Source organism: Zunongwangia profunda SM-A87, from assembly GCF_000023465.1.
In the GTDB taxonomy this organism is placed as follows: domain Bacteria; phylum Bacteroidota; class Bacteroidia; order Flavobacteriales; family Flavobacteriaceae; genus Zunongwangia; species Zunongwangia profunda.
Genome location: NC_014041.1, coordinates 3,201,104 through 3,258,774 on the forward strand (window position 1 = coordinate 3,201,104; position 57,671 = coordinate 3,258,774).

A 57,671-nucleotide genomic window follows, 5' to 3' on the forward strand; every position below is an offset into this window, starting at 1 on the left:
ACACAGGAAATGGTACGCTGCTCCTGAATTTCTTCGCCTTGCTTTACACCTTTCATAAAAAGGTTGTACAACCCGTCTTGTTCATTCAGTAGTTCTACTAATCCAACAGCTAAAGGCTGAATGACGGCAACACCGGCATTAAAATTGGCTTCTTTATTTAATTTATCAATCACAAAATCGACAAAGCCCCTTAAAAAGTTTCCTTCGCCAAACTGAACCACTTTTATAGGTAAAGGCTCTGTGATATTGGCGTTTCGTCTATTTAATATTTTCATTTTGTATAAATTCTCTAAGCATTTTATTCAAATAAACCTGGTAACCACAGGCTTATTTGTGGTAAATAAGTAACTAATAACAGGATAATTGCCATGGCTATATAAAGTGGCAGCAAGGGTTTCATTACTTTTTGAATAGTGGTTTTAGCCACTCCTACTCCAATAAATAATACCGATCCTACCGGTGGGGTACATAAGCCTACACATAAATTCATGACCATAATCATCCCGAAATGAACCGGATCTACCCCTAGACTTTTCATAATAGGTAAGAAAATAGGGGTGAAAATTAAGATAGCCGGCGTCATATCCATAAATGTGCCTACAAAAAGCAGTAGTAAATTAATGATGATAAGAATCACATATTTATTATCACTCAAACCTAGTAAGGCATCGCTTACCGTCTGCGGAATATTTTCAAAAGACATCACCCAGGACATTCCCATGGAAGTGGCGATTAATAATAAGACAATTGAAGTGGTGACTACCGAACTTAAAAAGATTTTGTGTAATTTATTTAAGTTGATTTCCCTGTAAATAATGGCCAGAATTAGAGTGTATAAAACGGCAATTCCGGAAGCCTCTGTCGCGGTAAAAATCCCGGAAACGATTCCGCCTATTACAACTACCAACAGTAACAAACTGGGTAAGGCATCTAAAAAGGTAGTGACGATTTTCTTGGCACTGGTTTTTTCTCCCGGTGGGTATTTTTTCTTTTTAATCCAAACGGCAGCGACTAACATTAGCGCTAATCCCATTAAAATTCCTGGAATATAACCGGCTAAAAATAAACTCGCAATCGAAACTCCACCACTCGCCAATGAATAGACAATTAATACGTTGGAAGGCGGAATAATCAATCCGGTGGTGGATGCAGTTACATTAATGGCAGCACCAAATTCTTTGGAATACTTTTCTTTTTCCATCGGTGGCCCTAAGATTCCTCCAATGGCTGAAGCAGCTGCTACTGCTGATCCTGAAATGGCTCCAAAAAGCATCGCTGCGATGACGTTTACATAAATTAATCCGCCAGGCATCGAACCAATAAGGGCTTTCGCAAAATTAATAAGCCGATGGGCAATCCCACCCTGATTCATAATTTGTCCTGCGAGAATAAAAAACGGAATAGCCAATAAGGAAAAACTGTCCAGCCCCGTTGCCATTCGTTGTGCCATTGTAGTAAATGCCGCAAGCGAATCTATAGAAACGGCTAAAGTTAATAAACAGGAAATACCAATAGACCAGGCTACAGGAACCCCTATACTTAACAGGATTAAAAACGAAATGACCAACAATAATATTTCTGCAATCATAGCAAGTATTTTTTAGGCTTGAACACTTCATTCAATTTATAGACAATAATCAGGATACCACTTATAGGCAACACTGCATACACTACCGATAAGGGTAAATTTAAGGCTGCGGAAGTTTGCCCCAACAAATAACTGATGTACACCAAATTACCGCCACCAATAATTAACGCAGATACCGCAAATAGAATAATTAGAATGTTGATGCCTATTCGCAGGCGAATACGATTGCGCTCATTTAACTTAGGCGGAAGTATATTAATGGCTAAATGTTCTTGTTGTCCTGAAGCATAAGCGGCTCCTAAAATTCCGATCCAAATCATTAAATATCGGGCAATCTCCTCGGTTACGGAACTTGGATTCTGTAGCACATATCGAGAAAACACCTGCCATAAAACGGCAAGTACAATAAAAGCCATTAAAAAGACCAATATGCTTCCCAATATTTTATCTAATATTTTTTTCATCATTCACTATTATTTTACAGCTTGAATGGCTTCAATGGTTTTCTTCATCTGCGGGTCTTTCTTAAATTCATCATACATTGGTTGAACCATTTCCCTAAATTGTTCTTTTTCTGGATAAGTAACTTTTACGCCAGCCTTTTTTATTTCTTCTAAGGCATGCAATTCGGCTTCACGCCAAATCTTTTTTTCATATTCTGAAGATTCCATCGCTGCTTCCTTTAACCATTTTTGCTCTTGTTTTGAAAGTTTATCCCAAACTATGGTACTTATTAAAAGTTCATCCGGAAGCGCCGTATGCTCATCGACCATATAATGCTTACACACTTCGTAATGGTAGGACAGGTAAAAACTGGGCAGGTTATTTTCAGCGCCATCTACAATTCCCTGTTGTAATGCGGTATACAATTCTCCCCAACTTACGGGAGTTGGTGAACCTCCCAAATATTTTACCATATTAATGGCAGTCTGGCTTTCCATTACCCGTATTTTCTGCCCTTTTAAATCTGCAGGGGAATTTAATGCTTGGGTACTGTAAAAACTTCTACTTCCGGCATCGTAAAAAGTCAATCCTTTCAAACGATTTCGCACACTGGCCTCTAATAAATTTTCACCTATTTTACTTTCTAAAACTTTAAACCGATGTTCGCGGTCTTTAAATAAAAAGGGTAAGCCAAACACTTTTAATTCGGGAGCAAAATTTTCTACGACACCGGTTGAGACTTTGGTCATTCCTAAACTACCGATTTGTAAAAGCTCTACCAGTTCCCTTTCGGTGCCTAGTTGCTGACTTGGATAAATGACAACTTTTAATTGGCCTTTGGACTTTTCTTCAACTCGATCTGCCATAAATTTCATGGCTTTATGTACGGGATGGGTGACGTCCAAGCCGTGCCCCAGACGAATGACCTGGTTTTTTCTTTCTTCTTTACAAGCTGAAAAAACCAAAGTAAAAGCCAGTAGAACACTTACTGCTGTTTTCCTTTTGGTTGAAATCATTTCTTTAAACTTTCTACAATTTGAAGGGCTTCCTGGACCTTCTCCTCTATTTTCTTCAAATCGAAACTACCGTCCTCTTTTTTCTGAAATAATTTAGAACCAATACCTACGCAATGAACTCCGGCCGAAAACCATTCTTTTAAATTTTCTTCGGTAGGAGAAACACCACCGGTAGGCATAATACTAGACCAGGGTAAAGGGCCTTTTACGGCTTTCACAAATGAAGGTCCGCCCACTTGGGAACCGGGAAAAATCTTAACGACTTCAGCGCCCAGTTCTTCAGCATAATTAATTTCGGTTACCGAACCACAACCCGGCATCCAGGCTACTTTTCTACGGTTACAGTTTTTTGCCATTTCAGCATTGATTAATGGGGAAACGATGAAGTTTGCGCCCAACTGAAGATATAAAGCGGTAGTTCCTGCATCGATCACCGAACCTACGCCCAACATCATTCCAGGTAATTCTTTAGTGGCGTATTTCACCAGCTCGGCGAATACCTCGTGGGCAAAATCCCCGCGATTGGTAAACTCGAACACACGAGCGCCGCCGTCATAGCAGGCTTTTAAAATATCTTTACAGGTTTGCACATCGGCGTGATAAAACACAGGAACAATCCCGGTTGCTTTCATTTGCTCTGCTACTGCTATTCTTGAATATTGTGCCATTTGATAATGGTTATAGGTTAATTTATTGTTTTTTTATTACTTCTCTCTACTTTTTTGTCATTACCAAAAAAGCAGCAACCCCACCTGCTGGACGGGCAGGTTTCCGGATAAAGCGAACGTTTTGATTCTTTCTTACTGTTACTAAAATCTAGCGTCTCTAGTATATATTCTATTCTCTCTTTTCTCAATTCTTGTCAGGTCGAGTGAATTTCAATCACTATTGAAATTTGTATCGAGACCTCGTTCCTCATTACTTCTCGATACTATTTTATCTCCGCTAACGCTACAATAAAATCACTCGAAGTGACGGTAGAGTTCAAGGTTGAAAAGTTGAAGGTTAAAAGTTATTTTTTCTTATCTACATCTTCACATCAACATATCTTCAAATTTTCTTGTTTCTAGAGTCTAGACTTTATATTCTAAATACTCAATTCTCATTACTTAATTCTAATTTCAATTTCCCCTCTGTCTTCGATATCATTGCCCCTACATCGTAATTACTTAGCCGTCGTTTTAACGCTTGTCTTGGTTCTTTACTCCTGATTCTTATTCCTCCAGTCTTTTCTAGTTTCTCAATTCTTGTCAGGTCGAGTGAATTTCAATCACTATTGAAATTTGTATCGAGACCTCGTTGCTCATTACTTCTCGATACTATTTTATCTCCGCTATCGCTACAATAAAATCACTCGAAGTGACAGTAGAGTTTAAGGTTGAAAGGTTAAAAGTTGTTTTTTCTTATCTACATCTTCACATCAACTTATCTTCAAATTTTCTTGTTCTGGAGTCTAGACTTTATATTCTAAATACTCAATTCTCATTACTTAATTCTAATTTCAATTTCCGCTCTGGCTTCGATATCATTGCTCCTACATCGTAATTACTTAGCCACCGCTACAGTTAAGTTCAAAGTTGAAAAGTTAAAGATTTAAAGTTATGTTTTTCATTTTCAAATCATCTTTCTTTTTCTCGATTGAACGAGATCTCTCTCCCGATAGCTATCGGGATTGTTGATATGACACTCATCTTATTTCTTGTTTCCTGCTTCCAGAATCAAGACCCTCTGTCTGTATTCTATTCTCTCGTCTATGTTTTCTCAATTCTTGTCAGGTCGAGTAAATTTCAATCACTATTGAAATTTGTATCGAGACCTTGTTTCTTATTACTTCTCGATACGATTTTATTTCCGCTAACGCTGCCATAAAATCACTCGAAGTGACACTTCTTGTTTCTTGTTCTTTCTCTATTTTCTAACTTCTCAATTCTAACTTCCTACCTTTTCATTCCACTCTGGCTTCGGTACCATTGCTCCTATGTCGCAATCACTCAGCCGCCGCTTTGACGTCTTGGTTCTTGGTTCCTGATTCTATCTTCTAAAACCTAGCGTCTATTTCCTAATACCTAACTACTAGTAACTATTCTTTCACCAAATACTTCGGTAAATCGGTTACTTTCTCACAGCAAACCTGTTCTAAGACTTGTTGCAATTGCATTTTTAACATTGCTATGGTATGGTCACCGCCTTGATCGCCTAAAGCACCCACGCCGTACATAAAGGAACGACCAAGAAAGCTGAAATCGGCTCCACTGCTCATTACCCGCGCGATATCCGGACCCGAACGGATCCCACTGTCCATCATTACCGTAATGCGGTCTTTATATTTTTCAGCGATATTTGAAAGTGGTTTAATGGTCGATTCCCCAGCGTCCAATTGACGACCGCCGTGATTGGAAACGATAATTCCGTCAAAACCTAAACGGATGGCTTCCTCTACATCTTCATCGGAAACTACACCTTTTAAGACCAGTTTACCTTTCCATAAATCACGTAAGGGTTTAATTTTTTCTTCATTTAACCGACCAGAAAAAGTGGCATTCATCCAGGCGCCGAGCTGTTTAATGCTCATTCCCTTATCCATATATTTTTTCATCGTGGCAAAGTTGGGCGCACCGTGCTTTAGAGTTTGTAATGCCCAAGCTGGTTTTCCCATCACCTGCAATACATTCCTAAAATTCATTTGTGGTGGCATTGCCAGGCCGTTTCTAATTTCTTTTGGACGGTAGCCAAATGTGGGCACATCACATAAAATCACCAATACCGGTACTTCAGCGGCTTCAGCGCGTTTTAAAATATCGTCACGCAACCAGTCTTCGGTAGGATGATAGAGCTGAAACCAGGCACGGCCTTCTGTGAGCTCGCTGGCACGCTCGATGCTAGTAGTAGTGACGGTACTTAAAATAAACGGAATGTTATGCTTTAAAGAGGCCTTTGCTAAAATTTCGGGCGCATTGGGCCACATTAAGCCTTGTAAGCCGATAGGGGAAATTCCAAAAGGCGCGTCGTATTTGATACCGAATAACTCGGTTTCTAATTTTGAATTACTGTAATTTTTCAGGTATCGGGGTTTTAACTGAATTTCCCTGATTTCATCAGTATTTCTTTTTATGTTGATATTTTCGTTACAGCCTCCGTCTAAATACTCAAAAGCAAAACGCGGCATACGCTTTTGGGCACGCTCCCGAAGCGATTCTATAGATGGATATTCGGTGTTAAATGGAAAGGCCATTGTTTCTTGTTTATAGCTTAGCTGTTTGTTTTAAGCTTTTTTGTTATTTATAATTCTTCAGCACCGCTTTGGCTTCTTAGCCGCCGCTAAAGGAGCGTTCAAAGTTGAAAAGTTTAAGGTTTAAAGTTGTGTTTTCTTCATTTTCAAATCATCTTGATCCCTGTTTCTTATTTCTTGCTTTCAGAATCAAGACTCTAAAATCTAAAGTCTATTTTCTATATTCTATTCTCTATTTTCCTCACCCATTGTCAGGTCGAGTGAATTTCAATCACTATTGAAATTTGTATCGAGACCTCATTCCCCATTACTTCTCGATACTATTTTATTTCCGCTATCGCTACAAAAAAAATCACTCGAAGTGACAGTAGAATTCAAGGTTGAAAAGTTGAAAGTTAAAAGTTATTTTTTCTTATCTACATCTTCACATCAACATATCTTCAAATTTTCTTGTTTCTAGAGTCTAGACTTTATATTCTAAATACTCAATTCTCATTACTTAATTCTAACTTCAATTTCCGCTCTGGCTTCGATACAATTGCTCCTGCGTCGCAATCACTCAGTCGCCGCTAAAGGAGCGTTCAAAGTTGAAAAGTTAAAGGTTTAAAGTTGTGTTTTCTTCATTTTCAAATTGACACATTTTCAAATCATCTTGATCCCTGTTTCTTATTTCTTGCTTTCAGAATCAAGACTCTAAAATCTAAAGTCTATTTTCTATATTCTATTCTCTATTTTCCTCACCCATTGTCAGGTCGAGTGAATTTCGATGATAATTGAAATTTGTATCCAGACCTCGCTCCCCATTACTTCTCGATACTATTTTATTTCCGCTATCGCTACAAAAAAATCACTCGAAGTGACAGTAGCGTTCAAAGTTGAAAAGTTGAAAGTTAAAAGTTATTTTTTCTTATCTACATCTTCACATCAACATATCTTCAAATTTTCTTGTTTCTAGAGTCTAGACTTTATATTCTAAATACTCAATTCTCATTACTTAATTCTAACTTCAATTTCCGCTCTGGCTTCGATACAATTGCTCCTGCGTCGCAATCACTCAGTCGCCGCTAAAGGAGCGTTCAAAGTTGAAAAGTTAAAGGTTTAAAGTTGTGTTTTCTTCATTTTCAAATTGACACATTTTCAAATCATCTTGATCCCTGTTTCTTATTTCTTGCTTCCGGAATCAAGACTCTAAAATCTAACGTCTATTTTCTATTCTCTATTTTCCTCATCTACCGTCAGGTCGAGTGAATTTCGATGATAATTGAAATTTGTATCCAGACCTCGTTTCTTATTACTTCTCGGTACTATTTTATTTCCGCTATCGCTACAAAAAAATCACTCGAAGTGACAGTAGCGTTCAAAGTTGAAAAGTTAAAGATTTAAAGTTATGTTTTTCATTTTCAAATCTACTTTCTTTTCTCAGTTATACGCGATCTCTCTTCCGATAGCTATCGTAATTGTTGATATGACACTCATCTTATTTCTTGTTTCCTGCTTCCAGAATCAAGACTCTCTCGTCTATTCTCTATATTCTCTTCTATCTTTTTCTACTTTCTAACTCCTAAATTCTAACTTCAGCTCTCGCTTTGGCTTCAATACAATTGCTCCTTAGATCGCAATCACTCAGTCGCCGTTCCTACCTTTTTATCCTCCCACCGGTGCTTCCTTCAATGACTTCCAACACTTCTTCTGGGCTTACCAGATTGGCATCACCTAAAATGGTGTGTTTTAAGGCACAGGCGGCATTGGCGAAATTCAGGGCTTGTTGATCGTCAAAATGAATTAAGCCATAAATAAGTCCGGCGGCATAGGCATCTCCAGTCCCAATCCGGTCAACTACATTGGTGATTTCTAATTGTTGGGTTTCAATATATTCGCTACCCGTCCACGCACGACCATAGATTTTTTGCCAAGAAGCACTCACGCCATCGCGAATTTTATCAAACACTTTTTCGATAGAAGGACAAGCTTCTAGTAAAGCTTTGCTTGCCTCGATAAAACCTTCTTTAGAAAAATCGAAATCGGTTTTTAGAATCTCATTAATTTCATTAACGCCACCCACAAAAATGGTTGACATCCCTACCAGTTCTTTTAAAATTTCGTGACCGTCTTTTCCATATTTCCAAAGATTACTTCGGTAAGCAGGATCTGCGGTTACGGCAATTCCTTTTTCCCGAGCAACCTGCAAACCTTCTTTTAAGGTTTGGTAAGCGCCTTCTGAAATAGCTGGAGAAATTCCAGTCCAATGTAAAAAACCGGCACCTTCTAGCACTTCTTCCCAATTAACACTTTCGGGAGTGATATTGGCAAAACTTCCGTGTAAACGATTATAGGCAATTTTACTAGCACGTAATCCTGAACCGACTTCTAAAAAGTAAATTCCCAATGGATGATCTACTTTATTGACGGCGGAGACATCGATCCCAAACTGGCGCATCGCTGCAATAGCAGCATCGCCTACCAAATCCTTAGAGACATTGGTTACTTGTTGGGTTTTCTCGCCAAAATAGGCTAAGGAAGCCGCGACGTTCATCTCGGTGCCCCCAAAGTAAAAATCCATTGTTTTTGCCTGCGGAAGCTTCCTGTTTTCTGCAGGCGATAAACGCATTAGAACTTCCCCGAAGGAAACGATTTTTTTATGTTGTTTTGAGTTTTTCATTTAAAAGTTGAAATAATCCTTGGCATTTCCATAGCAAATATTGGCAATGGCACTTCCTACCAAATCCATATCCTGGGGTAATTCACTCGAATCCATTTCTTTTCCGAAGAGGTTACACAACACCCTTCTAAAATATTCGTGCCTTGGGAACGAAAGGAAGCTTCTGGAATCGGTTAACATCCCAATAAAACAGCTAATTAAGCCCATATTGGAAAGCGCATTCATTTGCTTTTCCATTCCGTCCTTCTGGTCCAAAAACCACCAACCCGAGCCCCATTGTACTTTGCCTTTTACGCTGCCATCGTTAAAGTTACCAATCATGGTGGCAAATACTTCATTATCGGCAGGATTCAGATTATATAAAATAGTTTTGGTCAGTTTATCTTTTCCATCTAAGGTATTCAAAAATCGGGACAATTTTTCGGCCTGACTATAATCGCCTATCGAATCCCAACCGGTATCGGGTCCGAGTTGCGCTAACATCCGTTTGTTGTTATTCCGAAGCGCGCCTAAATGGAATTGTTGCACCCATCCAAATTGATGGTAGCTTTCACTTAAAAACAGTAAAATCGCAGTTTTAAATTTTTCAGCATCTGTGACTGAAATCTCTTTTCCGGAAAGCTTGTTTTTAAAAATCGTATTGATTTCAGCTTCGGTAAATTCAGCAAAAGACATCGCGTTTAATCCGTGATCGCACAATTTACAGCCATTTTCATCAAAATACTCGATACGCTTCTGTAACGCATCTTTTAAATCTTGAAAACTCTGAATATCAACCTCAGCAACTTTTCCTAATTCTTGTAGATAATCGGTGTAGCCTTCTGCATCAATCAAGATGGATTTATCGGGACGAAAAGCGGTACTTACTTTAATGCCAATATTTTGTTGCTTGATGCTTTGGTGATGTTTTAAATCGTCTGTAGGATCTTCAGTAGTACAAAGCGTTTCCACATTCATCTGCTTTAACAATCCTCTACACGAATTTTCTTGTTGCTGCAATTGTGCATTTACGTTTTTATAAATGGTAGAAGCATTGTTTTCATTCAGCAATTCATCAATCCCGAAATAACGTTTTAATTCTAAATGCGTCCAATGATACAATGGATTGCGAAGCGTGTGCGGAACGGTTTTCCCCCAGGCTTCAAATTTTTCTTGATCACTGGCATCACCGGTAATGTATTTTTCATTGACCCCCAAGGTTCGCATCGCACGCCACTTGTAATGATCGCCGTTAAGCCAAACACGAGAAATATTTTCAAATTGTGTATCGGCCTCAATTTGCGCGGGAGTTAGGTGGTTATGATAATCGATAATCGGTTGGTTTTTGGCATACTGATGGTATAATTCTTCAGCATATTTATTTTCCAACAAAAAATTATCTGTTATAAATGTCTTTGTACTCATTTGTTTTGTTTCTGTTTAACGTCCCATCCAACCGCCATCGACGGTAAGGATGCTTCCGGTCATATAATCACTGGCTTTGGAAGCGAGAAAGGTAATTGGTCCTTTAAAGTCTTCTGGTTTTCCCCAACGACCTGCAGGGATTCTTGCTAAAATCGCTTCGCTACGCTCTTCATTATCGCGTAAAGCTTGTGTATTATCGGTAGCAATATAACCGGGCGCGATGGAATTCACCTGAACACCTTTAGATGCCCACTCATTTGAAAATGCCATCGTTAACTGGCCAATAGCGCCTTTGGAAGCGGCATAACCGGGAACGGTAATCCCGCCCTGAAAGGTTAGTAAGGAAGCGGTAAAAATTACTTTTCCGTGTCCGCGTTTCAACATTTCTTTTCCGATTTCCCGGGTTAAAATGAACTGTGCGTTCTGGTTGACTTCAATTACTTTATCCCAATATTCATCGGAATGTTCGGCTGCCGGGGCTCTTAAAATGGTTCCGGCATTATTGACTAATATATCTATTTGTGGATTTTCAGCTTTTACTTTTTCGATAAAGGCATACAATGCTTTACGGTCTGAAAAATCACATTGGTAGGCTTTAAACTCCTTCCCTATTTCTTTAACGCGCTTCTCGATTTTAGAACCTTCTAATTCTAAGGAAGCTGAAACGCCTAAAATATTAGCGCCGGCTTCGGCTAAAGCTTCGGCCATTGCAAAACCTATTCCGCGCTTACACCCGGTAACTAATGCAGTTTTTCCTTCTAAACTAAATAAACTCATTTGTTCTTATTTTAATTCGTCTGGAGTTACACCATCCATATCACCATAGTCTAAATTTTCTCCTGCCATTCCCCAAATAAAAGTATAATTGGAAGTTCCGGCACCGGCGTGAATCGACCATTCGGGTGAAATAACCGCCTGATGGTTTTTCATAAAAATATGACGCGTTTCCTGCGGTTGTCCCATAAAATGACTAATGGTTTGCCCTTCTTCTAAGTCGAAATAAAAGTAAACTTCCATTCTACGTTCGTGCGTATGTGGTGGCATTGTGTTCCAAACACAACCTTCTTGAAGTTCGGTCATTCCCATTTGTAATTGGCAGGTATCAATCACGCTATTCACCAATAATTTATTGATCACACGTTTATTAGAGGTTTTGGTATCTCCTAATTCTACCACCTCAGCTTCCGCTTTCGTCACCTTTTTGGTTGGATAAGATGTATGTGCCGGAGCTGAGTTGATATAAAAATAAGGCTGCTCCCCGGTGGCTTCAAAAATCACTTCTTTGGTGCCGCGACCTATATAAATGGCTTCCCGATGACCAATTTCGTAAACTTCCCCATCTACGGTTACTTTTCCTTTACCGCCTACATTAATTACTCCTAGTTCGCGACGGTCTAAAAAGTTTTCGGATTTTAACTCGTCGATCGTTTCTAATTTTAAAGCTTGATCTACCGGAAAAGCACCACCGGCAATGTAACGATCGTACATGGTATAGGTTAAGCTGATCTGATTTTTCACAAACAACTCCGGAATTAGGAAATGCTCTCGAAGTTCTTCTGTAGTATATTTTTTCACATCTTCGGGATGATGCGCATATCTAAATTCTGATTTAGTCATAGCTTTATATTTAATTGATTTGTCTTTTATTTATAGAACTAGCAATTTCTTACTAATCTTATAGGATTGCATCCTGCACTCACCTGAATTTTGGAGTTACTAATTTAATTTTATGCAATCGATTACACAAATATATAAATGTTTTTTTACGATTTCAATATTTAGCAGTTTTTTTGTGTTAAAAATGAATTATTTATAAATAATGAGTTGTAAAAAAGCTATTAATTTGATGAATTAAGGAATTTTAAGATTGTTCAAATGAATTTAAGAAATTGATCCTATCTAATTGGCGTATGTCATTTCGAGTGATTTTGCGTGGTGAAACTAAGCAAAATTGTATCGAGAACCAGATTGAAGTTAATGTGTTCTTCATTTTTCATTCATAAATTTTACTATCGTCATTCCGTGCCTGCCTGCCGGCGAGGCAGGCTTGACACGGAATCTCATCACGTTCTCAGGAAGATGTGATCCTATAGGTTTTTGTTTCTTGCTTCTTGGTTATTTCCTCCTGCTTTTTGCTTTCAGAATCAAGACTCTCTTGTCTATTTTCTACCTTAAAACCAGTTCTCAATTCTAACTTCTGTTCACACTCTGGCTTAGATACTATTACTCCTATGTCGTAATCACTCAGCCACCGTTACGGGTAAAGTTCAAGGTTGAAAAGTTGTTTTTCTTCATTTACGAATTTTAAGTCTATTCATTGTAGTTCAACTTCCTGTCATTTCGAGTGATTTTGCATAGTACAACGAAGCAAAATTGTATCGAGAACTAGGTTTTTCAATTAAAATAACCAAATACACCAAAAATATTTTAACAGAAAAGTATATATTTGCCGAGAAATGAAAACACAAAACACATATCATCCGCTAAGTCTATGCTTACGAATAGACGGGAAAATTGAACCTGGTTTTGGTTCAGACAGGGACGCTATGTGTTGTTTTAAAGGAAAATAATAGAAGAAATTATATTTTTAAATAAGCAAAAGCGTCTAGAAATTATTTTTAGACGCTTTTTTTATGAATTAATTTGAAAATTTATTGAACAACTTCAACACACACATATTTGAACAAACGAACTACTAAATTATTCATTCTGAATTTTTTAGACCATTGGAAGAAAATCTGCTATTAGCGGACAGGAATTCCTATGCTTAAATACACATCCAACTAACTGATTTTCAGTAAAATAAATTCAAATTTAAGTTGTGAGATTAAAAAATAGTTTACATATTTGCACCGCAATCCAGCAAAACAATTAAAAACAAGAAGTATGCAATTTACATCACATATATATTTAGAGCCAGGTGATTGGACTTGTGAAAAAGCGCTTCAAGATTTTTATACTTATAATTTGTTATAAATGAAAAAATCTGAAGCCAAGACCTAACCGCTTCAGATTTATTTTCAGACTGAATTTTCTTCACTCTTATTGATCTGTCGCGGTTCTTAAACTAACAATTAAAGAACAAAATTTAAACCGTGATGGACACGAATTTACATAACATCTATTTATTTAAAGCACTCGACGCTTATCCTTATGAGTTGGAAGAAACCATAGAGGCCTTAAATTATGCGCTTTCTTATGAACCTACCAACGCTAAAGCCTTATGCTTATTAGCCAAAATACACTCGGAACAGTTAGGCGATTATGAAATAGCTAAATCCTTGTATGCAGAAGCTTTGGCCAATAATATGGAAATGGCGAGCATTTATCCTGATTATTTATATGCTTTGCTTGCTAACGAAGATTACGAGGAAGCTTTAAAACTTATCGATTTTGCGTTAAAAGTAAAAGGGACCGACAAGGGGGTGATTTACACCATTCAAGGACAAATTTACGAGGCTTTGTTTACCTATAAAAAAGCGCTTAAAAGCTTTAAAATGGCTAAAAAATATGCTTTTAACAATGGCTACATCTCGTTTTTAAAAGCTGAAAAAGATAGGATTAAAGACAAAATGCCTAAAAAGAAAAAATCGAAAAATAAGAACAAGAAAAACAAAAAGAAGAAAAAGAAATAGGCGGTTTGACGGGCGCCGGGCAATGTAAAAATGCATTGCCCGAATTTGGAACAGTAGCAAAGCAGGTCTATGCGACAGACTGAAAATCTGAAGATACAGGTTCGATTCCTGTCTGTTCCTCCTAACCTATGTTTGATTTAAGAGAATCTTGGAGCGGAGGCTGAGTGAAATCTTTGCAAAAGATTTTGTATCGAAGCTTCCATTTTGGTGGCATTTCGATACAAATTTTCCTTAAAAATTCACTCAATGACCCAAAAATGGTGGTAATCAATTCTTAAATCAAACACAGGTACATAAAAATTTCAAATTCAAGTCTTGTTGGGTGTTTCTGTATAGCACTATTGCATAATACATTGCTGAAAAGTATAATGATTTTATGTTCAACTTGGTTTGAAGGTTAGCAGTATACCATAATTATTGCACGGCTCTGTAGGTCGTGGGTTCGACTCCCACTAATGTTTTAAACATTATAGTTCAGCTCGGTTAGAACAACAGATTTCTTTGTTGCGGGTTCGAGTCCCGCCAAAAGCTAAAGGCTTTTGTAACTCAATTGGTAGAGTAGGAAGCTAGACTGATTATCTAGTCACACGGAGTTGACCGCTCCTAAAACAGGTCTCCTAAGCCGTTATGCTTTAAAACTGACAACTAAAAAACCGAAAAAGTGAATGGGCAAATTCTATGATTAGAAGGAGCAATCTGAGCCTTGCCAGAACCCACAATCACTTAGTAACCAAAGCTAGTGCTTTTGTGATGCTTGAGCGTAACAATGAAGGCTGAAAAGGCTAAATTCTTAGGTTCAAAATTTATAAAACCAATTGGTGGCCGTTATTAATTATTGAAGGTTCCGCAAGGTGAAGATCATTCGCTTTTAGGTTTTTAATTAACAAAAAATGCGTAAGGGATTGCAGGCAGGTATAACGTAATGCAGGCAGGCCCTACCCGTTAGGGATACGCCCAAAATATACTTTTAAAAGTAGGCAGGTTCTAGAATTGCCAAAATTGAATGTTGAATTTTAAATAAAAAGAAAATGAAACGAGTTAGAATTACCAACGGAACGATTGGATTGGTTTTTAAAAATGGCGAATTGATCAAGGTGCTTGAAAAAGGAACTCATTGGCTATTTTTTAATGAAATGTTGATTAGATACGATCTTACCAAAAGACTTGAATTGCCTGTTGCTTTTGAAATGGTGAAGGATTGTAATGAGTTGATTGAAATGTTACATGTAGTAGAAGTGAAAGATCAGGAGTTGGTTTTGGTTTTTGAAAACGGAAATTTCAGGGAAGTATTAACTTCGGGTAGACATTTGTTCTGGAATAAATTGTTGGATTACAACTTTATAAAAACAGATATGAGTCAGCTAGAAATCCCCAAAGAAATTGATAGCAACTTACTTTCCAGGTACGAATTGGCAAGATTTGTAAGGGTTTTTGAAGTATCAGCCCACGAAGAAGCTTTGTTGATGATCGATGATGTTTACACGCAAAAGCTCAATGCCGGTATCTACCGATTTTGGAAAAACGACACCAGTGTAAAAATTGCTCGTGTAGATTTAAGGCATTTGCAACTGGAAGTTAGCGGTCAGGAATTGTTAACCAAAGATAAGGCAGCAATTAGAATTAACTTTTTTGCAAACTACAAAGTAGTGAATAGCGAAAAGGCAATTTTAGACAACAAAGATTACAGAAAGCAATTGTATGTGGCCTTGCAGTTAAGCCTTAGAGCATTTGTGGGACAATACACCTTGGATGAATTGCTTTCTAACAAAGTGACGATTGCTGAATCTGTTTTTACAGAAGTACTTGAAGTAACCGAGGATCTAGGTGTTCAACTCTTGTCTTGTGGTATTAAAGATGTGATTTTAACTGGTGAAATGAAAGATATTATGAACCAGGTATTGATTGCTGAAAAAAGAGCACAGGCAAGTGTGATTACCAGAAGGGAAGAAACTGCTTCTACCCGAAGTTTGTTGAATACGGCTAAATTGATGGCTGACAACGAAATGTTGTACAAACTAAAGGAAATGGAGTATGTTGAAAAAATTGCCGACAAAATTGGGGAAATCACCCTAAACGGTAATGGTGGAATGGTTAAACAGCTAAAAGAAATTTTTGCGGTGAATACTTAAGTAAAGAGGCTAATGGTAAAAGATTGGCCTCTTTCTATATACACAGTTGATGAGATAGGGCTCTCCTCATTTACATTTAGCTTTATCTTAAATCAATTTTCCTAGTTATTATTCAATTTTATAACCTTATTATCAAATCCTAAATAAGAAAACTCTAAAGCGACCTCTGAATTTTAGACTTACTAATACACTTATATATACATTACATAAGTGTATTAGCTATAACTTTTCTTTGATAACTCTTCTAATCGAGAGTTAAATCCCTCCAAAGGCACTAAAACCTCCATCAACAGGAATAACTATACCGGTTACAAAAGCAGACGCATCACTTGCTAACCAAACCGCGGCTCCCTGTAATTCTTCGGGTTCGCCAAATCTGGCCATAGGCGTATTATCAACAATTTTTTGACCTCTACTGGTTAAAGACCCATCCTGATTTAATAGCAAGTCACGATTTTGTTCTCCTACAAAAAATCCAGGTGCAATGGCATTTACACGAAGACCTTCTCCATATTTATGATTGAGTTCTACGGCAAGCCATTTTGTAAAATTATCGATAGCAGCTTTTGAAGCAGAATAGCCCATTACTCTGGTAATAGTTTTTTGGGCAGCCATCGAGGATATATTGATCACGCTGCCTTTTTTCTGTTTCACCATTTCTTTAGCAAAAACCAGTGTTGGTAAAACGGTACCATTAAAATTAAGCTGATTAACTCCATCTAGCGCTTCCAAAGAAAGATCAAAAAACTCCTGATCTGGGGTAATTACCGCTCCCTTTTTATTTCCACCGGCTCCATTTACCAAAATATCAATACTTCCCCATTTATCCAGGATTTTATCTTTAGCTGCCATTAAACTTTCTTTATTCAATACATCGGCTACAACTGCTAAAGCTTCTCCTCCTTTATCTTTTATTTCTTTAACTCGGTGTTCTACTGTTTCTTCGGTTCTACCCAAAACTGCTACTTTAGCCCCATTTTTTGATAGTCCGTGTGCAATTGCCCCACCTAAAACTCCGTTTCCGCCGGTTACAATTGCTATTTTTCCATTTAATTCAAACATATTTTTATTTCAATGAATTTATAATTCCAAATTCTAATCCGCGTAATTCCGCCAAGCCGCGTAAACGGCCTATAGCCGAATATCCTGGATAATAAGGTTTCCCTTGGTCATCCATCATTTCATGACCATGGTCTGGACGCATTGGTAAAACCCTATGATCTTTTTTATGGCACTCATAGAATTTTCTGATCAAATTATACATTTCAGCACTTCCTTCTAAATGATTGGCTTCATAAAAGTGATAAGGCGCTACTCGGTTTACAGAACGCAAATGCACAAAATGAATACGCTTATACCAGGTTTCAATAATACCGGTTAATTTATTTTCTTCGGAAGCGCCTAAGCTACCACTACAAAATGTAAGTCCGTTATGAACTGAAGGAACTGCTTCAAAAATAAATTTTAAATCTTCAGCTGTACTTACAATTCTGGGAAGCCCAAAAACAGGCCATGGTGGATCATCAGGATGAATCGCCAATACAACATTTAATTCTTCAGCGACAGGAATTACTTCCGTTAGAAAATAAATAAGGTTTTCCTGTAATTGTTCTCTTGAAATACCATCATACTGTTTCAGCCCATTTTTTAATTTTTCAATGGTAAAACCATCTTTATCTCCGGGCAATGCCATTAATAAACTTTGCTTTAAAACAGCGATTTCATGATCTGAAAGACTTTCATATTTCGCTTTAGCGCGCATCAAAATATCATCTGAATAAGATTGTTCAGCATTTTCTCGTTGTAACATATATACATCAAAAATCACTACATCAACCATATCGTGAAGCAAGGCGGTACTCCCATCTTCCAGTTCGTATCGAACGTTAGTTCTTAACCAGTCCAGAATAGGCATAAAATTATAGCAGATAGTTTTAACACCGCAAGCCGCTAAATTTTTAATGCTTTCTTTGTAGTTCTCGATCAGTTGATCTCTTTCCGGTCTTCCTTGTTTTATAAATTCGTGCACCGGCAAACTTTCTACCACATTCCAATGCAATTTAAAAGAGTGCAATCGATTGCTTTCTTCGATCTGAGAAATACGCTCTTTAATAGCTTCTTTCGTCCAGATTTCACCAACAGGAATTTGATGTAAAGCAGTGACAACACCATGTGCTCCTGCTTGTTTTATAGTAGCCAGTTTTACCGGATCATTAGGACCATACCACCGCCAGCTTTGTTCAAAAATCATAATCTATTTAAATTTGGTTCTTCTAATAAAAAATTCATTAAAGATTTAATAAATTTCAAAAACCTGAAAGTTAGAAAAATAAACTTAAACTCTGGTCATGCCAAAACTAGAAAATATCAAAAACTCTTAAAAATTTTAGACCAGGTTAAATAACTCACAATTAAAAATATACAATCATTTTCAGCAGTAAATTAGACTAAACTACCTCGGGGCAAGCCCACGAGGCATTCGATAGAAACAAAATTATAATTACAAGACGAGCCTCGGGGTATTAAACCCTTTGGCGGCGCAAATAAAAACTGAAGATGATGGAAGAAAATAAGCTAAGTTATCCTATAGCTCCCTCTGATGGGATGGGTGCTATACCAGAAAATGATAAAACTACATTTAGGGTTTGGGCTCCCAATGCCGATAAAGTAAGTGTTACAGGCGATTTTAATGACTGGAACCCAAACGATTTGCCTCTAGAGCCAGAAGAAAACGGCTATTGGGCAGCCACGACCACCAAAGCAAAAAAAGGCGATCAATATAAATATCATATCGAAAACGGTGATATTTCAGTGTACAAAAACGATCCCTATGCTTTTGAAGTCACCAATAGCGACGGAAATTCAATAATTCGGGATCTTAATTTTGATTGGGAAGAAGATAATTTTCAATTACCCCCGTGGAATTCGCTGGTGATTTACGAACTTCATGTGGGTACTTTTAACCGTAAAAATCCAGATGCTGTAGGTACTTTTCAGGATGTTATCGAAAAACTGGATTACCTGAAATCTCTCGGTATTAATTGTATCGAATTACTGCCGGTAGCCGAATTTGCCGGTGGAATTTCCTGGGGTTATAATCCAGCACATCCTTTTGCTATAGAACAGGATTATGGCGGACCTGAAGGTCTTTTTCAATTAATAAAGACAGCACATCAAAAAGGAATTGGAGTCATTATGGATGTTGTCTACAATCATTTAGGGCCATCTGATGTCGATCTATGGCAATTTGACGGTTGGCAGGAGAATGATAAAGGAGGGATTTATTTTTATAATGATCACCGCAGCGATACTCCCTGGGGTGATACACGACCAGATTATGGCCGCCCTGAAGTTCGGCAGTATTTTAGGGATAATGCTTTAATGTGGATCGAAAAATATCATTGCGATGGTCTTAGGATGGATGCCACATCCTACATTCGATATGAAGGTGGCGGATTAGGTTTTGATACCGAAATTCTTGAGGGCATCATCATGATGCGAGACATAAATGCTGAAATTCGACATAAATATCCCAATACCATAACCATTGCGGAAGATCTTAAAGCTGACAATATCATCACAGCTCCTACAGAAAATGGGGGGATTGGATATGGAACACAGTGGGATATGAAATTTGTACATCCGGTAAGAGAAGTATTAACGGCATTAAACGATGATGAACGCGACCTGCAAAAAATTGTTGATGCCATAGTTTACAAGTATAATGACGATGTATTTAATCGGGTAATCTACACCGAATCCCATGACGAAGTTGCCAACGGAAAAGCCAGGGTTCCGGAAGAAATTCAACCCGGCGATGCCGAAAGTAGTTTTGCTAAAAAACGATCCATCTTAGGTTTAGTACTGGTGATGACTTCCCCAGGAATTCCCATGATTTTTCAGGGACAGGAATTTTTAGAGGACGGCTATTTTAAAGATACGGAAGAACTCAACTGGGACAAATTAAACCGACTTGAAGGAATCGATCAACTTAGTGCCGATCTTATTAAACTGAGAACCGGAGAAACCCCAGGCGCGGAAGGCCTTAAAGGACAACATACTGAAATCATCCATTTTAACCAGGAAAATAAAATTTTGGCTTATAAACGTACAATGGACGGGGCACAGCCTGCCCTGATAATTCTTAACTTCGGAAATAATGATTTTGAAGACTACGGAATTGGTATTGAAGCAGATAAAAACTGGAAAATAAAATTTAACAGTACATGGAAAGGTTACGATAAAGATTTCTCTGAATTACCGGTAGAAGACATCCAAAAAGTACATGAAGAATCAGACCAAAAAGAATGGACAGGTAAAGTGAATATTCCTGCTTATGGAGCACTAATTTATGCGTTGTAAAATAAGAACAGTAAATGCGACGATTTGAAAATGTGATGATGTGGTGATTCGCGGCGGCTGAGTGATTGTGACGCAGGAGCAATTGTATCGAAGTCAAAGATGATATGGCAATTTGAAAATGAGATGATTTGAAAATGAGATAAGGTAGTAATGTATGAATAGATATAATTTTGAATCTTAAATTCGGTAGAAAAAAACAACTTTAAACCTTGAATTTGGAAACAAGAGAGGAGATAAGAACCAAGAAAATCACGTCATCCTAATTGGTGTGATAGCTAGATTTAGGTAGAGTAATGATTATATTTCAATAAAAGAAGAGAAAGTAGTAAAACCGGTATTTGTCATTTCGAGCGAGGCACGAGTCGAGAAATCGATTTTCAATAGGAACTGAAAATTAAGATTTCTTTATTCCGCTGTGCTTCAGCATAAATAAGATCGAAATTTTTATCTACTCAATCTAATTTTTGCCATCCTTAACCATGCTTCACAGGCAGACTAGGCAAGGAGATCTCCTCAATAATGAAAAAAGAAAAAAACAACTTTAAACCTTAAACTTTTCAACTTTGAACGCTACTGTCACTTCGAGTGATTTTATTGTAGCGATAGCGAAAATAAAATAGTATCGAGAAGTAAAAAGAAACGAGGTCTCGATACGAATTTCAATGATCATTGAAATTCACTCGACCTGAAAAGAAAAAAGAATATAGAAAATATAAATAAGACGATTTGAAAATGTGATGATGTGATGATTCGCGGCGGCTGAGTGATTGTGACGCAGAAGCAATTGTATCGAAGTTAAAGATGATATGGCAATTTGAAAATGTGATGATTTGAAAATGAGATAAGGTAGTAATGTATGAATAGATATAATTTTGAATCTTAAATTCGGTAGAAAAAAACAACTTTAAACCTTAAACTTTTCAACTTTAAACTTCACTACGTAACTTTTTATAATCCTCGGGGCTGTCAACATCAAAAGTGTTTTCAGCTTCGAGTTTTATGATGTTTGCGTGGTTTTTTAAAATCGATTTTGCCCCGGAATCACCGCTGATTTTTATTAATTCTGAAAAACTTTTCTGTGGAAATAATGCAGGAACGCCAGGTTTTCCTGAGTAATTTGTAACGATAACAGGAGATTGATTTTCGTTAAATTTCGATATCATTTTATCTAAATACCGGGAAGTAATAAATGGCTGATCGCCCAGCATCACTAGAATTGAATTATACTCACTATTTTTCTGAATTGTTGCCACGCCAACAGCGATAGATTTTCCTAAACCATCATTCCATTCTTTATTTTCTATAATTTCAATATCTAAAAAATCCACTTTTTGTTGAATTTCATCCTTATTTGCTCCTAAAACACAAAATACTTGAGCACTTTTGCTCATTTTGGCCATTTTCAATGCATTTCCTAATAAAGTGGAATCTTTATAGGGCAAAACTTGCTTAATTTCATTCATTCTGCTAGAAGCACCGGCTGCAAGTACTAAAATTGCGGTCTTAAAATTTGTTCCCATCTTATTTAATCCTAATGAATAGCGCCCATTTTTTCTCGTAAAGACGGAATTGATTTTCCTCGTTTCACCGCTAAAATTTCAGCTAAAATAGCGACTGCAATTTCTTCTGGAGTAATTGCTCCAATATCAATACCAGCTGGGCCGTAAAGCTTATCAAAAAAATTAAATTCGATATCGGTTTGCATTTCAATTAGTTCATTATACATTTTTTCGCGGCGTTTTGTAGATCCTAAAATCCCAATGTAAAAAGGATGCTTATCTTTTATCGATAGTAAAAAATGTAGATCTCGGGCATAATTATGTGTCATTAATACTACTGCGGTCTGGTTGTCGATTGCAATTTCTTTCGCTTGCTCTGGCTCCAATGCCAAAACTTCTTTACTTCCCGGAAAATTTTCAGTGGTTTTAGGATCTTTGGGTGAAGAAACGATACTTACCTCCCAGCCCAATTGCGAAGCTAAAATACCTAACTTTACCGAATCATGCTCTGCACCAATTATTATTAGTTTTGAAACTGGTGATAATTGCTGACTAAACTTTTCTAATCCTGAATGAGAGCTTAATGCTCTGGAAGTCATTGAAAATTGCTTTTCACCAAAATCTATTACCGACTCTAAAACTTCCAACTCACCAACTTCCTTTTTAAAAAACGAATCGATTTTAAAAGATTTTCGCTGTGCTATTTGCTGAAAAAAAAGTTGCTCAAACTCCAAAGAAATAGCCATTGGTTCTAATAAAATATATAAAGTTCCTTCACAACCTAATCGATACCTGCCGTCGTAAGTCATCATTTTCGCTATTCCGGTTTTTAAAACCGACTGCGCTTCAAACAGCACATCTTTTTCTACACAACCACCACTTACGGCTCCGGTAATTTTTCCGCCTTCTGTAATCAACATTCGAACGCCCGGTTTTCTATAAGAAGAACCATCAAGGGCGACTACACTCGCCAAAACGCTTTTCTTCCCGTGTTGCTGGTTTTCTAAAACCTGGCTAATTATTTCTTTAAACTCGTATGTCATTTTTTATTTATTTCTTTTGCAAGCTGATCTTTTACCGGTAAATCCCTCACTCGAATTCCCGTAGCATCAAAAATTGCGTTGACTACCGCGGCACCGGCAGGACCTTGCGCCGATTCTCCTGCTCCCAATGGCGGTTGTTCTACTCTATCAATCACCTCAACTTCACACTCAGGGGTCTCTGGAAATCTAAAAATAGGATAAGAATTCCAATCCAGACTAATAATATGTTGATCGCTAAATAAAACCTTCTCTTTTATCGTCCAGCTTGCCGCCTGTATCATTCCTCCTTCCGTCTGGTTTTTAAGTCCGTCTGGATTTATACATTCTCCTGCATCGATCACTGCCCACATTTTCTTTACCAAAACTTCACTTTCTTCACTAACTTCAACCAAAGCCGCCACCGCACAGTAAGACGATGAATTTTTATATCTTGAAAATGCGACCCCAACACCCTGATTTTTAGATTTTTTAACTGAATTTATTTTTTGTTGAAGTTTTTCTAAACATTCAATCGAACGAGTATCTGAAGAATGGTTGATCCTGAACTGAATAGAATCTTTCCCTGCTTTATAGGCCAGCTCGTCCATAAAACTTTCTATTGCAAAAATATTTCCAAAGGCACCTAAACTTCGCAAAGCCGATCTCCGCAGTGGCCCGCTAAAAATATGAGATTGGGTTTGTAAATCAGCAATCTCATAATAAGGAACTGAATTTCTGAGTGCTCCACCTTTAAATCCTCCTGCCGGCTTTTTATAGGATTTCCCCAGATACCTTGCGGGTAATAAATTATCAGGATTTCCGCCTGGTCGTGTACTATGTACATCAGACCAAAAATCGTATTTCCACCCGGCAATTTTTCCTTCTGGAGTTAATCCGGCTTCCATTTCAAAAGCCATTGGTGTGCCATAAGGTTCCCAGGCATGTTCTTCATCCCGCATCCACTGTAATCGTATATGTTTCCCCGGATAATTTTTAGCGAGCAAAGCTACCTCAGCAGCAACATCATCAGCAGCATTATGACCATAGCAACCAGAACCAGGCGTACCGATAATGTGAATGTTTTCCTGCGGCATTTCTAATAATGGCGCTAAAGTTTCCCGCAAAGGATAAACACCCTGGCTATGCGTCCAAAGCTTTAATTTTTCATCCTTATAAATAGCTACCGCACAAGAAGGGCCGTTTGCGGCATGCATGATGTAAGGCTTAAAGTAAGATGCTTTATGCTGAATAGAAGCCGATTTTAAAGCTTTTTCCCAATCGCCACGTTGTTCTTCCACCGCAACCTCTGCTGCTAAATTTTTGATATATGTTTTTAAATCTTTGTCTGCCGGAAGTGGTGCTCCAGTTTCCCATTGGGTATTTGCAAAAATTTCTCGTTGCAATTGTACAGCCTGAAATTCCTCTTCTGAAATTACTCCTAAAAAATCACCAATTTTGACCAATTTTAAGAAGCCTTCTTTTCCAGAAAAAGCATTTTCATTAATCGATTTCAATTTAGAAGTATAGGAAGGCGGCCTGATGATCCTGGCATGAAGCATTCCTGGAAATCGCAAATCCTGAATAAAAGTATGTTTGCCAACTACCATTTGCGATATATCTTTTCGCTTGATAGGTTGGCCGACGATTTTCCGACTTGCTTTTGCCTTAAATTCAGGAGGTATTTTTAAATTTCGTTCGATTTGCTGCCCATCGAGTATTTCAAAAAAAGAAAATTTCTGCTCTTCGTTCAGAATAAAACCATCTTTTAAATCAAGTCTATCTTTATCGATTTTCAACTTTTTAGCCGCTAGCTCTTTTAAAATTTCCCTGGCACAGGCTGCCGCATTTCTAATACTCATAGCACTTGCCTCTATCGATCGACTTCCCGCCGTATAGCCTTCGTTGGCTGTTACACCAGTTTCAGCAAGATTCACTTCAACCAGATCGATATTGGTATTTAATTCTTCTGCAGCCACCTGGGCAACCGCAATCCTGATTCCCTGACCCAACTCCATTTTTCCAGTTAAAACCTTAATTCGGCCATCTCCTAATATTCTTATCCAGGCATTGATTTGCTCTTCGCTTGGGCGTTTGGGGATCTCATCAAAAGCATTTACTGATTTTTTTGAATCTAAAACACAGGCTGTTCCCAACATCGAAAAACCAAGGCTCACGTAACCCATTTGCTTGATAAAAGTTCGTCTGTTAGTACTCATATTTTATGATTTTGAGACTTTTTTTATAGCTTTTATAAAACGTGAATGCGTACCGCAACGACAAATATTCTTTTCTAGACCATTTTTAATTTCAGCAGCTGTAGGATTTTTCTTTTCATTCAGCAACGAAACCGAATTGATTAAAACACCATTTAAACAGTAGCCACATTGTGCAGCCTGCTCGTCGATAAAAGCCTGTTGTAAGGGATGTAAATTTCCGTTTTCAGCAAGGCCTTCAATAGTCACGATCTTTTTCTCAATGACTTCACTCACGGGAATTCTGCATGAAGGATTCGCTTTTCCGTTTAATAATACCATGCAGGCTCCGCATTGTTCTAACCCACAGCCAAACTTTGGGCCATTGAGTTCTAAATTATTCCGAAGCGCATATAACAGTGGCGTTTCAGGAGCTATCCTTAAACTTCGATCTTTTCCGTTTACATTCAACACTAGACTTGCTTTCATACTTTTTTTCATACTTCAGGAATAGTTTTTAAGGATAAACTACTTTGATGAATTTTGAAATTAATCAATAGAATAGCTTGAATTAAGCGATTCGCTCTTAAATCTTTCTTAATTTTAAAAATTTTCGATAGGAAAGTTTAAATTTCATAAGTCATTGTGCAATTCAGCTTTTATATTTACCTTAAAAAAATGAAAATCTTACTTTTCGGGATTGCAAAGGATATTGTAGGAAATCAATTTTTGGAAGACGCTTCTTTTAAGGCCAAAACTGTAGCCGAACTAAAGCAAGAACTTATTCAAAAATATCCGGATTTTGCGAAAATTTCTTCTCTGGCGATCGCTGTAGACGAAGAATATGCTAGTGACGAGCAACAGATTTCAGCAGATAATGAAATTGCAATAATCCCGCCGGTTAGCGGAGGTTAACGCTGTTTAAAAATTTTGAGTTTAGATGATATATGAAAAAGAAAATTGAAATTATAGCACATATCGATCCGTCTGTGATCTACAAAGAACTTTCCCACCCCGGCAGCGGTGGAATTTGTGTTTTTATAGGTGCTGTTCGCGATATTACTCAAAATCAAAAAGTGAATGCTCTTTTTTTTGAAGCATACGAGACGATGGCACTTAAAGAAATGGAGAAGATTGCTGCTACTGCAAGTAAGCAATGGAATTTAAACCGACTGATTATGCAGCATGCTGTTGGCGAGAAGAAAATAGAAGAACCCGTGGTGTTAGTTGGTGCCTCCTCGGCACATCGTAATGATTGCTTCGAAGCCTGCAGATTTTTAATCGATACCTTAAAAGAAAAAGTACCGATTTGGAAAAAAGAATTTTTCGAAGGTAAAGAACAAGTCTGGGTGACACCGCACCCATAAACAGCAGAATTTAAAATCCCTAAAAAGAAATTGAATGCTTATAGATAATCACCAAAGAAAAATTAATTATCTGCGATTGGCGGTGACCGATCGTTGTAATTTGCGCTGCAATTATTGTATGCCCGAAAGCGGAATTAATTTTGCAAAAAAAGATAAACTTTTATCGATTGATGAATTATATCAATTAAGTAAAATCTTGGTGGAGCAAGGCATCACAAAAATTAGAATTACCGGCGGTGAACCTTTTGTTCGTAAAGAGTTAATGATATTACTACGCAAACTTGCTAATCTGGAAAACCTTGAAGATATTAGCATTACCACTAATGCGACTTTGATTGGTGAGCATATTCCTGAATTAAAAGAATTAGGGATCAAAAACATTAATTTAAGCCTGGATTCGATTACACCTGAAACTTTTAAAAAAGTGACTCGCCGTGATCAGTTCGAAACGGTTTACGGAAACTTGATCAAACTCATCCAGGAAGATTTTAATGTAAAAGTAAATTTTATCGCGCTTGATGGACAGAATACTGACTATATAATTCCGATTCTGGAGGATTTAACCCGGCATTATCCTGTTTCGGTTCGATTTTTAGAAGAGATGCCTTTTAATGGTGGAAGCAAAAACTTCCAGACCATAAAATGGAATCATAAAGCGATTTACAATCACATCGCCTCACATTATCCGAATATCGAAAAACTTTCTTCGGAAGAAACTTCGACTTCGGTAAACTATAAGATTGAAGGTTTTGAAGGTAGTTTTGGGATCATTCCGAGTTTTACACGTAATTTCTGCGGAAGCTGCAATCGATTAAGAATTACCGCTACCGGTGATGTTATTACCTGTCTTTATGCCAGCGCCGATCGAAATATTCGTGAGATTCTTCGTGCTGAAAATTCTGAAGAAAACATCAAAAATCAGATCTTAAAAGCTGTTGGTAGCAGAGCCAAAGATGGTTTTGAAGCTGAAGCTCAAAATAAAAATTATTACGAAAATTCAATGACTAGTATCGGTGGATAAAAAACTCTCACATATTAATAAACAGGGAAACGCTGAAATGGTAGACATTTCAGAAAAAGAAATTATCAGCCGAACTGCCATCGCAACCGGTAGAATTTTATTTCCTACGGAAGTTTTTAAGCAGCTGCAAACAGATGGTTTTTTAAGTAAAAAAGGAAGTATCACGCAAACAGCGATCATTGCAGGAATTCAGGCAGTAAAGAAAACCTCCGATCTTATTCCACTTTGTCATCCGCTGCGCCTGTCTAAAATTAATATAGACATTCAGCCGGGCGAAAATTCCTTAGATATCGAATGTTTGGTAAAATGTAATGAGCGTACCGGCGTAGAAATGGAGGCTTTAACCGGAGTTTCGGTCGCAGCACTTACCATTTACGATATGACCAAAGCACTGAGTCACGAATTGGAAATCTCTGAAATCAAACTGAAAAAGAAAACCGGTGGAAAAAGTGATTTTGGAGTTTAATATGTTGATTTGCTAATGTGTTGATGTGTCAATTTGAAAATACGATGATTTAAAATGTGATGCTGGATTATGTTGAATTTTGAATGTGGAATTTTAAATATGATGTAAGCTGACGGCTGAAAGCTAATAGCTAACACAAAAACAATGAAAACTAAACTAAACGGACTTATACTTGCTGGCGGAAAAAGCACCCGAATGGGCACCGATAAAGGTGAGATTGCTTATCATGGCAAACCGCATCGAGAATATTTATACGAACTTTTAGAGAAATTTTGCGATGATGTTTACCTAAGCATACGAAGTGAGCAACACCAAAATTTACCTGATAACTTAAAAACGATCACCGATAAAGACCAATATCGAGGTCCGTTAAACGGAATGATTAGTGCACATCAGGAATTTCCAAAAGTCGCCTGGTTAGTAGTTGCGACCGATTTACCGTTGATCGACAAAAACTCGATTCGGCAATTAATCAATAAGCGAAATCCTGAAAAAATAGCCACCGCTTACGCAACTCATCAATCAGGTTTACCTGAGCCGATGTTTGCTATTTGGGAATCAAAGGCTTTTCCAAAAGCTATCGAATATCTGGAAAGTGGCACGAATACTTGTCCGCGTAAATTTTTAATTAATTCAGATATACAATTAATTTTCCCATCTAGCGACGATATTTTGATCAATGCCAACAATAAACAAGAATACGAACTTGCCTTAAAAAAACTACAGAAAGTTGAATCCTAAACGATATACACGACAAACCCGATTGCAGGGATTTGGAGAAGCCGGACAGCAAAAACTGGCCGCAGCTAAAGTTTTGGTTATTGGTGCAGGTGGTCTTGGAGTTCCGGTATTGCAATATTTAAGCGGAATGGGCGTAGGCACCATCGGTATTGTTGATAATGACGTAGTCGATTTAAGTAATTTACAGCGCCAGATTTTATATGCTGAAAACGATATTGATCAGCCTAAAGTTAAAGTCGCAAAACAAAAATTAGAAGCGCTTAATAGTGAAATTGAGATTATTCCTTTCTATACATTTATTTCTACGGAAAATGCCTTAGAAATTATTACCGATTTTGATGTAGTGGTAGATGCCTCAGATAATTTTCCAACACGATATTTGGTAAATGACGCTTGCGTTATTCTTAAAAAGCCTTTGGTGTACGGTGCATTACATGCATTTGAAGGCCAGGTAAGCGTTTTTAATTATCAAGGCGGACCAACATATCGCTGTTTGTTCCCAGAAATGCCAAACCCTGAAGAAATTCCTGATTGTAACGAAAATGGTGTTTTGGGAATCATACCGGGAATTATCGGAAGTTTACAGGCACTGGAAACTGTAAAAGTCATTACCGGAATTGGAGAAACCTTATCTGGAAAATTATTGCTGTTTGACGGACTAAGCCAATCGCAGCAAAAAATAAAATTTGGTTTGAACCCGCATCATCTTAAGATCAAAGAACTTCAAAAATCTTACGAATTCAGTTGCGCTACCGAAGTAAAATCGATAGAAGCTGAAGATTTCCTCGAAAAGTGGAAGGGTGAAGATATTCAGCTTATCGATGTTCGAAATCCTGAAGAAGTAGAAAGACAAAACTTACCGGAAACCATTCAGAAAGACTGGAAAAATATTCCGCTGAATAAGCTTCAGCGAGAATCATCAAAAATCAATCTTCAAAAACCGACTTACTTTTTATGCCAGTCAGGCATCCGAAGTATAAAAGCTATTAGGTTACTGGAAGGTTTAGGAATTCAGGGAGAATTTATAGATATAAAAGGCGGAATAAGTGCTATCTCAACAATAGCAGCAACCACAAAGCATGCTTAAGCTAATGCCGAAATTCTTTAAATTCCTGTCTCTTTTTTTATTGTGCATCTCCTTTAGTCTTTTCTCTTGTAAATCTGATAAAAAACCAGATTCGATAAAAATTGCGACCGCTGCCAATATGCAGTTTGCAATGAACGAGTTAATTGAAACTTTTAGACAGGAAACGGGCATAAAATGTGAAGCTGTGGTGAGTTCATCAGGAAAACTAACGGCCCAAATTAAAGCGGGAGCACCTTTCGATGTTTTTGTTTCTGCAGATTTAAAATATCCTAATATCCTCTTTAAAGAAGGCTTTGGCAAAGAAAGTCCCAAGATTTATGCTTATGGCACTTTGGTGATTTGGACTACTTCAGAAAACATAGAACCTTCCCTAGAGATTCTTTCTGAAGAAAAAATAAAACATATCGCCATTGCGAATCCTAAAACCGCGCCTTATGGTCTTGCTGCGGAAGAATTCCTAAAAAAAACGGGGAAATTTGATAATTTAGAGTCTAAATTCGTTTTTGGAGAAAGCATTTCTGCAGTTAATCGCTATATTCATTCCGGTTCCGCAGAGATTGGATTTACAGCAAAATCGGTCGTACTTTCTCCTCAAATGAAGAACGTGGGAAAATGGATCGAAATTGATCCCTCTCAATATTCAAATATTGAACAAGCAGCTTTATTATTGAAATCTGAACGGCCAAAAACTATAAAAAATGCTCGTAAATTTTACGAATTTCTGTTTTCAGCAAAAGCGAAAAAGATATTAGGGAAGTATGGGTATAGGAGTTAGTATTTTACGATTTGATGATTTGAAAATTTCCTAATGTGATAATGTTGAATTCTGAATTTTGAATGTTGTAACTAAATGCTGATTATTTGAAAATACCGTGATTTGATAATCAAATAGAAAATTTTAAGATATGTTGATCTGAAAATAAAAACAACTTTAAACCTTTAACTTTTCAACTATGAACGCTACCGTCACTTCGAGTGATTTTATTGTAGCGACAGCGAAAATAAAATAGTATCGAGAAGTAATGAAAAACAAGGTTTTAGAATATAGAGAAAAGAGAGAAGAGACGAGATCGTTTAAAGACTTGAAAAATTTGGTAATGTAGTAATGCAAAAATGTTGAATTCTGAATTTTGAATGTTGTAACTAAATGCTGATTATTTGAAAATGCCGTGATTTGATAATCAAATAGAAAATTTTAAGATATGTTGATTTGAAAATAAAAACAACTTTAAACCTTAAACTTTTCAACTATGAACGCTACCGTCACTTCGAGTGATTTTATTTTAGCGACAGCGAAAATAAAATAGTATCGAGAAGTAATCAAAAACAAGGTTTTAGAATATAAAGAAAAGAAAGAAGATACGAGATCGTTTAAAGACTTGAAAAATTTGGTAATGTAGTAATGCAAAAATGTTGAATTCTGAATTTTGAATGTTATAACTAAATACTGATTATTTGAAAACGCTGTGATTTGATAATCAAATGCAAAATTTTAATATGAATTAATCTGGCCTACCAAAAATTAAAATAGAAATTAAAAAAGTAAAATAAAGAATTTGAATAAACTCCCTGGAAAAATAAAGCATATCAAAAATTCAGAATACCTCTCTGAAGTGACTATTGCATTAGAAAATAATGCTATGTTCAATGTTTTTCTGGTGGAAACCCCACAAACGGCTTCATATCTCCAACCCGAGCAAAAAATCAATCTGCTCTTTAAAGAAACTGAGGTGATTATTTCAAAAAATTTGACACCAGACATTTCTATTCAGAATCAATTAAAAGCTGAAATTATCGAGATCAAACCGGGAAAGATTTTGAGTGAAATTATATTAAAATCACATGTAGGAGAAATTAAAAGTTTACTTGGTTCGACGCTTTTGCAACAAATGAATTTCGCGGAATCCCAGGAGGTTCTTATTTTAGTAAAAGCGAACGAAATTATGCTTTCTGAATGATCTGGGAATCCCTTTGGCTCACCTTAAAATTAGCTTCCATTACAACGCTTTTACTTTTCATTATTGGGACGCCTTTAGCTTATTGGCTCTCAGCTACCAAAAGTAAAACCAAACCCATTTGGGAAACTTTAGTGAGTATGCCGCTTATTTTACCGCCCACTGTTTTAGGTTTTTACCTTTTAATCGCTTTTGGTCAATCAAGTTTTCTGGGAAAGTTTTTAGAAGATGTTCTTGGATTGCAATTGGTGTTTTCGTTTAGTGGACTCGTATTGGCCTCTTTCATTTATAGTTTACCTTTTATGGTGCATCCCATCCAAAGTGGTTTTAGCTCTTTACCGGTTTATTTAAAAGAAGCAGCGTATTCTCTGGGAAAATCAAAAATCACTACTTTTTTTAAGATCTTGATTCCAAATATCAAACCCGCTTTATTGACGGGAATCGTGCTTTCTTTTGCACATACTATTGGTGAATTTGGTGTGGTGTTAATGATTGGCGGGAATTTACCCGGCGAAACCCGTGTCGCATCGATCGCAATTTATGATGAAGTCGAAGCACTAAATTATAGTAACGCCAATACGCTTTCACTCATTCTCTTTGTATTAAGCTTTTGCATTTTGCTTTGTGTTTACCTGATCAATAATAAATCCCTAAATCGAGTTGTAAAATGATCGAGTGTAAACTAAAAAAAGAGCTGTCTGCTGCGGAAGGAAAAATGATACTTGATGTCGATTTTAGACTGAATGACGAGGATTTTGTTGTACTATATGGAAAATCCGGAGCTGGAAAAACCTCCATTTTAAGAATGCTATCCGGTTTACTTGATCCGCAAGATGGCTATATAAAACAAGACTCAAATTTTTGGTTTGATGCTGCCAGAAACATTAATCTATCCACGCAAAAACGGGAAATCGGAATCGTATTTCAGGACTATGCCTTATTCCCTAATATGAATGTGGAGGAGAATATTTACTTCGCCCTTCGGCAGAAAAAAGATAGAACAACTGCGGAAGACCTGATCGAGCTGATGGAATTAGAAAATCTGCGGAAACAAGAGATTCAACAACTATCGGGCGGGCAACAACAACGTGTTGCTTTGGCCAGGGCTTTAGTTCGAAAACCAAAACTTTTGTTGCTGGATGAACCTTTAAGTGCACTCGATCATAGTATGAGAACTAAACTTCAGGAGTATGTTTTGAAGCTTCATAAAACCTATAAGCTAACCACTATTCTGATAAGCCACGATCCTGCTGAAATTATTAAAATGGCCGATAAAGTTTTGGTTCTTGAAAATGGGAAAATCACCAAAACCAGAACGCCAATTTCAATTTTTAGCGAAAGTAAGCTAAGCGGAAAATTTCAGTTTACCGGGGAAGTTTTAGCAAAAATCGATGAGGAAGTCGTTTCAATTTTGCATGTTTTGATTGGTAATAATGTGATTAAATCAGTTTCTGCAAAAGATGAAATTGCACATATTAAAAAGGGCGATAAAGTACTTGTGGCTTCAAAAGCTTTTAATCCAATAGTGACCAAGATTAAATAAAATTTGATATCTACAAAAACAGAACTTACAGCTTAAATAAAAAAATTATGATCTCACACCACGAAGCTTTAGAAAAAGTACTGGCTACGGCAACCCATTTTGGTTCAGAAAAAATTCCACTGTTAGAGAGCCTAAACCGGATTCTGGCAGAAGATATTTTTGCCGATCGCGATTTTCCGCCTTTTGATCGGGTAACAAAAGACGGAATCGCAGTTAACTCACAAGCGCTGGAAAATAATAAAACTTCTTTTAAGATTGAAGCGGTTTATGCCGCCGGGAGTCCGCAGGGAATCTTAAATAGTCTGGAAAATTGCGTGGAGATTATGACAGGTGCTATGTTGCCTAAAAATTGTGATTCGGTGATTATGTATGAAGATATTGAAATTAAAAACGGAATCGCGACACTACAAACTGAAGTGAAACCTAGGATAAATATTCATCGTAAAGGCAGTGACCGCCAAAGCGGAGAAAAAGTGCTATCCAAAAATCAACGAATTTCAGCTAAAGAAATCGGTGTTTTAGCTACCGTAGGAACATCGAAAGTTTTAGTCAAAAAATTACCAAAAATCGCTATTATTTCAACCGGAGATGAATTAGTAAACGTTGAAGAAACTCCGCTTCCGCATCAAATCAGAACTTCGAATACATTAAGTTTATTTGCTGCTTTAGAAAAAGAAAAAATTACTCCCACTTTACTTCATATTCGTGATGAAAAAGACATAATGCTCCAGCAGGTAGAGAACGCCATAAAAAATCATGATGTTTTATTGCTTAGCGGAGGTGTTTCAAAAGGAAAATTTGATTATCTACCAGAGATTTTTGAAGAATTGAAGGTAGAAAAAATTTTTCATCGCGTTTTGCAGCGCCCCGGTAAACCTCTGTGGTTTGGAAAACAACAAGAGAAAAATGTTACCGTTTTTTCATTTCCAGGAAACCCGAATTCCACCTTTGTGAATTATCATATTTATTTTATCAAATGGCTTACAAAATCTTTAGAATTAGAAGATCGAAATTCAGAAGTTATTTTGAATACAGCTGTTGATGCTAATTCAAACATTACAAGATATTTATTAGTGAAAACCAATGCTGAAAATGGTGAAATTAAAGCTGAATTATTAAACGAAAATGGATCGGGAGATTTAATTAGTTTAGCGAATGCCGACGGAGTAATCCTACTGCCACCGGAAAAAGTTTTTGAGGTTGGAGATCTGGTAGAATTTGTTTCTTTTTAGTAGTGAGTAAAAATAAAAAAAATCAGGAATCAAAATTTCTCATTTTAATTCCTGATTTTTATCTATTTTCTATTTTCTAGCAGCGAAGCGGTCTATTGTCTTTCCACTAAGCCACTCCGGGTTCTAAACCTGCTTCAATTAGTTTTTCCGGAGTAATTGGCAGATCTCTCATCCGCTTACCGGATGCATTAAAAATTGCATTGGCAATCGATGCTGCCACACTGGTAATACCCAACTCCCCAATTCCTTTGATGCCCATTTCGTTGGCAATTTTATCCTCCTCTGGCAAGAAAATAACATCTATATTAGCCAGGTCGAGATTTACGGGAACATGGTAATCTGCCAAAGTTCTGGTTATAAAGTTTCCATAATTCGGTTCTACTTGCGTACGTTCGGCCAGTACCATTCCTGCACCCATCGTTAGTCCGCCAATAATTTGTCCGTAGGCGGTTTTAGGATTCAAAATTTTACCCGCAGAACCTACGTTTACCATTCTTTTAATGCGGTACATCCCCGTGTCTTTATCTACCCAAACTTCAGTAAAATTAGCACCAAAGGAGAAGACTGAATATTTTTTAAATTCTTCTGAAGGTTTTGCAGTACCTTTTGCTTCGAAAGTTGATAAATTGTTTTGTTTCATTAAGTCGGCAATCCTAACTTTTTCAGATTCTGCAATATTTTTTTTCTTTTTCAATTCAGCTATCGCATTTTGGCAAGCTGCTCTGGCGCCATTAGCATAAGAGGCAGCTCCCCATGATCCACCAGACCCCGGGGTTACTGGAAATTTAGAATCGCCAATTTCAACTTTAATATTTTCAACAGGCAAGTCTAAATATTCTGAAACTGTTTGTGCAACTATAGTATATGTTCCCGTACCAATGTCAGTCGCATCCATTTGTAAAGTTGCAGTCAATTCGTCATTTTCGACATTAAGTATTACACGAGCTGATGTTTTTTGATAAGGTGCCTGGCGGGAAGCAGCACTCACTCCATAACCGATAAGCCAATTTCCGTTGGTATTGGTTCTTGGTTCCATCTTCCGCTTTTCCCATCCAAATTTTTTGGCGCCTATTCTTAGACATTCAGTTAATAGACGGGAAGAAAAAGGTTTGCCCGCTCCCATATCGGTTTGCGTATCATTTTTTATTCTGAACTCTACAGGATCCATTTTTAGTTTCCAGGCCAGCTCGTCTATAGCCGATTCTAAAGCAAAACTACCGGTAGCTTCTCCCGGGGCTCGCATGGAACTTGGAACCTGAATGTTAAGTGGAATTAATCGATGCGTAACCGAATTATTAGGTGTTTTATAAAGCATTTTTGAAACATTTCCACAGGCTTCGAAATACTGTAAATTCTTGGCAGTATGCGAGGTCGTATGATGTGCTAAAGCGGTTAGTGTACCATCTTTTTTAGCACCAAGTCTCATTTTTTGCTCGTTGAATTGGCGTAATCCTGTATTTGTAACCATTTGTTGGCGAGTTACCGTAATTTGTACAGGTCTCCCTATCATTTTAGAAGCCATAGTCGCTAAAGTGATATGCTTAAAAACATTAAGTTTAGAACCAAAACCACCACCAATGTAAGGAGTAATGACCTGTACATCTTCTTTGGCAATACCAAAAGTATCTGCAATCGCAGTGGTTGCCGTATCTAAAATTTGTTGGTTGGCATACATCTTCAACTTTCCATTATCCCAATTTACAATTGCAGCATGCAGTTCCATTGGATGATGATGCTCTATCGGCGTAGTATACATTTGCTCTACTCGAACCTCAGCTTCTCGCATTCCTGCATCGACATCACCCCGATTAAAATCTGCGCTATCGCTCGGTTTATAAGCTTTCTCTCTATTTTCTTCTAAGTGTATATCTGGCGTTTCCTCTTCATAAGTTACTTTAACTAAACGGCTGGCATATTGTGCCTGCTCGAAAGTTTCAGCCACTACACAGGCTACATACTCGCCATAATAATGCACTTTTTGATCCTGTAGAGCCGGAACAACGGTTTCTAGCGAAAAAGAAGTCATTTCTTCGCTATAATTCTTTAATTTTTCTGCGTTTTTAAAGGTAATTACCTTTATAACTCCGTCTAGGTTTTCTGCCTCTGAAGCGTCTATATCTTTTATTTTCCCTTTTGCAATAGTGCTATTTACGCCCTGTGCATAAACCATACTTTCTACAGGAAATTCTGATGCATATTTTGCTTTTCCCGTAACCTTCAGGTGTCCTTCTATTCTATCTATAGGATTTCCTACTCCTGATGCTTTTATTGTTTTCATTTTTTTCTAAGATTAGGGATTTTAAGCTTTTCTTTCATAGGCATGGGTAAGCGCTCTTACGATTGCCCTTTTACCCATTTCAACTTTATACTTATTACCTTCAAAAGGTTTAGCATCTTGCATTGCCATTTCTGCTGCTGTCTCAAAGTTTACTTTATTCGGTTTTTTACCTTCTAAAAATTTTTCAACTTCGGTAAACTTCCAGGGTTTGTGTGCTACGCCGCCCATGGCGAGACCAGCTTTGGTAATTACACCACTTTTAATCTGCAAACCGGCAGCTACAGAAACTAAAGCAAATGCATAACTAGAGCGCTCACGTATTTTTAAATAATAATAATGATCTGAAAATTTAGGTTTGTCTAAATGAATGGCAGTGATCAACTCCCCAGGTTCTAAAGTGTTATCTTTTTCAGGCTGATCTCCCGGTAATCTGTGGAAATTGGAAAAATCTATCATTCTTGAAGAACCATAAACCTTTTGCACCTCTACTTTTGCATCCATCGCTGCCAACGCCACGCACATATCTGAAGGATGTGTTGCGATACACTTATCGCTATAACCAAAAATAGCATGAAGGGAGTTCACTCCATCTTTAGCGCCACAACCTGAACCCGGTTCACGTTTATTGCAAGGCATTGAAGTTTCAAAGAAATAAGGACAGCGCGTTCGTTGCAATAAATTTCCGGCGTTTGTGGCCATATTTCTAATTTGGGCGGTAGCTGCAGAAAGCATTGCCATAGAAAGTAATGGGTAATTTTTTCGAATATCGGGATGATTGGCAGTCTCAGAATTACTTAACATTCCTCCTAGTGTAAACCCGCCACTTTCTTTTTTAATTATATTTTTATAGTCCAGATTAGCGACCTCAATTAATTGATCGGGACGTTCTACATCTTCTTTCATCAAATCAACCAAATTCGTTCCTCCCCCTAAATAATGCGAAGTACTGGTATAAGATTGAAGTGCCTGTTCTTTATTTTTTGCATTCGTGTAATTGAATGGTCTCATAGTTAGTTTGTGTTTTATCCTCAAAAGAGGAATTCAAAAAGATTTTTGATCCTAAAAATCAATCAATAGATCAGGAGTTTTTGGCTTTCTCCATTTGCTCGGAAGTAGCGAACTCCCAGGTAGGCATCTCGTCGTCTCCAGAATGCACTTCTTTAAAAGCCTGAACTATGTTATTATAAGCTCCACACCTACAAATATTACCAGACATTCGCTCTCTAATTTCTTCTTCGGAAAGTTTCAAATCGGTTTTTACCTCTTTAAAATCTTCGGTCACATAACTCGCTTCTCCGCGTTTCGCTTCTTCTAGTAATGCTACTGAAGAACAAATTTGCCCCGGTGTACAATATCCACATTGGAAACCATCATGTTTTAAGAAAGCTTGCTGCATTGGATGAAGATTCCCGTTTTCTGCTAAACCTTCAATCGTAGTCACTTCTTTACCTTCACAAGTGGCGGCTAAAGTTAAACAGGAAAGTTTACGCTTACCATCTACCATTACGGTACAGGCACCACATTGGCCGTGATCGCATCCTTTTTTAGTTCCGGTAAGTTCCAGACGTTCTCTAAGCGCGTCCAAAAGTGAAGTCCTCGAATCTAAAGCCAATTGCTTTACCATATCGTTGACCTTAAGATTTACCTTTACTTCATTTAAAAGTACCTTGGGGTTATCTGGTAAAGCTCTGGCAGGACTCGCTAATAGATCTGAAGTTAAATAAGAAGAAGCGCAAATACTCAGGCTTGCCGCAGACATTTGTTTTAAAAATTTTCTACGGGAGGTTCCGTTTAAACCAATTTCGTCAAAGATTTTCTCTTCATCTTTAGTTAATTGATTTTCATCACGGTTTTTAATCCATTTTTCAATTTCATCCATATACAATTATTTTTGAAGCCATTTAAGATGCAAAACCTGACAGAATCCTTCTCAGGATTTTTTCAAGTTAAAAGCAATGCTTCAATTTAAATAATTGATTACAGAACAAATGTTTTAGTAATGTTATTGTTATCCTAAATTGAAATCAAAAAGTTTAAGGTAGACTATTGAAGTATGTATGGAAAAATCTTTTTAAAATTTCGAAGATATTATTATAATCCTAGGCAAAAGGGAGATCATAAACTTATCAATGCTAATAAATTTAATACCATTATCATAATTCTAAACTATGAATAACTATGAATACAAATCTTTAAAATCTTTCTTCCACTTCACAATTTCGTTATTATACATGGCATCAAGTCCCATTTGTACGGCGATGGCTGCCTTGGCTCCTGTTACAAAATCTGATTTTGGCTGGGTATTGTTCAAGACACTATCCGAAAAATCCATTAAAGCCTGTTTGGAAGAATGAGTATGCTCGATCTTTATCGGCATTCCTTTACCTTTCTCCCATTGCATTGTTGCGCCCGAGACGCCATCGACCTCTCCAAGTTCCCGATCCTCATAATCTCCTTCGGGATAAAACCAGGCATTTTCATAATCAAGAATGATCGTCCCCTTGTCCCCTAAAACTTTGATTTGATAATCGTTCAGGGCATTAGACGTTAAACAGGTGAATTTGGCTTTAACCCCTTTTGGATAGCTATAGATTAAATGAATATTATCATAAGTTTCGCGACCATCTTTCCAGTAATCGATTCCACCGGCACCCATCACTTGTTCTGGAACAGCATCCATTACCCAGTTTACAAAATCGATTTGATGAGAACATAGTTCGGCTACCAAACCACCTGAATATTCCCGGTACATCCGCCAGTTAATCAATCGTTCCAAATCTGGATCGGGTACCGGGCGGCGCCAATTCCCATGACGATTCCATTGGCATTCAAAGGCGGTGATATTCCCCACCATGCCTTTTTTGATCAAATCGACCACATGGGTATATAAACGCGAACTATGATATTGATGTCCTGTTTGGAATATCGTTTTACTCTCTTTTTTCTTATTATTGAGCTTTTTTATTCCTTCATAACCTTTCGCTGTGGTTTTTTCGCCATAAATATGCTTACCGGCATCCAGGGCATCAATTTCTATGGCAGAATGGGTACTAAACGGTGTAGCAACGAGAACAGCATCGATATCTTTATTATCAAGCATTTTCCGGTAATCGGAATATCCCTTTATTTTACCTGAAGCTCTTGAAACCCCTCGCTCTAATCGAAAGGGTAAGATATCACAGCAAGCGATTAAGTTTAAATTGGGGATCTCATCTATTACAGGGATCAATCCGCCGCCACGGTCGCCTGTTCCGATCACCCCAATATTAATACTATCATTTTTCGAAAAGGACAGCGCATTTAAAGAAGGTACCGACATGGCCGCCATTGCTCCCAAGGCTCCCAAACTGCTTCGCTTTACAAAACTTCTTCGCTTCATCATATCGTTTTTCATCATATTCTTTTTCATAGAATATCTGTATATTTTAAATCTGATTATACGTCCAGTTCCCAACCTGGTTCATAACTCCTGCTCCAAAGGTTCATGGCTTCACGATCATATATCCTTCCTGATTTCTCATCTACGGCAAAGCCTTTATTAATGCGATATGCAATATTGGCATAATGCACCATAGCCATGCTTATACTGGCATCATCAATAGGGGCATTTAATGTGGTCTTTCCACGAATGGTATTAAAGAAATTAAGCATGTGCGCTGTGGTCGTATCACCGCCACCGCCCAGAGCAGTACCTGCTTCCTGCGAGCCGGATTCTGTAGACTTTATCATTTTTCCGGAGCGGTCGTACACCTCATATTTATTACGGTCTACAAAGACGGTACCTTCACTTCCGTAGATAATAGTTCCACGACCGCCATTATAAAGATCGTAACCACTTCGACTTCTCCCATCCCACTCTATGATCTTATCATCCGCAAAATTAAAAGTAGCCTTCATGGTATCATACATTTCCCAGCCATCTTCTTTAAAATGACGCTTATAAGCTTCTACATTTGCTTCACGAGGAAAATCCACGCCCAGTGCCCAACGGGCTACATCAAGCTCGTGAGTACCATTATTCCCGGCTTCTGCTGTACCATAATTCCAGCCATACCAATGCCAGTTGTAATCCCAGGTATTATCGGTATAGGCTCTTCTTGGAGCCGGCCCCTGCCACAATTCCCAATCCAGGCCTTTGGGAACGGCCGCTGGTTTTTGATTAGGCACCTCTCCCCTAGCGTTAGTATAAAAGGCGATCGCTTTAAAAGGCGTGCCGATCGCCCCATTATGTATGGCGTTGATCACTTCCACGGTATGAGCCGAAGAACGCTGCTGATTCCCCATTTGCACCACCTTATCATACTTCGATGCTGCTGCTACCAGTTTCTCATTCTCGTCCATGGTATGACTACAGGGCTTCTCTACATATACATGTTTCCCGGCCTTTAAGGCCATGATAGCGCCCGGAGTGTGCCAGTGATCGGGAGTAGCATTCACCAGAATATCTATTTTTTTATCGTCGATCACCTTACGAATATCGTTCTCCCCTTTAGGTGAATATCCCAAACGCTCTGAAAAACGTTTAACCGCTTTTTCCCTTTGATGCTGCATTACATCACATAAGTACACCAGCTCTACATTTGATTCTTTTAAGGCGATAGGATCAAGATAAGCGCCTAAACGCCTACCCAATCCGGCAATTCCTATATGCAGTTTATCATTAGCTCCGATAATTTTACGGTAACTACTCGCAGGCATGGCCATAGCAGAGCTCGGTGCCACACCGGATGCGGCAACAGCAACACTGCCTAATAAGGATTTGGTAATAAATTCTTTTCTTGTCGCCATGCTATAATGTTTTTATTTTAATATTCTTAAAAGATACCCGGTTACCATGGTCCTGCAGTAAAATGCGACCTTCTTCAAATTCTCCAAAACGATCCCATTTGGCATATTTACTTTCCGAAACCAATTTCCTGAAATCTTCGCTGCCCCGCTCATACTCCAATACTTTGGTGCCGTTTAACCAGTGTTCTACATGATTGTTTTTAGATATGATCCTTGCGGTGTTCCACGCTCCAACCGGATGAATGGGTTTATCGTGATCAGCCTTGATAAGGTCATAAAGAGAGGCTACGGTACGGCTACCTTCATGATTGCCCAATTTGGCATCTGGATGTTTATCATCGTCTAAAATCTGGTATTCCAGACCTATAGAAGAACCCGGGCCTCTATTAATATCTGTATCTACATAATATTTAATCCCGCTATTGGCTCCTTCGGTAATTTTAAAATCTGCTTTAAGCTCGAAATCTCCATATAATTCCTCGGTAACAATATCACCACCGGCTGCCGATTCGGCTCCACCACTGGCCAGTACAGTTAATATCCCGTTTTTGATCTCCCAACCTTGTTGTGGGAAGTCCTCTAAACGTGCACCTCGCCAACCTTCGGTGGTTTTACCATCCCAAAGCATTTTCCAGCCGTCTTTTTCCTCTGATGTGGTTAAGGTATTTTTAGTGGTCACAGGAGCGATTTGCATTTTTTGGGAATAGTGCTCCAGGCTATCGGTTTGAATACGGATATCCTTCCACATGATCGTTTTTCCAGGCTTATCATCTTTAGCTATGCTATGTACCTGCAGGGCTATAAATCCGCTTGCTGTTTTATCATCTATCAAAAAGCTGGCAGGAACTCCATTGATCCAGGTTTTTATGGTATCGCCTATGGCTTCTATACGATAATGGTTCCACTCCCCTTGTTTAAAAGCTTTTTGTGCTTTAGAATTATTATCCAAATCGACTAGCCAGCCTCTCCTACCTTCATCATAAATACCTGCACTCCATGCCCTTTCTGAAGGATCGATCTCAATTTGGTAACCATGTACCCTACCATTTTGATAAGAAGCAATACTGTTACTTCTAATCTGTATTCCCGAATTCATACTGGAATCCACTTTATAATCCAGTTCTAAGATAAAATCATCATACATTTTATCGGTAGTTAAAAAGGAATTGGGCGTATCGCTAACGGTCTTCCCTACAATTATGCCATCTTCTACTGCATAGTTAGCTTCCCCACCCATCTGGGTCCACCCCGAAAGATCCTGACCGTTAAATAAGGCCTTACCTGGTTTTTGTTTTTCTGAAGATTCCTTACAGGAAAAAATTAATACTAATAAAGCGAAAGAAAAAATGCGTAAATACATTATCAAATATTTAAAGATAAAACGATATAGCTATTCTAAAACTCAATATATAAATTAATATTTTAATAGAATATTATATTTTAAAAATTTTCCTTTCTAATCCTTTGATTTTTGAATAATTAGATAAAACGATTAATTTAAGACTTTAGATCTCTGTAAATTGTCATTATAAAAATTAGACTTCTCTATATTTTAATCTTTTTCCAGGTTTTTTATTAGCCTACTTAGAAAATTCAAACTACAGTAGCAATACATGCTAGATCCCAAAGGAATTAATATGGAATATTAAAGGAATCCTCCCTCTATAGCAAAAATCCTATATAATCTCTTATCCCCGATCTAAAGGAAACGAAATTCAAAATACGCTGACATTTGGAATTGAGAAGGTATCAGACTCGAAGACCAACTAATTCATTATTCAGGCAAAAATTTAAAATCAGATCAATGATAATACTATTGGATTAAAACAAAAAAATCAGGTGGTAAACTTAAATCTGAGAGATCGTTTATTTTGAAACAGGAAAATTTAGGAATTAGACTGGAAAGTGCATTGGATTACCGATAGCCATGACAAACCTTATGCTTCTCTTCCTGTTTTTGAAAAGAATTCATTTAAATAAAAAAGTTACTGCTGTTAAATGGTATATAAACAGACTGGTATATTTTCAACTTTTAATAACCAATCTGAATCCTTGATTGCAGGATTATAGCAAAGGTATTTTTTATCAGCCTATACAAATCGTTAAAACTCAAGAACAAATAATCTGAACTTTATTGATGCCAGTTATAACTTCAAATATGAAAAATACAGGTTAGATGAACAAGATGTCCTGATATTGTACCACACTGGAAATTAAAATTCTGTCTACAGCATCATACCAAATTAAAATTACCATATCAAAGAAGGGTATTAAAGAAGAAACATCAGTTTCAGCTTTAAAGCATTGTTGATATAGACTTATTTGATCTTAACCTAAGCATTCTGCATCCCAACAGAATTCATTAAATTTTTCAGATAAGGCACAAAATTTTCTCTGGATCTCAAGCGATCCCATTCCTCCCTTTTCTTAAATTCATCCTGAAATTTTCCCAAGAAGAAATTATAGATTTCAGGGTATTTTGAGGTATAAATTTCAAAATTAAAGATGACGAGATCCATTTTATATTCTGCCTTATCCCTTTGTCTTTTTCCAACTGCAATGAGAAGTAAAGCTTCTGCTCTTTTAAAGTCTGAAATAAATTGTTCTAAAACCTCGAAGTGACGTAAAATTAAGCGATTCATAAGAGTGATAATTATAATTAATGAATTATTTACACTAACAAATGTAATTTTCGCTTAAAGGTGTTTCAATACCCATGAGAGGGGATATTTCGATTTTTCTTACAAATTTTAAGCATTCTACTTTCAAAATTTGAAAGTAAGAACCTCATGGCTAGTTCATGAGGTATGAAACGGATAAGTTTTTACAATTTCGAAGGAAGTCTCGAAGTATTTGCCAATAAAAAAGAGGCTATCAAAAAATAGCCTCTCTTACATAAAATATTGGTTAAGTATGGATAATTAATAAGCATTAGCAATTATTTGCTCATAAAGTTCTTGTCTGCCACTTATTTTGCTTGGCTCTCCATTAGCATTCCCTAACTTACTTAATTGCTCTAAAGTAAGTTTTCCTGCTTCAAAATCTTTACCGCTACCACTATCAAAAGAAGCATAACGATCTTTTTTCAAGCCAGCATATTTTGTGTTTTTAAGAATATGATCTGCAGTAATTAAACCTCTTGCAAAAACATCCATTCCAGAGATATGCGCAATAAATTTATCTTCTAAATCGGTAGAGTTTCTTCTTACTTTTGCATCAAAGTTTATTCCTCCACCTTGTAAACCTCCACCTTCAAGAATAATCATCATAGCCTGTGTTACTTCAAAAAGATCGATTGGGAACTGATCGGTATCCCATCCGTTTTGATAATCACCACGGTTAGCATCGATACTTCCCAACATACCTGCATCGATAGCCGTTTGTAATTCATGCTCAAAAGTATGGCCTGCAAGTGTGGCGTGGTTTACTTCAATATTCAGTTTAAAATCGTCTTTAAGACCATATTTATTTATAAAACCTAAACAAGTTGCTGCATCATAGTCGTATTGATGTTTTGTTGGCTCCATAGGTTTTGGTTCTAAAAAGAAGTTCCCTTTAAATCCTTGTTTTCTGGCATAATCCCTACACATTCCCAAGAAAGTCGCCAAATGCTCCTGCTCTCTTTTCATATCGGTATTCAGGAGGCTCATATAACCTTCACGACCACCCCAAAAAACATAATTTTCACCACCTAAAGCGATAGTCGCATCTAATGCTATCTTAGCCTGTGCCCCTGCATAAGCTACCACATCAAAATTAGGATTTGTTGCGGCACCATTCATATATCTTGGATTACTGAACAAGTTAGAAGTACCCCAAAGTAATTTTAATCCGCTTTCTTCCTGCTTTTGTTTCGCATATTCAGTCATTGAATGAATTCTTTTCTCGAACTCTCCTAAAGTTGGAGCTTCGTCTACAATATCCACATCATGAAAACAGTAATAAGGTACACCAAGCTTCGTCATAAATTCAAAGGCAGCATCCATTTTATCCTTTGCCCGGGCTACGGGATCATCTTTTTTATCCCATTCAAAAATTTCGGTTTCAGCTCCAAAAGGATCTCCTCCTTTATTATTGAACGTATGCCAGTAGGCTACGGCAAATCTTAAATGCTCTTTTAAAGTTTTACCGGCTACCACCTTATTTTCGTCATAATATTTAAAAGCTAAAGGGTTATCACTCTCTTTACCTTCAAACTTTATGGTGTCGATATTCTTAAAATAATTACTCATAATATTAAAATTTAATGGCTTTTTTCCAGTTATTATAAATTGTTTTATAGGCTTCTACCAATGCTGGCTGAGGTGTTATGGTTTGTAAACATTCCAAACTATCAAAGGCTTCTTTTAAAGTTTTATAATGCCCATAACCATAGGCTGCACCTCTGGCCGCTCCGTCAGCACCGTTTGTTTTATATAGTTGAAGTGTGGTATTGGTCGTATTCACAAAAATTTCCTGAAAAACCGGACTCAGAAATAAGTTATCTTTACCGGCGCGTACTGTTTTTCCAGAAGCGCCAACTTCCTGCATAATTTCAAAACCGTAATTCATAGCAAATACGATTCCTTCACAGGCGGCTCGTACTAAATGAGAGGTTTTATGAATATTGAAGTTAAGATTCGATATTCCAGACAAAACTTCTTTATTCTGAAATATACGCTCTACGCCATTTCCGAAAGGATGAAAAAGCAAGCCTTCACTACCTGGTTTTGATTGTGCTGCCACTTCATTCAGATACTCATAATCAACAATATGATCACGTCCAGAAGACAAAATATTTCTTAACCACTGATAGAGAATTCCGGAACCATTGATACAGACCATCACTCCGTTTCTGTTTTCATTTTCCTGGTTATTTACATGTAAAAACGTATTAATCCTATTATCTTTATCAAAAGCATGATTTTCACTAACCGAATAAATTACTGCGGACGTTCCTGCAGTAGTCGCTATTTCACCCGGACTAAGTACATTTAAAGACATGGCGTTGTTGGGCTGATCTCCTGCACGATATGTAATTTTCACATCTTCTGAAAGCCCTAATTCTTTAGCTACTTTTGAAGAAACTAAAGCCTGATCTCCAAAGTTAGAAACCACTTCAGGAATCAATTCTTCTGAAATCCCATAATACTCAAGAATCTCTTTTGCCAGTCTGTTTTCTTTAAAATGCCAAAGCATCCCTTCAGATAAGCCTCCTTTACTAATTTGCGGTTTTTCACTAAATCTGGCAGCGATATAATCACCAGGTAACATCATATAAGCCGCTTTCTTATAAATTTCTGGCTCATTTTCTTTTACCCATTTTAATTTTGAAGCCGTAAAATTACCCGGACTTCCTAAAATCATATCATGACATTGCTCTTCTCCTATTTCCTCAAAAGCCTTATCTCCGATGGCAGCAGCACGGCTATCACACCAAATTATTGAAGGCCGTACAGGATTTAAATGACTATCGGTTAATACCAAACCATGCATCTGGTAAGCAATACCAATAGCTTTTATTTGGGTTAAATCAATTTGATATTCAGATTGTAAACGTTGTAGCGCTATTTTAACGTTTTCCCACCATTGATTCGGGTCCTGTTCTGCCCAACCTGGCTGTAAGGCTTCCATTGCCATTTCAGATTTTGGTTCTCCAACAGCTGCAATGCTTTGTTGAGAATCAGCATCGAAAATCGATAATTTTACTGAGCTACTTCCCAGATCTATTCCTAAAAAATACATTCTAAGTCCATTTTATTAGTCTCTGAAACAATTTTTCAGCACACTAATAGTTTATTTGACTACAAGTATAATTTAAATTTTGAATATTATCAAAATTTATAGGATAAAAATGACTAATAATTAAATTAAAATTGAATTATTAATATATAAACTAGTTTATCTGAGTTTTGATTATATTAATTCTACAATTTTAAATAAAATGAAATAAAACTTTTAATCAAATAAAATACCTCGGGAGCATGTCCCAAGGTATCCAGGTGAAAACCTTTTTAATCTTAAATTAAGACTTGGCGAATTCATCCAAGAATGATGACTCAACCCCAGTAATAACGACTTATTTTCTGGGTTGTCGATAGCCTTTTAGGCTTTGCCATATTTTTCCAAGGCTAACTGCAATTTGTTTCCGGAAAAGACTTCAAACACTAATAGTAAACTTATAATCAAATCTTGTATCATTGAGTGACTTTTCATCTTTAACCGGACAATAGCGATTTATTTGGTATGATTTTAAATATACCTATTTTACCCGCTTTACTGTTCTAAAACCCAAATGATCTGTACCAGAATCCATTGATGTTCCCATTCTAGATGAAATACGATAACTGGCACAATAGGATTTATTACATAAAAAGGAACCTCCTTTTATCACTTTTTCCTTTTGGTAAGGATTGTCTTCATTAAAATAAGTGGTCGATCCTTTAGGGTTTAATAACTCCCCCTGTTGTAAAGCATCCTGATAATATCTGGTATTAAAATTATCTTTAGTAAATTCCCAAACATTACCCGCCATATCATATAAATTAAGACTGTTTGACGGAAAAGATTTTACCGGTGCGGCATATTTATAACCATCTTCTGGAATATTTTTAACCGGAAATTCTCCCTGCCAGGTATTAGCTTCTTTATTCAACTTAGATTCGTCGTCACCCCAGGTGTAAATTCCGCCATGAAGTTTACCATGTGCTGCCGCTTCCCACTCAGCTTCAGTAGGTAGGTCACGCCCTGCCCAACTGGCATAGGCCAAAGCATCTTCATAAGCTATATGAACTACCGGGTAATTATCTTTTCCTTCTATATCGCTTTGTGGTCCTTGCGGATGTTTCCAATCGGCTCCCGTTTTCCATTCCCACCACTGGCCGTAATCATTAAGGTTGGCTATATTTTCCAGCTCTTTTTTAAATATTAAAGAGCCTGGTTGTAAAACACTATCAGGGGGTTTGGGGGTTCCCGGTGGTAGTTGTTTTTTCATTTGTTCCCAATCGATTGGGCGCTCTGCCACGGTCACATATCCTGTTTCAGCTGTAAATTTTTTAAACTGTGCATTGGTTACTTCGGTTTGATCTATAAAAAAACCGTCTACTGCCACAGGATGTGCTGGTTTTTCTCTAGGTAAAGCATAAGGATCACCTTCTGATGCTCCCATTGTAAATTTTACACCAGATACCCAAACCATACCTTCTGGAGTTTCAATTTCTTCTGGTTGCTGTTTCAAAAGATCTTCAGGGTTTACCGTATTGCTTTTTTGTGAAGTTTGTAACTCGGTATCCTTGCTTTCATTAGTTTTCAATTCTCTTTTTTCCTCTTCATTTTTACAGGAATAAAAAAACAGACTAAAAAAAAGAATAGCATATATTGATAATTTTAGCATTGAATTATTTTTTATCAAAAGTAATGAGTATCTGACAGAAATCATACCTTATCTGTTCGTAGTAATTTTAATCCTTCAATAGGAAATTCAAATTTTCTTCGATGAGCAGTCCTATATAAATTTCCCAAAATCTATAATCCAATAGTTGTTGGTACTTTTTGATAAAAATATCAGTAATCAAATGTATCAGTAAAAACGATTAATCAATTATAATTGGAAATTTATCGAGTAAAATGTGTTAAATTTTCTTAACGTATCTTAAAATAATATAATTTTGACCCACCCTACAAAACTGTTCTTCAACTAAATACTTTTTTAAAAATGGTTAAAAAACTACTAGTTTGTGTAGGGCTTCTGCTGTGCCTAAATTCCTACGCGCAAGATCTCACATTTACCTACGATGCTGCGGGAAATCAAACATTTCGTGGACCAGGTCAGACAACTACTTCCATTCAAAATTTTGCCGCTACCAGTAATGATACGATTCAAAATCTTGAGAATACACCTATCAATGATGAACTTATCGTTATCAATGCCGCGCCAAATCCAACCTCTGGCCATATTCGTGTAGAATGGCAAAATACTTCTCAAGTTTATTTTAAAGAAATGACCCTTCTAACCTACACCAACCAGGCCCTTTCCAGATATCAATTTAATAAGGATACCAACAGCTATGCCATTGACCTATCAAGATATCCACAGGGCGTTTATATAGCTATTTTTACTACTAACCGTGGTACCACCCAACCTTATAGAATCATTAAAAAATAAATCGCTATGAAAACAAAACTACTTTTAATATTCTTGCTTTTAAATTTAGGGTTGGTTTACGGTCAGGAAGAAATTTTTAGCGTTAAGAAATTAGCGCCTTTAGCAATTGAACGTAAGCAGGACAATACTGGTCTTGAGAACCAAATCATGCTGGAAACCACCCCAATGGCTACTTCCAGTAGCGCTGATAATGCAAACATTGCCGAAACCAAAGGGGAACTTTCTGTTTCCCAAACGGGCGGGGCCAATTATACCGTCCCCATTGCAGTACCGCCTGGTATAAATGGAGTACAACCCGAAATCGCATTAACCTATAACAGTCAGGCAGGTAATGGAATGGCTGGCTATGGTTGGAATATCTCAGGAATTTCGGTGATAACAAGACTACCTCAAACCACCTTTCATAATAGTAATATTACGGCTATTGATCTTTCGCAAACCGATCAGTTCTCCCTTGACGGACAACGGTTGATGCTTAAAAGTGGGACGTATGGGGCCAGTGGTTCTGTTTATGAAACCGAAAATTTTTCAAATGTTAAAATTGAAGCTTTTTCTAGCTATTATAATGGCCCTGGATATTTTAAAGTGAGTTATCCTGATGGGTCGTATGCCTATTACGGGCAGACCTCTAATTCCAAATCACGCATGGATTATGCGATTACCTATTGGCAGAACGCACAGGGGTTGAGGATCAGCTATGAGTACGTTTCCTCGAATAATTCTTTAAGTATTAGCAAGATAAAATATGGGGCAAGAACAACCAGCACCCCCATCAATGAAATCCAATTTGTGTATAAAGCCAGAACGCGCCCGGAACAATCTTACGTCGGTGGACTACGGTTCGTTAGAAATACTATTTTATCAAGTATCAAGGTTATAGGAAACGGAACGGAGTTTAGAAGGTATGATGTAACACAAACCGCCAACACTTTAGGGTTTGAACGTTTGACCAAAATTCAGGAAAAAAGTGGTGATGGTCAGGAAAGTTACGCACCGATCAATTTTAACTATAGCACTACCCCTCAGCAAATCAACATAGCCGCAGCAAATGGGAATATTGGTTTGAACAATGTGGAACAGCGTAATGCTATTGCAACCCCTTTTGATATTGACGGTAAAGGAATTGTAGACTTTTCTATTCATTCCAAAACAGCATCTCAAAGGGATAAATTCTGGGTAATCGAGAATGCTCGGGATAATACAGGACAACTTTATCCTTATGAGGTAAGCGTGGGGTCTTTTGAAACATTATTTCCTATTGTACGCGCTAACCAGAATGATATTGTTCTATCGGGCCAAGCCCTTGCTGTGGTTCAAAAGTCGGGCACTTCAGATATCAAATTCCGGGTGATCCATAAAACTCTGGGATCGTTTTATCAACATTTCTCAAAAACCTGGAGTGCACCTACTTATACCAATCAATACTCCTGTGATTTAAATTCGCCGCAGCAACGGGTACCCCTCGAATTTCTCTCTGGTGATTTTAATGGAAATGGGATTACCGATATCATCGCAATCTCAAAACCTTATTCTTCCAGCACTTGTTATCAGATCCTTCCTCAACCGGGACAACCCTGTGGGCTAAATCCTGGACTTTCCAGCACCAACATTACCGCTACCGGTAAGGCTAATGCCACTGAAGTAGTTCAGGATTCACTAGCTTCTGGCACCCAGCTCGTATCGCAACAGGCAATTCCCATCGATGAGGGATGTTGCGACTGTGAAACGTATAATCATAACAGCTCAAGTGTATATTTAGTGGATATGAAAATGAGTAGCACCTCTAATTTTGTAAAAAATGCTGGGATGCTCAATCAATATTTAAGATCCACTGATAATTTGATGACCGCTGATGTCAATGGAGATGGAAAAACCGACATTATCCAAGTAAGAAAAGGGGCTATCTATGTATATTCTTTCAATCAGGCCAATAATATAAGTCTTTTATTTTCTTATTCCCATAATGATATTCTTCTTGATAAAGATTTCCCTATGCTGTTAGGAGATTATAATGGGGATGGAAAAACAGATTTCATGTTCCCAAAAGCAGACAATTCGTCACAGTTCACTTTATTTTTAGCCACAGGTAATGGATTTACCCCTACAACCGGATCCCAACCATTTACCTATAAAAAAACAGTATGGGATGGTGGCGATGGGGTTGGCACCATGTATGGTTACAATCTTATCCCAACGGATATCAATGGGGATGGGCGCACCGATATCTTAGATTATAGAACTACAACATATAACAATAGTTCTTCTGGAAGCCAAAGCATTAAGGTATACAGAAATATAGCACCAACTTCTACCTATGCAGATCCTAAATTTGCCTACCTAACGACAAAATCGCAATCCGGCTATCTAAAACACTACCCCATCCCCATATTTTTAAATTCTGAGCAAGGAAATTTTAACCTGGAATTTTGTTCGATTAGTGACGGAAGTATTACCGCTTTTGAATTTACCCAGGACAATCAGGAGGATATGCTCTTACGGGGGGTTTCCCAAAACGGCGTGAACTACTCCATCAATTATGCGGATCTTTTAAAGAATACTTATGACCCGAATTATGGGACAATATATACTTCAGGCTACGAACAAAGTTATCCTTACATTGATATCGATAATGCACCTAATCTTAAGGTTGTTGCTTCCCTAAATCGAGCCGGAAGTGGATTAACGACCATTAAAAGGGATTTTCAGTATCACGGTGCTGTAACGCATATGACGGGCTTGGGATTTGCAGGTTTCCAGGGATTCTCTGCTACCAACTGGTATGCGACCTCCAGCCAGCGCATTTTTAATGTGGTGCAAAATGATATTCATAAGCGTGGAGCACCTCTATTGGAGTATTCGACAAACACTTATGCCAACTTAAGTTCGGCGCCTTCTGGTTATATATCAAAAACCTCATTTACCTATAGCACCCCCACAATAGCCGCTAATAAAGTCTATAAAATATATAAGACCGCTTCCGCTACCGAGGACCAATTAAACGGTTTTACCGTTAACCAATCCTTTAGCTATGACAGCTATTTAAACCCTACTGTAATTACCACAAATTACTCCACCGGGGAGACGGAACGTAAAGAATTCACTTATGCGAACAGTACTTCCAGTAATTATTATATAGGCCGCCCTACAAAACAGGTTTTAAAAACGACGATAGACGGTAATTTATTTACCACGGAAGAATCCTATACGTATAATTCCTATGGTTTTATTACCAATAAATCAATAAAGGCGAATGGGAGTACCCCTATAACAACCACCTATTCACCTGATAGCTATGGTAACATCCTTTCTGAAACCATAAGCCCCCCTGGAGAAAGTTCAAGAACGGTTAGTTATGAATATGACTCGGGTACACACCGGTTTATTACCAAGAAAACAGACCATGAAGGTCTGGAAACTACTTTTGAGTATAATCCCTATAGTGGCAACTTGTTGTCCGAAACCAATCCTTTTGGTTTTACGACCACCTATAGTTATGACAGTTGGAACCGGCCGGTTTCATTGCTCGATTATCTGGGGAACACCAGCACGACAAGCTATACCAAATCAGGCTATGACTACACGGTAACCACTTCAATGCCGGATGGGAGTGGTAAAGTTTCCGTATACAATAAACTACAGCAGCTTATTGAAAAACGTCATAAAAATGGAATGGGACAATGGGTAAAGCAGAAATTTGAATATGATGAGCTGGATCGGGTAAAACGGGAAAGCGAACCTTATTTTAATTCCCCAACCCAATGGAATACCACGGAATATGATAATTATGGACGGATTAAAAAGAAAACTTCCTTTACTGGAAAGACCATACACATCACTTATAGTGGAGCCACAACGACCATTGATGATGGTTCCAAAACAGAGACCATAACCAAAGATGCGATGGGTAATATTACCCAAAAATCAACTTCCGGCACCGGCACCATAGCCTATACCTATTTTGGAAATAAAAACCTAAAATCGACCACTTTCAGTGGTTCAACCACCACTATTCAACAGGATGCATGGGGACGTAAAACAAAGATTATAGACCCGTCTGCCGGAACCTTTACGTATCAATATGACGGTTATGGTCAAGTCACCAATGAAAATAATCCAAAGGGACAGATTGCCTACACGTATGATAATGCGGGGAGGATACTTACAAAAACGTACTCTGGAAGCAGCACCATGGCTATTACCTACAACTATAATAGTACCACAAAACTATTGACTTCCATTGCTATGACCGGGGATAGTAACAATAGTACGTACTCCTATGCGTATGATAGCTACCATCGTTTGCTCACTGAAAACGAAAGTACGCCTTTTGCCCAGTTTGAAACCAAGTACACGTATAATTCCCTAAACCAGGTGGCCACGGAAGAATATAAGGCCACACGATCCGGGAAAATCAGTACCAAGAAAGTCAAAAACACGTATCAATATGGCGGGCTAAAGAATATCCGGGATAATACCACCAATAGCCTATTGTGGGAATTAGGGTCGTTGAATGAAAGAGGGCAGCTTCTTAGCGCTACCCTGGGTGCCAATATGGAAGAAATAAACGAATATGACTCCATGGGCTACCTCACCGCTTTGAAAACCCGAAAAACCCAATCGGGATCCCCAATTACCCTGATGAACCTGGGGTTTGATTTTAATCAACAAACCGGCTTGCTACAAAGCCGCAGTAACAGTGTATTTAACTGGAATGAAAGTTTTAGTTATGATGATCTGGAAAGGCTTACCGGTTTTATAGATAATACCGGGAATAATTCCCAGCAATATGATAATATGGGAAGGATCACTGAAAATTCCATGATTGGGGATTATGGATATACCGGTTCCTCTTTCCAACAGGCTTCGTTAACCTTTAACACTAAAGGAACGGCCTATTATAACAATTTGGATCAACAGACCATTTCTTATAATGCATTTAATAAACCCATAGAAATCAACGAATATGGGAAAGACCGGGTAAGCTTTCAGTACAATGCCTTTGAGGGTCGCTCCAATATGTATTATGGAGGGACACAGAGCAATAAAAACCAAAGGCGCTATCAAAAACATTATTCGGCCAATGGTAAAATGGAGGTTAAATTTGATTCCCAATCAAACAAAACCACCTTTGTGACCTATATTGGTGGTGATGCCTATTCCGCCCCTTTAATATTTCATGAAGAAAAAGGAAGCAGTACGGCCTCCAATTATTTTTACCTGCATAAGGATTATCTGGGAAGTATCTTATCGATTACCGATAGCAATGGTAATTTTAAGGAAAAACGCCATTTTGATGCCTGGGGGAAAATTGTAAAACTTACCGACGGCAATAACAACAACCTTACCAGTTTTAACATATTGGACCGGGGGTATACCGGGCATGAGCATTTACTGGGAGTAGGGATCATTCATATGAACGGGCGTTTATATGATGCCATGCTCCACCGGTTCTTAAGTCCCGATAATTATGTGCAGGATCCATCCAATCCCCTAAATTTTAACCGGTATTCCTATGTACTTAATAATCCTCTACTTTATACCGACTATTCTGGTAATCTTTTTGGTATTGACGATTTAATAGCAGGAGTTATTGGCGGCGTAGTCAATTTAGCCGCAAATATTATACAAGGTAATATTAAAGGTGGATTTTGGGAAGTGGTGGGAAAAGGGGCTGCTGCCTTTGGTTCTGGTTTTGGGGCAGGTGTTTTAGCTACTTATGGACCCGCAGGATGGGCTGCCGGAGGAGCTTTGGTTGGTGGCACAAATGCTTGGTTAGCAGGCGAAGATGTTGGTAATGGTATTCTAACAGGTGCGATATCAGGAGTGATTGGTGGACAATTTGGTAAGTGGGCACAAAAAATTGGATCGGTTGTAATCCAAGGTATAAGAACAAGTTCTCCTGTTTTAAAGGGTGTTATAGGAGGTGCTATTGGTGGTGGATTGGGTAGCGGTTTTACTGGTTTCACGATGTCAATTGCATCGGGAGCTTCTCTGGATGAATCTTTAAAAGCCGGATGGAAACAAATGCAGATAGGCTTCGCAGTTGGAGGTGCTGTAGGAGGAGGAACATCATATCGCTATGCTAAATCACAAGGTATTGATCCTTTGAATGGAAAAAGGGCAAGTTGGCCTACTAATGATGGATTTGCAGAAACTCCTAAAACTCAAATCTTAGATAAAAACATGATTCTTGATAGATATGGTTCAGACGATGGTTATTATCTCGCACCTGAAGGTACACCCTTTAGTGCTAGGTCTCTCCCTGACTACTATAAAAAACTGGAACTTAATACATATCAAGTAATTAAACCTTTTCCTGTTTCATCGGGAACTTCAGCACCATACTTTTTTCAAAGTGGTGGAGGAATTCAATATAAAACACCTTATACTATGAACCAATTAATTAAATTAGGTTACCTTAAAAAATTATAGCATTATGAATATTGAAAGTCTTAAAAATAAATTAGCATTATTAGATATACCTAAAATTTACTCTATTTCTAAAGAAGAAAATTCAAAATTTTGTTTAGTGCAAGAAAATAATTTTTGGTTTTTTTTTAAATTAGAAAACAACAAGAGAAAATTCCTAAAATTTTTCGAAAATGAAATTGATGCTACTACTTTTTTTTTGAATTTTATGGAAGACAATTTTAAGATTGAAAAGGAAATAACTTTTATAGCCAGCTTAGCTTATAAAGACATTTTTTTAATTAATAATTTTAACATATGGGATATGGAATGGAATCCATTAAATAGATCATTTTTGGTTAAAGACCCAAAATACCATAATATGCATTTATTTGACACCTATGAATTTAGAATTCATAATGAAAAGGCTATAACTCTAATTGCTGGTGAATTCTCCAATAATATATGGGGTTTTTATAATTTAACATTTAATTATTAAATTTCAAGTTATTGTAGTTACCAAAATATTTTAAGACATTTCGAATAGAGACTGTGCGAAAAATATTTTTTGTAAAATTTTTAATGAATAGAATTCAAAATAAACATATTTTTAATAAGCTTATCTTAATGAATTAATCGTCTGAGAGTATTTAATTTAAATATTCGTAACAAAAAAAGAGGCTGTTTTACTTTTAAGACAGCCTCTTTTTTATTGAGAAGTAGTTTTTTTTTTAAAACTAATTTCGCTCTCGTAAGAGATTTTTTCTTAAACTATGTAAGTAGAAAAATAGGCAAGTTTTAAACCACATAATATTTGTTTTTTTATTATTCATACAGCAATGATAATTCAGAAGGTAATTAAGGATATAGAGGGAGCAGGATTTAATAAAGTGTTTGAGGGAAAGGGAATGATCCATTTTGAACATTAAGGTCTGAAAATCAGATTAGACCCACCACAGCCAGGAATACCATTTAGTCATATGCAATTAAACTATGGAGGTAATAAAAATGCTTACTATATTTTTCTCAATCCAGTGAATTATAAGAGCCAGCGGCACATATTCCAATTAGATAAATGCATATAAATATGGAAAGGAAATTAGAATATTCGTTTGATGATGAGGTAGCAAATAAATTTTGCTATGATATGGAAAACAAAAAGATTAAATTTCATTTTAGAGGATATTATGATGCTTTAAGCAGTCAGTATATTGATAAGTCTAGCATATGGGTTATTGAAAATTGGTCTAACGCAAAAAGTAAATTTAGTTCAGAAAGTTCCTTTAATGATTTAGAGCAACATTTGGATATAGTGAGTATGGTATTTTCGGCAGAAATAAACTAGACCTCTTTAACGCTAACGGTCAATACGATTGATAATCGTTACATTGATCCGCTGTTTGATAGTCCTCAAATTGAGTTTAAGATAAAGCAAAAGCTCGATTAAATCCACTAGCTATGCC

44 protein-coding genes and 2 tRNA genes (1 of these 46 cut by a window edge) are annotated in these 57,671 nt (G+C 37.3%); 20 read left to right on the forward strand and 26 right to left on the reverse strand.

Going from position 1 to position 57,671, the window contains the following annotated elements:
- From ZPR_RS13990 to kduI, 10 genes are all read right to left on the reverse strand, one after another.
- A protein-coding gene (locus tag ZPR_RS13990) for a tagaturonate reductase (protein WP_013072370.1) crosses the window boundary here: on the reverse strand, window positions 1-275 show its 5' end (the start). The gene continues 1,168 nt to the left of window position 1, outside the view; 275 of the gene's 1,443 nt are visible here — the first part of the coding sequence; it begins with the start codon at window positions 273-275; its stop codon lies beyond the left edge, outside the window.
- A gap of 23 nt (window positions 276-298) precedes the next feature.
- Window positions 299-1,588 (reverse strand): TRAP transporter large permease, encoded by a 1,290-nt coding sequence (locus ZPR_RS13995; RefSeq protein ID WP_013072371.1) that lies wholly within the window; start codon window positions 1,586-1,588, stop codon window positions 299-301.
- Complete coding sequence (locus tag ZPR_RS14000; protein ID WP_013072372.1) at window positions 1,585-2,055, reverse strand: TRAP transporter small permease; 471 nt, start codon at window positions 2,053-2,055, stop codon at window positions 1,585-1,587. The genes ZPR_RS13995 and ZPR_RS14000 overlap by 4 nt, the downstream gene beginning before the upstream one ends.
- Window positions 2,056-2,061: 6 nt before the next feature.
- Window positions 2,062-3,048, reverse strand: coding sequence for a TRAP transporter substrate-binding protein (locus ZPR_RS14005; protein WP_013072373.1), 987 nt, complete (start codon window positions 3,046-3,048; stop codon window positions 2,062-2,064).
- A complete protein-coding gene (locus ZPR_RS14010; RefSeq protein WP_013072374.1) occupies window positions 3,045-3,716 on the reverse strand; it encodes a bifunctional 4-hydroxy-2-oxoglutarate aldolase/2-dehydro-3-deoxy-phosphogluconate aldolase in 672 nt (223 codons plus the stop codon). Before ZPR_RS14010 ends, ZPR_RS14005 begins: the two co-directional genes overlap by 4 nt.
- Before the next feature lie 1,412 nt (window positions 3,717-5,128).
- The gene (locus ZPR_RS14015; RefSeq protein ID WP_013072375.1) at window positions 5,129-6,280 is read right to left on the reverse strand and encodes an alpha-hydroxy acid oxidase; all 1,152 of its coding nucleotides are present in this window, start codon (window positions 6,278-6,280) and stop codon (window positions 5,129-5,131) included.
- Window positions 6,281-7,913: 1,633 nt separating this feature from the next.
- The gene (locus ZPR_RS14020; protein ID WP_013072376.1) at window positions 7,914-8,936 is read right to left on the reverse strand and encodes a sugar kinase; all 1,023 of its coding nucleotides are present in this window, start codon (window positions 8,934-8,936) and stop codon (window positions 7,914-7,916) included.
- Entirely contained in the window at window positions 8,937-10,340 is a 1,404-nt protein-coding gene (gene uxaC, locus ZPR_RS14025) for a glucuronate isomerase (RefSeq protein WP_041578950.1), read from the reverse strand.
- A 15-nt stretch (window positions 10,341-10,355) separates the two neighbouring features.
- Window positions 10,356-11,117, reverse strand: a complete 762-nt coding sequence (locus ZPR_RS14030) for an SDR family oxidoreductase (protein WP_013072378.1) — start codon at window positions 11,115-11,117, stop codon at window positions 10,356-10,358.
- A 6-nt stretch (window positions 11,118-11,123) separates the two neighbouring features.
- Entirely contained in the window at window positions 11,124-11,957 is an 834-nt protein-coding gene (kduI, locus tag ZPR_RS14035) for a 5-dehydro-4-deoxy-D-glucuronate isomerase (protein ID WP_013072379.1), read from the reverse strand.
- A gap of 1,481 nt (window positions 11,958-13,438) precedes the next feature.
- On the opposite strand from kduI, the gene ZPR_RS14040 reads away from it, so the two are divergent.
- The 4 genes from ZPR_RS14040 (at window position 13,439) to ZPR_RS14055 (ending at window position 16,104) form a co-directional block, all read left to right on the forward strand.
- Window positions 13,439-13,975: a hypothetical protein gene (locus ZPR_RS14040; RefSeq protein ID WP_013072382.1), complete on the forward strand. Its 537-nt coding sequence runs from the start codon at window positions 13,439-13,441 to the stop codon at window positions 13,973-13,975.
- Window positions 13,976-14,022: 47 nt separating this feature from the next.
- A tRNA-Phe gene (locus tag ZPR_RS14045) sits at window positions 14,023-14,095 on the forward strand.
- Between the two features lie 347 nt (window positions 14,096-14,442).
- Window positions 14,443-14,503 (forward strand) — tRNA-OTHER (locus ZPR_RS14050).
- 500 nt (window positions 14,504-15,003) lie between these two features.
- Window positions 15,004-16,104: a slipin family protein gene (locus ZPR_RS14055; RefSeq protein WP_013072383.1), complete on the forward strand. Its 1,101-nt coding sequence runs from the start codon at window positions 15,004-15,006 to the stop codon at window positions 16,102-16,104.
- Between the two features lie 255 nt (window positions 16,105-16,359).
- Here ZPR_RS14055 and ZPR_RS14060 read toward each other — a convergent pair whose 3' ends face one another.
- The gene (locus ZPR_RS14060) at window positions 16,360-17,166 is read right to left on the reverse strand and encodes an SDR family oxidoreductase (RefSeq protein WP_013072384.1); all 807 of its coding nucleotides are present in this window, start codon (window positions 17,164-17,166) and stop codon (window positions 16,360-16,362) included.
- A 4-nt stretch (window positions 17,167-17,170) separates the two neighbouring features.
- Window positions 17,171-18,355: a mannonate dehydratase gene (uxuA, locus tag ZPR_RS14065; protein ID WP_013072385.1), complete on the reverse strand. Its 1,185-nt coding sequence runs from the start codon at window positions 18,353-18,355 to the stop codon at window positions 17,171-17,173.
- A 305-nt stretch (window positions 18,356-18,660) separates the two neighbouring features.
- On the opposite strand from uxuA, the gene ZPR_RS14070 reads away from it, so the two are divergent.
- Window positions 18,661-20,466 (forward strand): alpha-amylase family glycosyl hydrolase, encoded by a 1,806-nt coding sequence (locus ZPR_RS14070; RefSeq protein WP_013072387.1) that lies wholly within the window; start codon window positions 18,661-18,663, stop codon window positions 20,464-20,466.
- A gap of 926 nt (window positions 20,467-21,392) precedes the next feature.
- Here ZPR_RS14070 and ZPR_RS14075 read toward each other — a convergent pair.
- The 4 genes from ZPR_RS14075 to ZPR_RS14090 are packed head-to-tail and all read right to left on the reverse strand — an operon-like array spanning window position 21,393 to window position 25,680.
- Window positions 21,393-21,986: a nucleotidyltransferase family protein gene (locus tag ZPR_RS14075; protein ID WP_013072388.1), complete on the reverse strand. Its 594-nt coding sequence runs from the start codon at window positions 21,984-21,986 to the stop codon at window positions 21,393-21,395.
- A gap of 11 nt (window positions 21,987-21,997) precedes the next feature.
- Window positions 21,998-23,008, reverse strand: a complete 1,011-nt coding sequence (locus tag ZPR_RS14080; RefSeq protein WP_013072389.1) for an XdhC family protein — start codon at window positions 23,006-23,008, stop codon at window positions 21,998-22,000.
- Window positions 23,005-25,203 (reverse strand): xanthine dehydrogenase family protein molybdopterin-binding subunit, encoded by a 2,199-nt coding sequence (locus ZPR_RS14085; RefSeq protein WP_041578952.1) that lies wholly within the window; start codon window positions 25,201-25,203, stop codon window positions 23,005-23,007. Before ZPR_RS14085 ends, ZPR_RS14080 begins: the two co-directional genes overlap by 4 nt.
- Window positions 25,204-25,206: 3 nt before the next feature.
- Window positions 25,207-25,680 (reverse strand): (2Fe-2S)-binding protein, encoded by a 474-nt coding sequence (locus ZPR_RS14090; protein WP_013072391.1) that lies wholly within the window; start codon window positions 25,678-25,680, stop codon window positions 25,207-25,209.
- Between the two features lie 177 nt (window positions 25,681-25,857).
- Here ZPR_RS14090 and ZPR_RS14095 point away from each other — a divergent pair, with 177 nt between their 5' ends.
- The 11 genes from ZPR_RS14095 (at window position 25,858) to ZPR_RS14145 (ending at window position 34,591) form a co-directional block, all read left to right on the forward strand.
- Window positions 25,858-26,094, forward strand: a complete 237-nt coding sequence (locus tag ZPR_RS14095; RefSeq protein WP_041578953.1) for a MoaD/ThiS family protein — start codon at window positions 25,858-25,860, stop codon at window positions 26,092-26,094.
- Between the two features lie 32 nt (window positions 26,095-26,126).
- Window positions 26,127-26,546, forward strand: coding sequence for a molybdenum cofactor biosynthesis protein MoaE (locus ZPR_RS14100; RefSeq protein WP_013072393.1), 420 nt, complete (start codon window positions 26,127-26,129; stop codon window positions 26,544-26,546).
- A gap of 34 nt (window positions 26,547-26,580) precedes the next feature.
- Complete coding sequence (gene moaA / locus ZPR_RS14105; RefSeq protein ID WP_083759770.1) at window positions 26,581-27,567, forward strand: GTP 3',8-cyclase MoaA; 987 nt, start codon at window positions 26,581-26,583, stop codon at window positions 27,565-27,567.
- On the forward strand, window positions 27,560-28,033 hold the full coding sequence (gene moaC / locus ZPR_RS14110) for a cyclic pyranopterin monophosphate synthase MoaC (RefSeq protein ID WP_013072395.1): 474 nt from the start codon (window positions 27,560-27,562) through the stop codon (window positions 28,031-28,033). Before moaA ends, moaC begins: the two co-directional genes overlap by 8 nt.
- 144 nt (window positions 28,034-28,177) lie before the next feature.
- Entirely contained in the window at window positions 28,178-28,774 is a 597-nt protein-coding gene (mobA, locus tag ZPR_RS14115; RefSeq protein ID WP_013072396.1) for a molybdenum cofactor guanylyltransferase, read from the forward strand.
- Window positions 28,764-29,861, forward strand: coding sequence for a HesA/MoeB/ThiF family protein (moeB, locus tag ZPR_RS14120; protein ID WP_013072397.1), 1,098 nt, complete (start codon window positions 28,764-28,766; stop codon window positions 29,859-29,861). Before mobA ends, moeB begins: the two co-directional genes overlap by 11 nt.
- Before the next feature lie 4 nt (window positions 29,862-29,865).
- Complete coding sequence (gene modA, locus ZPR_RS14125; RefSeq protein WP_013072398.1) at window positions 29,866-30,636, forward strand: molybdate ABC transporter substrate-binding protein; 771 nt, start codon at window positions 29,866-29,868, stop codon at window positions 30,634-30,636.
- Window positions 30,637-31,417: 781 nt separating this feature from the next.
- On the forward strand, window positions 31,418-31,819 hold the full coding sequence (locus tag ZPR_RS14130; protein WP_013072399.1) for a TOBE domain-containing protein: 402 nt from the start codon (window positions 31,418-31,420) through the stop codon (window positions 31,817-31,819).
- Window positions 31,816-32,487 (forward strand): molybdate ABC transporter permease subunit, encoded by a 672-nt coding sequence (gene modB, locus ZPR_RS14135; protein ID WP_013072400.1) that lies wholly within the window; start codon window positions 31,816-31,818, stop codon window positions 32,485-32,487. Before ZPR_RS14130 ends, modB begins: the two co-directional genes overlap by 4 nt.
- Entirely contained in the window at window positions 32,484-33,359 is an 876-nt protein-coding gene (locus ZPR_RS14140) for an ATP-binding cassette domain-containing protein (protein WP_013072401.1), read from the forward strand. Before modB ends, ZPR_RS14140 begins: the two co-directional genes overlap by 4 nt.
- 47 nt (window positions 33,360-33,406) lie before the next feature.
- Entirely contained in the window at window positions 33,407-34,591 is a 1,185-nt protein-coding gene (locus tag ZPR_RS14145; protein WP_013072402.1) for a molybdopterin molybdotransferase MoeA, read from the forward strand.
- A gap of 106 nt (window positions 34,592-34,697) precedes the next feature.
- Here ZPR_RS14145 and ZPR_RS14150 read toward each other — a convergent pair whose 3' ends face one another.
- The 10 genes from ZPR_RS14150 to ZPR_RS14195 all read right to left on the reverse strand — a co-directional run bounded on the left by ZPR_RS14150 (window position 34,698) and on the right by ZPR_RS14195 (window position 49,029).
- Window positions 34,698-36,869, reverse strand: a complete 2,172-nt coding sequence (locus ZPR_RS14150; protein WP_013072403.1) for a xanthine dehydrogenase family protein molybdopterin-binding subunit — start codon at window positions 36,867-36,869, stop codon at window positions 34,698-34,700.
- A gap of 21 nt (window positions 36,870-36,890) precedes the next feature.
- Window positions 36,891-37,877 carry an FAD binding domain-containing protein gene (locus ZPR_RS14155; RefSeq protein ID WP_013072404.1) on the reverse strand — a complete coding sequence of 329 codons (987 nt, stop codon included), beginning with the start codon at window positions 37,875-37,877 and terminating at the stop codon, window positions 36,891-36,893.
- 70 nt (window positions 37,878-37,947) lie between these two features.
- On the reverse strand, window positions 37,948-38,748 hold the full coding sequence (locus ZPR_RS14160) for a 2Fe-2S iron-sulfur cluster-binding protein (RefSeq protein ID WP_013072405.1): 801 nt from the start codon (window positions 38,746-38,748) through the stop codon (window positions 37,948-37,950).
- A gap of 297 nt (window positions 38,749-39,045) precedes the next feature.
- Window positions 39,046-40,278, reverse strand: coding sequence for a Gfo/Idh/MocA family protein (locus ZPR_RS14165; RefSeq protein WP_013072407.1), 1,233 nt, complete (start codon window positions 40,276-40,278; stop codon window positions 39,046-39,048).
- Window positions 40,279-40,304: 26 nt separating this feature from the next.
- On the reverse strand, window positions 40,305-41,657 hold the full coding sequence (locus ZPR_RS14170) for a Gfo/Idh/MocA family protein (protein ID WP_013072408.1): 1,353 nt from the start codon (window positions 41,655-41,657) through the stop codon (window positions 40,305-40,307).
- Between the two features lies 1 nt (window position 41,658).
- Window positions 41,659-43,017 carry a 3-keto-disaccharide hydrolase gene (locus ZPR_RS14175; protein ID WP_013072409.1) on the reverse strand — a complete coding sequence of 453 codons (1,359 nt, stop codon included), beginning with the start codon at window positions 43,015-43,017 and terminating at the stop codon, window positions 41,659-41,661.
- 973 nt (window positions 43,018-43,990) lie between these two features.
- The gene (locus ZPR_RS14180) at window positions 43,991-44,299 is read right to left on the reverse strand and encodes a hypothetical protein (protein WP_013072410.1); all 309 of its coding nucleotides are present in this window, start codon (window positions 44,297-44,299) and stop codon (window positions 43,991-43,993) included.
- A gap of 279 nt (window positions 44,300-44,578) precedes the next feature.
- A complete protein-coding gene (xylA, locus tag ZPR_RS14185) occupies window positions 44,579-45,889 on the reverse strand; it encodes a xylose isomerase (protein ID WP_013072411.1) in 1,311 nt (436 codons plus the stop codon).
- A 4-nt stretch (window positions 45,890-45,893) separates the two neighbouring features.
- Window positions 45,894-47,381, reverse strand: a complete 1,488-nt coding sequence (locus tag ZPR_RS14190; protein ID WP_013072412.1) for a xylulokinase — start codon at window positions 47,379-47,381, stop codon at window positions 45,894-45,896.
- Between the two features lie 517 nt (window positions 47,382-47,898).
- On the reverse strand, window positions 47,899-49,029 hold the full coding sequence (locus ZPR_RS14195) for a formylglycine-generating enzyme family protein (protein ID WP_013072413.1): 1,131 nt from the start codon (window positions 49,027-49,029) through the stop codon (window positions 47,899-47,901).
- Window positions 49,030-49,350: 321 nt separating this feature from the next.
- Between ZPR_RS14195 and ZPR_RS14200 the strand changes: the two genes are divergently transcribed.
- The 4 genes from ZPR_RS14200 (at window position 49,351) to ZPR_RS14215 (ending at window position 57,553) form a co-directional block, all read left to right on the forward strand.
- Entirely contained in the window at window positions 49,351-49,800 is a 450-nt protein-coding gene (locus ZPR_RS14200) for a T9SS type A sorting domain-containing protein (protein WP_013072415.1), read from the forward strand.
- 6 nt (window positions 49,801-49,806) lie between these two features.
- Window positions 49,807-56,232, forward strand: a complete 6,426-nt coding sequence (locus ZPR_RS14205; protein ID WP_013072416.1) for a glycohydrolase toxin TNT-related protein — start codon at window positions 49,807-49,809, stop codon at window positions 56,230-56,232.
- Window positions 56,233-56,236: 4 nt separating this feature from the next.
- Window positions 56,237-56,707, forward strand: a complete 471-nt coding sequence (locus tag ZPR_RS22595; RefSeq protein ID WP_013072417.1) for a hypothetical protein — start codon at window positions 56,237-56,239, stop codon at window positions 56,705-56,707.
- A gap of 588 nt (window positions 56,708-57,295) precedes the next feature.
- On the forward strand, window positions 57,296-57,553 hold the full coding sequence (locus ZPR_RS14215) for a hypothetical protein (RefSeq protein WP_013072418.1): 258 nt from the start codon (window positions 57,296-57,298) through the stop codon (window positions 57,551-57,553).
- Window positions 57,554-57,671: the final 118 nt, after the last annotated feature.

Bases quoted from the DNA above. Each gene is read 5' to 3' on its own strand.
- ZPR_RS13995 (WP_013072371.1), bottom strand. From the start codon at position 1,588: ATGATTGCAGAAATATTATTGTTGGTCATTTCGTTTTTAATCCTGTTA.
- ZPR_RS14000 (WP_013072372.1), bottom strand. From the start codon at position 2,055: ATGATGAAAAAAATATTAGATAAAATATTGGGAAGCATATTGGTCTTT.
- ZPR_RS14005 (WP_013072373.1), bottom strand. From the start codon at position 3,048: ATGATTTCAACCAAAAGGAAAACAGCAGTAAGTGTTCTACTGGCTTTT.
- ZPR_RS14010 (WP_013072374.1), bottom strand. From the start codon at position 3,716: ATGGCACAATATTCAAGAATAGCAGTAGCAGAGCAAATGAAAGCAACC.
- ZPR_RS14015 (WP_013072375.1), bottom strand. From the start codon at position 6,280: ATGGCCTTTCCATTTAACACCGAATATCCATCTATAGAATCGCTTCGG.
- ZPR_RS14020 (WP_013072376.1), bottom strand. From the start codon at position 8,936: ATGAAAAACTCAAAACAACATAAAAAAATCGTTTCCTTCGGGGAAGTT.
- uxaC (WP_041578950.1), bottom strand. From the start codon at position 10,340: ATGAGTACAAAGACATTTATAACAGATAATTTTTTGTTGGAAAATAAA.
- ZPR_RS14030 (WP_013072378.1), bottom strand. From the start codon at position 11,117: ATGAGTTTATTTAGTTTAGAAGGAAAAACTGCATTAGTTACCGGGTGT.
- kduI (WP_013072379.1), bottom strand. From the start codon at position 11,957: ATGACTAAATCAGAATTTAGATATGCGCATCATCCCGAAGATGTGAAA.
- ZPR_RS14040 (WP_013072382.1), top strand. From the start codon at position 13,439: ATGGACACGAATTTACATAACATCTATTTATTTAAAGCACTCGACGCT.
- ZPR_RS14055 (WP_013072383.1), top strand. From the start codon at position 15,004: ATGAAACGAGTTAGAATTACCAACGGAACGATTGGATTGGTTTTTAAA.
- ZPR_RS14060 (WP_013072384.1), bottom strand. From the start codon at position 17,166: ATGTTTGAATTAAATGGAAAAATAGCAATTGTAACCGGCGGAAACGGA.
- uxuA (WP_013072385.1), bottom strand. From the start codon at position 18,355: ATGATTTTTGAACAAAGCTGGCGGTGGTATGGTCCTAATGATCCGGTA.
- ZPR_RS14070 (WP_013072387.1), top strand. From the start codon at position 18,661: ATGATGGAAGAAAATAAGCTAAGTTATCCTATAGCTCCCTCTGATGGG.
- ZPR_RS14075 (WP_013072388.1), bottom strand. From the start codon at position 21,986: ATGGGAACAAATTTTAAGACCGCAATTTTAGTACTTGCAGCCGGTGCT.
- ZPR_RS14080 (WP_013072389.1), bottom strand. From the start codon at position 23,008: ATGACATACGAGTTTAAAGAAATAATTAGCCAGGTTTTAGAAAACCAG.
- ZPR_RS14085 (WP_041578952.1), bottom strand. From the start codon at position 25,203: ATGAGTACTAACAGACGAACTTTTATCAAGCAAATGGGTTACGTGAGC.
- ZPR_RS14090 (WP_013072391.1), bottom strand. From the start codon at position 25,680: ATGAAAAAAAGTATGAAAGCAAGTCTAGTGTTGAATGTAAACGGAAAA.
- ZPR_RS14095 (WP_041578953.1), top strand. From the start codon at position 25,858: ATGAAAATCTTACTTTTCGGGATTGCAAAGGATATTGTAGGAAATCAA.
- ZPR_RS14100 (WP_013072393.1), top strand. From the start codon at position 26,127: ATGAAAAAGAAAATTGAAATTATAGCACATATCGATCCGTCTGTGATC.
- moaA (WP_083759770.1), top strand. From the start codon at position 26,581: ATGCTTATAGATAATCACCAAAGAAAAATTAATTATCTGCGATTGGCG.
- mobA (WP_013072396.1), top strand. From the start codon at position 28,178: ATGAAAACTAAACTAAACGGACTTATACTTGCTGGCGGAAAAAGCACC.
- modA (WP_013072398.1), top strand. From the start codon at position 29,866: ATGCCGAAATTCTTTAAATTCCTGTCTCTTTTTTTATTGTGCATCTCC.
- modB (WP_013072400.1), top strand. From the start codon at position 31,816: ATGATCTGGGAATCCCTTTGGCTCACCTTAAAATTAGCTTCCATTACA.
- ZPR_RS14140 (WP_013072401.1), top strand. From the start codon at position 32,484: ATGATCGAGTGTAAACTAAAAAAAGAGCTGTCTGCTGCGGAAGGAAAA.
- ZPR_RS14145 (WP_013072402.1), top strand. From the start codon at position 33,407: ATGATCTCACACCACGAAGCTTTAGAAAAAGTACTGGCTACGGCAACC.
- ZPR_RS14150 (WP_013072403.1), bottom strand. From the start codon at position 36,869: ATGAAAACAATAAAAGCATCAGGAGTAGGAAATCCTATAGATAGAATA.
- ZPR_RS14155 (WP_013072404.1), bottom strand. From the start codon at position 37,877: ATGAGACCATTCAATTACACGAATGCAAAAAATAAAGAACAGGCACTT.
- ZPR_RS14160 (WP_013072405.1), bottom strand. From the start codon at position 38,748: ATGGATGAAATTGAAAAATGGATTAAAAACCGTGATGAAAATCAATTA.
- ZPR_RS14165 (WP_013072407.1), bottom strand. From the start codon at position 40,278: ATGAAAAAGAATATGATGAAAAACGATATGATGAAGCGAAGAAGTTTT.
- ZPR_RS14170 (WP_013072408.1), bottom strand. From the start codon at position 41,657: ATGGCGACAAGAAAAGAATTTATTACCAAATCCTTATTAGGCAGTGTT.
- ZPR_RS14175 (WP_013072409.1), bottom strand. From the start codon at position 43,017: ATGTATTTACGCATTTTTTCTTTCGCTTTATTAGTATTAATTTTTTCC.
- ZPR_RS14180 (WP_013072410.1), bottom strand. From the start codon at position 44,299: ATGAATCGCTTAATTTTACGTCACTTCGAGGTTTTAGAACAATTTATT.
- xylA (WP_013072411.1), bottom strand. From the start codon at position 45,889: ATGAGTAATTATTTTAAGAATATCGACACCATAAAGTTTGAAGGTAAA.
- ZPR_RS14190 (WP_013072412.1), bottom strand. From the start codon at position 47,381: ATGTATTTTTTAGGAATAGATCTGGGAAGTAGCTCAGTAAAATTATCG.
- ZPR_RS14195 (WP_013072413.1), bottom strand. From the start codon at position 49,029: ATGCTAAAATTATCAATATATGCTATTCTTTTTTTTAGTCTGTTTTTT.
- ZPR_RS14200 (WP_013072415.1), top strand. From the start codon at position 49,351: ATGGTTAAAAAACTACTAGTTTGTGTAGGGCTTCTGCTGTGCCTAAAT.
- ZPR_RS14205 (WP_013072416.1), top strand. From the start codon at position 49,807: ATGAAAACAAAACTACTTTTAATATTCTTGCTTTTAAATTTAGGGTTG.
- ZPR_RS22595 (WP_013072417.1), top strand. From the start codon at position 56,237: ATGAATATTGAAAGTCTTAAAAATAAATTAGCATTATTAGATATACCT.
- ZPR_RS14215 (WP_013072418.1), top strand. From the start codon at position 57,296: ATGGAAAGGAAATTAGAATATTCGTTTGATGATGAGGTAGCAAATAAA.